Here is a 57671-nt window from a genome sequence, read left to right as displayed (position 1 = left end):
TGAAGATGCGATGGCAGGCGTTCTCTCCGGCCTTAGCACCTTCGGTCACAACATCGGCGCCGGTTCCTCGTACGGCGCATTCATAGCGCCGCTTGGGCATATAGCTGCGAGGCTGCATTGCATCGGAAGCCAGTCGCGCCAAGAGATCAAAAAAGAACCTTACAAGACTTTCATACTCGTATGCGCACACGCAGGATTAAAAACCGGAGAGGATGGACCTACGCACGCCGATCCGCAGGCACTTCAACTCCTGCAGGAAAACTTCCCGCGAGGGACGATGATAACCATGACGCCATGGGATCCCCAGGAAGTGTGGCCACTGCTCTCCACCGCCCTTGCAAAAAGGCCGGCGGTGATAGCCCCGTTCGTGACGCGTCCGAGCGAAACGGTCTATGACAGGAAAGCGCTCAATCTCGCCCCGGTGCTTGAGACTTCAAACGGTCTCTACAAACTCGTAGAGGCAAATGGAAAGAGCGAGGCCACGATAGTCATACAAGGAAGCGGAGTAGCATACGCCTTCGTCGAAGAAGCGCTTCCACTCATCCGTCAGGCTGGAATGAACCTGGATGTGTATTACGTATCCAGCGCCGAGATATTCGACATGTTGCCGATTGAAAAACAGCGTGAGATCTTTCCGGAAACAGCTTCGAAAAACGCTATTGGAATAACGGGCTTCACCCTGCCGACCATGTTTCGGTGGATCAGATCAGAATCCGGACTCTCGATGACCATGCATCCATTCCAAAACGGACACTATTTAGGAAGCGGCGAGGCCCGCGCAGTAATGCAGCAGGCAGGTCTCGATGGAAAGAGCCAGTTCAGACAGATTCAGCGATACATCAAAGAAAGGTAACGATTTCTAATATCGCTTGACGTTAAAAGCCCCCCTTGCGGGGGGCTTTTTTCATCCTTGCCTAAGAGAACGAGCTCGCCCATCATAACGCCATCGCATGAAAGCCCCCGACAACTCTCTCCACGAGCGTATCGACGCATTTACCCTTCCTGTAACTTCCCATTACAACCGGAATGCGCATACTACATCCTGTCAGCTATGCCCTGGAATCAGGGTATCGAAGTCAGGCGTAATCCTTTCGTATTTATCATTCATGAGCTGCGAAGATATTATGAAGTCGGCGCTGGAGCGATTGCATGCAATTGGAACATTGTATACAACAGCGATCCTGAGAAGCGCTTTGACATCCACATCATGAGGATGGGGTGAAAGGGGATCCCAAAAGAATATTATACAGTCGAGTTCACCTTCTGAAATTTTTGCCCCTACTTGCTGGTCCCCTCCTAGGGGTCCGCTCTTGAAGCAGTGCACGCCCAGACAAAGTTCCCTGGCTATGAGGGACCCGGTAGTTCCTGTTCCGTACAGCTCGTGTTCGGCCAGAAGCTCTCTGTTAAACCTCGCCCACTGGAGTATCGTATCTTTTTTATTATCATGGGCTATGAGCGCAATTCTCTTTTTTTTCTTCATTGAAACCGTTTTTTCTTTCATGAGAACCTCCACCGATCAAATCGAGCGCACTCTTGCAGAATGGGATCCTAAGACTCCTTGACTTCGCTGGCATTCAATCTATCCTGCCAGCGTGAAAAAAACAATGATCATCGCAGCCCTCCTTCTCGTAGCGACATCCCTATCTGCGAGAGGTCTTGGTCAAACCCGATATTTCTTTTCAGGAGACGGAAAAATCAACATCGTTGGAGCTAAAAATGGAATATCATTCAACGGAACATACAGGCTTGCCGACGGCACCTACGACCCCTCGGCCATGGAAAAAATACATTCGGTCTTTTCCGCCAAATACGGAATTCCTGGATCAGAAATTTCAACACGATTCATAGAATATCTCGATTATATTCAAGATCACTACAATCCTAAGGCAAAAATCACAATAATATCAGGATATAGAAGCCCATCTTACAATACCGGTCTCAGAAACAAAGGACGACTTGCTGCCAAGGCTAGTCTCCATCAGTACGGGATGGCGGCGGACATAAAGATAGATGGAGTTCGGGCTGAAGACCTATGGCATTTCATAAGGGAGAATAATTTCGGAGGAGCAGGCTATTACCATGGGACCTCAGTACATGTAGATAGCGGACCGGCGAGATTCTGGGATGAGACCACCTCAGGGGTCGGCACCGACATCTCGGATGATAATAAGCTCATAGAAATAGTTTTGGACAAAGACATATACAAACCCGGCGAAACGATAAAAGTCAGACTCACCAGAGCAACCCTTTTCCCCGTTTCTGCCTCTCCCAACTTCAGTCTGGAGGAACTCTCGCGATCGGACAAATGGAAATTGAAAAAAACCATACGCGCAAAGTTTTCGAGCAATTCTGGCGCAGAATGCGTTTCGATGAAGAATATAGATGAAATGACAGGGATCTCCCTGGATCTGCCGGAAAAAATATCCTCGGGCCGCTACAGGATCTCTGTGGGGTTCTGCGGCGAGATGCCGGAATCGATGCCTGCGATAAAAGAAAGTGCGGCGTTTGAAATAAGATGACAACGAGATATACAACAAGGCGCGGCATCATACTCATGATATTGGCGCAGATCTGCTTTGTAGGAGCTTGGAGCGCAGTCAAACATATAGGACAAAGACTCCCGCTGTTCGAAGTACTTTTCTTCCGCGGTTTTTTTTCTCTCTCAATACTCCTCCCCGCTACGCTCTGGCGGGTCAGGACATTGCGTGTGAACGCGAAAAAGATGGTTTTTTTGCGCTCGTTTTTTGGATATATCGCAATGATATTGTCGTTCCATGCGATCGTACGCATGGAGATGGGTGACGCAGCCTCTCTATTTAACACCCTTCCGATATTTGTCGCCCTGCTTGCGCCTCCCCTGCTGCGCGAACCATTCGGAAGAAAACAGTTTATATTCATCATAACGGCTTTTGCCGGCATACTGATGATATTGAAGCCGACCTCCGGCATCGTTCAAACGATGTCGGTCTATGCACTTCTGGCAGGTTTCATATCTTCGATATCCATGATTTGCATAAGAAAGATACATGAAAAAGATTCATCGTGGGTAATCGCGCTTTATTTCACAATTTTTACAGCCATCGCCAGCGCTCCGATGGCAATAGCGACATATGTCCCGCCCACACCGATTGAATGGGCACTGCTAGGATTCATCGGATTAATGATATCCCTGGCCCAGATATTTCTGACGAAGGCCTACAAACTCGGACAAGCGGCGACCATAGCGCCCTTTAACTACACATTCGTGATCGGATCGTACATCGCAGGATTGCTGATATTTTCTGAAATTCCGGATGCAATATCCATTGCCGGAGCCTGCATAATAGTCGGATCGGGAATAGCCATCATGCTCAACGCTCCGAAAAAGCAGAGCCCGCCAGGATCCACCCCGGCGATAAAAATTTAACTATACCCATCAGCAAATCATAAGATGCCGTTACTAGCAAGGTCGCCGTACCAGACTTCCTTTCCTTTGGCGCGGGCAGCCCTCTGATATCTACTCTCTGTCATCGGCAAAAGCTGACGTGGAATAAGTTAGTGTAACAGATCGCCTGTAAATTCGGGTGAAGGTCTCTCCCACCAGGAGCCTCACATCAAACCTACTTGATAGCGTAGGTAGGCTTTATATCTACCGGCACAGAATCAAGCCTGGATATCGCATTCTTCATGGACTCGGGCATCTTCCTGTACTTGGCTACGAATTTTTTGGCCGACTCGTAGTCACCCCTGGCCTCGATCATGAGAAGTTCTGAGGCCAGAGACCTCACCGCCGAATCTATCTTCGTTTCGTCGATAGAAAAGAGCCCAGTCTTCTCATTATACTTCACGGCCCCCTTGTCCAATAGATAGCTGAACTGAATGGCGTTGGCCCCGCCATGCGCCTCGTTTATTCCGAAGCGGACCGAGCGAAACATCCCGGCTAGATAGGTGGGCCATATCACATCGATGAAGTTTTTCTCGTAGAGCCCCTTCTTCGTGAGATAGACGTTGTTATAGGCACCAAGGACATCAGCCTTGGCCTCCTCTATTACCGAGTATAGCTCCTTGAGCTCCTTATTGACGGTTGTCTTTCTTCCATTTTTTACAATCTCCCCGGGCCCTATTCCGTGGGAAACTTCGTGGAGTAGCGTATGCGCAAAGAACGCCTCGTAATCGACATTTGCCACATCCTTCGGATCGAGAACTTTTTTAGCAATAGGGATCAGAACCTTGTTGAATTTCGCCGTCTGGACGTTCTTAAGCATCACCTTTTTGCTCCCCTCCTCCTTACGGACGCGTTCATCGTTGGGGAGGTTGAAGGCGAGGGTCTGCACGCCGGCTCTTGTATCGCCAGCGGTGTATATCTCCTGAGCGACGATTATCGGCGATTCGAGATTACGCCCTAGCCCCTTGTACCTGTCGTCGATTGGAAGATTTTTTTCGAGGTCGCCCATATAGGCAACGACCTTGGCAAGCCTCTCGCTCTCCTTGGGATCAACGCGCGTTACAAAGGCCTCAAAGGCGGCCTTGTATCCGAAAAGGGAATCTTCATAGACCTCGTACGGCCCTATCACGACCTCGATATCGTGATCTTTCATACGGACCCAATCGACATCGCTTTGGTAGTAATCGTTCGACAAAAACGAATCTGCGCGGCTGAGTAGATATTTTTTCAACGTCGCATTATCCGCATATTTGGCCGCTTTGCGAAGATGGTCCGCCGCGGGCTCAAGGAAATCTTTGTATTCCACCGAATAGGGAACGGCGATCAATCTTTTGTCATCCCGTTTTATCACCGTAAAATTGCTCTCAAAGGCAGGCCTGTCTTTCGGATGCTTCTTCAACCACTTTTCGAACTCATCTTTGGTCATATCCGAGGGATAGAAATTGGCACCAAGCGGCTTGAATCCTACCCCTTCGACAAAAGGTTTATCGTGATCGAGCCTGTCGAAAGGGCCGTAATTTATTTTGAAATATTCCAGCAGGGCAGATTTTTTGCCTTTCGATGCCTCGAGTTTCTTTTTGATCTCATAGTTGTTTTCATAGACCTGCATCAGGAAGATCTTGTCAATGTAATCCGCGGCAGCAACAAGCTCCTTGACCATCTTTTTCTGTCTGGCATCGAGGAGTTTGGAATCGACCTTGATCGTGACGGGAGAAAACTTGTCCAGCTGGGTTTTCACGGTCATGAGATCCTCCATACCTGTGGAGGCGGACGCAGCCGCTCCAAAGATGAAAACAGCGGCAACCGCTACAAGGGCAAATCTATTCATATCTCCCCCCCTTTTGCTCTCCAAGCCTATACATTTCGGCTATAGACCATGAAAATTCGGCTGTAAAGCCCCTATCTGCGCTGATCAGCGGGCCTCCCCGGGATCGCCATAAAATCGACAAAAGCCCCTCAAAGTCAAATTAACGGTTGAATTCTAAACAAAAGATTGGAATACCTCTCCGCACCCACCGGAAGGCCGCCAGGTGCCACCGGCAGGGCATAAAATTGAACTAAATGGAGGGCGCGATGAAAAGAGCTTTAGTGCTTATGGCTGCAGTAGCGGTACTCGGGGCATTTTACATGGGCTGCCAGAAGATGGAAGCCCGCTGCAAATACTGCGGCAAAGTCGTCAAGGTAACCACCCTGAGAGGGGTCCACTTCGACTTCGATAAATATCAGCTCCGCAAGGATGGCATTAAGATACTTTCCGAGGACATCGAACTTTTGAAGAAGGATAAAAAACTCGTCATTTCGATAGAAGGTCATACCGACAGCATCGGCAGCGACGAGTACAACCAAGTTCTCTCGGTTCGCCGCGCCACAACCGTATTCAATTACATGATCGACAATGGCATAGAAACTGACAGGATGCAGATCGTAGGCTTTGGAGAGAAGAACCCTGTAGCTTCAAATAGCACTGCCGCAGGGAGGGAACAGAACAGGCGAGTGGAACTGAAGATTATTCAGCCAGACACAGAATAGCCGCGCCACTTGTTTCATATCCGCATTATACCTATCCTAATGTCTGTACTTAAGTGGAGGGAGATATGGACTATCAAGCATTTGCCGGATCTCAGGAGGAATCCAAATCGTCGGTACAGAGATTTGTCACAAAGGTCTACGGATGGATGTGCGCGGCGCTGCTGACAACGGGCTTCGTATCGTATTACGTGGTCTCCAACGAAGCGCTGCTTCGGAGGATATTCCAAAGCCCCGGCACACTAATGATCCTCGTCATAGCCCAGCTGGGACTCGTCATAGGTCTTTCAGCGGCGATAAACAAGCTATCCACAACGGTCGCCACGGCGATGTTCTTCCTCTACTCTGCCCTCACCGGCATAACTCTTTCATCGATATTTCTCGTGTACACGCATGAATCCCTGACTTCCACTTTCGTGATAACCGCAGGCACGTTTGGCGCTATGAGCTTTTACGGCTACTTGACGAAGAAGGATCTCACCAGCATGGGCAACCTGGCATTCATGGGGCTCATAGGCATCATCATAGCCTCGGTGGTAAATATCTTCGTAAAAAGCACATTCATCTACACAGCTACTACTTACATAGGCGTGCTCGTATTCGTAGGGCTTACCGCCTATGACGCACAGAAGATAAAGCAGATGGCGAGGTTTCTTAACCCCGAAAGCAGCGAGGAACAGAAAGGGGCGATAATCGGAGCCCTTCGACTCTACCTGGATTTCATAAATCTCTTTTTGATGCTGCTTCGCCTCCTTGGAAGACGCCGCTAGATAGACAACTCCTCAAAAATTCGCTATTATCGCCGGGATGAAAAAACTACTGTTTTTCTTAGTCTTGGTATTTACCCTGACATCGGTCCACCCTTACGTTGCCTCATCGGAAGTAGCAATTGAAACCCCTCGGGAAAATGCCGCGATCAAGGCGGCACTGCGGACGAACAGGGCCGCTGGTGAGGAACTTCGCTCATATTCACAGATGAAGCCTTTTTACGAATCGCGAAATTTTGCGCCGGTGTGGACGAAGAATGGAAAGAACAACTCAAGCGCAAGGGAACTGGTAAATGCCATCGACTCGATTTATCTGGAGGGACTCCGTCCAGAATTTTATCACCGCGGCAAAATAGAGGAGCTATCCGGCAAGCCGGAAAGTTCCACCGAGTTGGAACTTTTATTTACCGACGCTTACTTCATGCTCGCCTCCCATCTCTCCAATGGGCTGATGGATGTGAAAAGCATGAAACCCGTCTGGTTTTCAAAGCCGGAAGGGGCAGATCCGTCGTGGCTGCTCTCAGAGGTAGCTGAGGGACGGAACTCCGTCAGGAAATCATTGGACCAGCTAAAACCAAAGTCGGTCCGGTACCTGATGCTGCGCGATCTTCTTCAAAAATACAGAAAATCCGCAACTGATGGTGGATGGCCGACCCTGCCACCATTTCCAAACCTTCCCCAAAATACAAAGCTGGAAACAGGAACACGGCACCCATTCGTGATCGATCTCAGAAAGAGGCTATCCGCCGCAGCCCGGCTTCCTAAGGTGCCGCCTGAAGATGAGGATCTATATGACGAGGCAGTCGCTGAGGCGGTAAGGTCCTTTCAAAGGATATACGGCCTAAACGAGGATGGAATCGCCGGCAAGATAACTATTGAGATGCTAGGCGCAACAGTCGAAGAGAGAATATGCCAGATTCAAATGAACATGGACAGGCTGAGAGCATACGACATACTCCTCGCCGGTAATAAATATCTCGTTGTAAATATTCCAGGATTTGAACTGGATTTATTCGAACGCGGCAAAAAGGCCCTCTCCATGAGAGCGATCGTTGGCACCTACAAGGACAAGAGCCCCATCATGTCTGACGAGATGGAATTCATAGTAATGAGCCCCAAGTGGCACGTGCCACACTCTATAGCGGTAAAGGAAGAGCTTGGTAAGCTGAGGGAAGACCCCGAACTTTTTCGCAAACGCGGTATGCGTGTTTACAGCGGAAGCGGGAAGGAACGAGTTGAGATCGATTACGAAAATTATGACTGGAACTCAGTGACCGCAGACAACTTTGAATATAACTTCGTTCAGGATCCCGGAGCTGGAAATGCGCTAGGCGGAATAAAATTCCTTTTTCCTAACAAGGATAACGTCTATCTTCACGACACACCCACAAGAACTCTTTTCGCACATGATGTGCGCGCATTCAGCCACGGATGCATAAGAATTGAAAAACCACTGGACCTGGCGGAATATCTGCTTTCACCGACAAAAAAGTGGGAACGAGATCGCATCGAAAAAGCTTCAAAGAGCGGTAAAGAACAGATGGTCTCTCTTCCCGAAAAGTTACCTATACACATAATATATCTGACTGCATGGGCGGATGAGGATGGAAGTCACTTTCGCAGGGACATATATAGATACGACTCAAAAGCTGCGAATGTTTTCTGCAAATAAAAATCTATATCGGACTAGAGGATGGGATCAGCATCCGGCGGAAAAAGCACAATAGCTGGCAGCGTTTCACCGCAAGAAACTATTTCACATTGCCTACTGCAGCCACATATCTCGAAGTTCTTACTTTTTCGGTTTTTCCTGTCGGAGAAAGCCCTGAAAGTTCCCTCTTGAGGGATGCAACTCTGTCAGCTGGTTTCGGATGGGAAGAAAATGGGCCGACAGGATGACCTTTCCCTGCTTGTGCCTCCGCCTCGATGAATTCTATCATCTCGCCGGGATTATAACCGGCGGCCCAGGCAAAGCGCATCCCGCTTGAATCTGCGTCTTTCTCATCTCCCTTGCTGTACCCGGATTCCATGACTTTCTTCGCAACATCCATCACGACATTTTGAAACTCCTGCGCAAGCTGGCCAAGCTGGTCGGATGTGTACTGGCTTCCAACCTCGCCTGCGACGTAAAACCCGAATTTGGTCCAACGCGATTTTTTAATCGCTCTGATTCCATGCCTGTGAGCGACGTGCGCGACCTCGTGAGCGAGAATCGCCGCGAGCTGATCCTCGTTTTTTATTTGTTTGAGCAGTCCCTGGTTCACCAGAATTATTCCGCCGGGGCAGGCATAAGCGTTTGGTTCATCGCTAGTTAGAACGGCGAAATGATACCCACCATAGGTTTCCGGCCTTTCCGAAGCTGCCGCTACAAGCAATCCCACCCTGTTCAGATAGCTGTTGAGCGCCGGATTTTGAAGCAGCGGATATTTGGAAATGATCGTGGCGGCCACCGCCCTCCCGATGTAGTGCTCCTCGGATGGAGTGATGTCTTTCGAAGCCTCGGCTATCTGCTGAATTCCTCCGATTGAAGAACTTATTATTCTCCCCAAGTCCTGCGCGCTCGACATCGCTGGGATAACAATCATGAGCATGGCTGCTATCAAAAATGTCTTTTTCATGCCATCACCTCTTGTTTTTGGTCTGAATTAATTTTCCATCGCATCAAAAAGATCGGATTAATACGAATCATCTTGGCTTCAATTTTCCTGCCGATTGAAACGCGCGAAGCTCAGCCTCGCTGGATCCTAATTTTTCGATCTTGTCTACGCTTGAAAATGCCACAGCCATCTGCGCATTGTTTTTCTTGTACTGCGCCTCGACCTGGGGGTTGAAACCCTTTCCGGCCAGCGCCACCTCGTCGTGCTTGACGCTTCCACCAGCATATTTCTGGTCAGGATTTTTGGGAATCGACTTCTTGGTAACCGAGCTCTTCGGAAGATATCCGGATGGTGAAGAAATCCTGATCCAACTCCCCTCCTCGCCGATGACATTTACCTCGGTGCCGTAGGAGAGCTTTCCCGAAGACTGGGCGAGATAATTAGGACTCGTCTTCACCATAACCTCACGCACCTCAACCGTCATCTTCTGCTGCGCAAAGAGCTGTGTCGCAGCGATAGCAGATACAACAAAGATCACCGCAAAAAAGAGTCTCTTCATGAGAAACCTCCGTTTATTTTGTAGTGAAATTTATAACTCCATCAAACCCTTCGGGGGGATTCAAATCATATTGATTGCAAATGCCAACATAAATTTTTGAGCACTGATCGCCGGTTATTCCCGCAACTTTGTTAAACAGAGCAGCGGCCTCGCTGAATCTTCCGACTTCGAAGAGCAAAAGCGCATCGGAGAATATCGAAAGAAGATCGCCGGAAAGGGAATGCGATTCACCTATAGCACCGAGAGGTTCGTATATTCCGACAGGTTTCGAACGCCCCTTAACCCTTACAGCCCCTATCCTTCTCGCTTCCAAAAAATCCTTCGAAGCTTCGAAGCTGGATTCGCTCATCATGATCCGAGTTCCCAGTTTTTTGTTGAGCCCCTCAAGGCGGGAGGCTAGATTCACGGTGTCGCCGATAGCGGTGTAGTTGAACCGTATATCCGACCCTATGTTGCCGACCACGGCAGGTCCAGTGTGAATGCCGATTCTGGTCGTAAATGGAGATCCCTTATCAAGAAGCGATTGTATTCGAAGCGCAGCGATCGCGGCCTTGGCGGCGTGATCATCCATAGGCAGCGGCGCCCCCCAGAACGCCATGATCGCATCGCCTATGTACTTGTCGAGAGTCCCTCCGCTTTCCTGTATAATTCTCGTCGTCGATGAAAAATATTCGTTGAGTTGAGCCACTAGCGCCGGGGGCTCGGTGCTTTCGGAGATCGTCGTGAAATCCGCTATGTCCGAGAAAAACAGCGTGACGATTTTTTCCTCTCCCCCCAGTCGCAAACTTTCGGGGTCCTTGGATATCTCCGATACGACCTCGGGGGAGAGATACTGTTTGAAGGCCGACTTTATCTCGCGCCTACGCCTTCCCTCGGTGAGATAATTTTTCAATATCATCGCAAATGACGAAAACGAAGCGGCAAGAAACGGTGTGACAACCGGCATCCAAATACCGTTCGCAAAAAGCAGAAAGGAGGAACCCGCTATAGAGCAAAGCACGATGGCTATGAATATCGCTATTCCCCAAGATGTCGCTATCCATGTAAGGCCAAGAGATGCGATGGCAGCCGACAAAAATACCACTACAAAATCAGCATGCGCCCGAAAAGGCCGCATGAAATCTCCTCGCATCAAATTTTCTATGACAGTTGCGTGCACCTCCGGGCCTGGATATACGCGCGATATAGGAGATGGCTTCATGTCGTAAAGTCCCGGAGCAGCGAGGCCGAAGATCACGATCTTGTCCTTCACAACTTCGGGGGAAATTTGAGGATCATCTCCGTTTGCCACTTGAAATGCGGAGGAAATAATTCCAGCAAGCGGATAATTTGGAAATGTATCGGTACCCCCATAATAGTTGATCATCATCATGCCGTCGGAATCGAGCGGCAGATTCCTGCCATCCATTTTGATATTTTTTCTCTGCAGCCACTCGATATTCCCGACCCCTCTCACATCGCTGACCACTTTCAGAGAAATTGCAGGAATGGCATGAGAATCCATAGCATCTATCAGAGATATCCTTCTATAGATCCCGTCCTCATCGGGAGGAACCTGGGCGTTTCCGAAACCAGAGGCCGACTCAGCAACTCCGGGTATCGGCAGCGAACTTATTGAATTACTTTTTAACACCCATGGAGGGAGATCGCTTTGAAATGGAATGTCTGTTTTGGAAATCGCAATCTCTCCGACAGGCGTAATTTCTGCCTTATTTTTAGACAGGAAGAGAACAAAATATGATGGCGGTCCACTCTTTATTCCGAAGGTAAAAGCCTCATCATCTTCGACGCCGTAAACCGAGTCCTCAGAAAAGAAAATATCGAAAACAGCGGCACGCGCACCGCCACGCTTGCAGAAATCGAGCGCCATCGAATAGAGTTCGCGGGGCCACGGCCAGCTCACCCCTTGAGACTCCATGTGACGAAGCGATGGCTCGTCCACATAGAACATGACCACGTTTTCCGGAACAGCGCGCCCGCTTCTCAGAAGTGACATTCGCAGATCATATGTTTTTAACTCGGTAATCCTGAACAGCTTGGTCTTGGAAAGAGAGAGGAGCAGAATTACCGATACAGCGGCTATCGCTGCTGCCCAAAATATCTGCCTCAGCGGATGAGTTTTGTGAATTTTCGCCATAACCCTCCCAAATTAGGTATCGGCTTTTTCAGAACATTCCTGCTCGTAATTTATAAGGCTTGAATAGAAGCTGATTTCAGGATGCTTTTCCTGAATATATCCCAGCTCCCATTCGCTTTTAAAGAGTATCATAGGATAGCCGCGGGCATCATAGACTATGTGGTCGCGGTAATAGTTTTCGAATGCCTCCCGCTTTTTTCTATCGGCCGAACGATACCATCTGGAACACGTATAATTCATGGGATGAAATATAGCATCCGCGCCATATTCGTTTAGCAGCCTGAATTTCACGACCTCGAACTGCAGCTGACCGACGACACCTATTATGATGTCCGAGTTGTATTTCCTACGAAAAAGCTGCGAACTGCCTTCCTCCGCTAGCTGCCCGAGTCCTTTGTGAAGCTGCTTCACCTTGATCGGATTTTTCAGCGTCACAAGGCTGAACCTGTCGGGAGAAAACTGCGGAATTCCTGTGAACTTCAGATCTTCGCCCATCGTCAGCGCATCCCCTATCATGAGATTGCCACGGTCGTGTATTCCTATGATATCTCCGGCGTACGCCCTATCGATGTTGCTGCGTTTTTGAGACATGAACTGCAGCGCATTTTTTATTCGAAATTCCTTGCCAGCACGAACGTGATAGACCGACATCCCCTGGATGAATTCGCCGGCGCAGATTCTCAAGAATGCAATGCGGTCCCTGTGGTTGGGATCCATATTCGCCTGAATCTTGAATATAAGCCCTGAAAAATTCCCCTCGAACGGATCAACGACACGAGTTTCAGCCGGCCTCGGAAGCGGCGATGGGGCGTAATTCACAAATGCTTCGAGGAGCTCCCTTATTCCAAAGTTATTTATGGCGGATCCGAAAAAGACGGGGGTGAGTTTTCCGGATAGATATCCCTTCTCGTCAAACCCGTGCCCCGCCCCTTCGATCAGCTCGAGATCATCTTTGAGCTTCGCAATTGCATCTTCGCCGACGAGCTTTTTCAGTTCCGTATCATCGAGGTCGCGAACGAGCCTCAAGTCATCCCCTTCGTGAAGATCCTTCACTCCCGGCCTGAAGAGCCTGATGCATTTCTCCTTGAGATCGTACACACCGCGAAAATCGCGCCCCTGGCCTATTGGCCAGGTCATGACCGTGCATGAAAGATGGAGCTGATTCTCAAGTTCATCGATCAGATCGAATGGATTTCGCCCCTCGCGATCCATCTTGTTCATCAACGTCATGATCGGCATGTGGCGATCTCGGCAGACCTGAAAAAGTTTTTTAGTCTGCGCCTCGATTCCCTTTGCGGCATCGATGACCATCAGCGCGCTGTCGACGGCCGTAAGAACTCGGTATGTATCCTCGCTGAAATCGGCGTGGCCAGGGGTATCGAGAAGATTGATCTCGTGATTGGCATACGAAAACTGCATCACCGCAGAGGTGACTGAAATGCCGCGCTGTTTTTCTATCTCCATCCAATCGGAGGTGGCGAACTGCGCAGATCGCTTCGCCTTGACGGTACCCGCCATCTGGATGGCGTTCCCAAAAAGGAGCAGCTTCTCGGTGACGGTTGTCTTTCCGGCATCGGGATGCGAAATTATCGCGAAGGTCTTGCGGCGGGTGATCTCGCCCCTTATTGCATTATCGACTGTTTTCATCGGGCGGCAGGCATACTTGCAGATACCCAATTTCGCAAACACTTTCGGGGGAGACAAACGGTAAGCGTCCCCAAAAGAGAGGAGCCGCCCCTCTTAAAACAAGCAACTATTTGATATTTAGAAGCTTTTTCGGGGACACAAACGGTATGTGCCCCTGGATAACTAGAAAAAATTAAGCTTTGAAGTTACATCCAAGATTAGCGTTGGGTAAAACGTGCTTATAATATTTGGAAAAAAACAAAGAGCATTACCTATGATATGAAACATTATCGGCGTAATTACAGAACGACTTATACAAAAAGACCACGCGAGAAAATAACCTCCGACTAGATTGGCCGGATCTGGGTTCCCATAGTAAAAATGTGCGATACTAAATAACAACCCATTCGTAACAACAATAAAAGAAACGTTCCACCCGCATAAATACGCAAAAACCGAACAAAGAATTGCTCGAAAAAATATTTCTTCAAATATAGGTGATATAAAGAAATGGTTGATTATATCATACGAACTTAATTTATTTAAAGTTTCGACTATGGATAAAAAATTAATATTAATAACACCTATAAAATATGAGTAGATATTAATAAGAAGAATATAAAAACACATCACCAGAATTGCGAACCCTACAGATGACGCAAACCAAAAAATAAAAGTTTTTTTGTTACGATCAATGGTAATTCCAAGCTGCTTGGGGGACAAACCGCCTACGTACCTCATAATGATCAGTGCAAATCCCAAGTAAATAATTTTTATAATGAGAAAATACCATTCATTGCCAAATCCCTCAAAAGAATCTCCATTAAAAAATTTAGAAAACCAGGCTATGCAGTTTTGGAATTTTACCGTAATTAAATACATCACGCAATCGCTATTTGTGTTTTATTTCCGATTTGATTTGTCACAGGCTCTTACGGTCTTGTCCAAAATCTGCAATATAGGATCTACTTACACTATAGACTTCAAGCGTCAATAAATTGTTCAGATGTACAAAACAAGAGACAATCGTACGGATTTGATCTTTGAATAGCATTTAATCTGAGGATCTGAAGTCTGCAAAATTCAAGAATAAAAGAATCGCCTCACATGGTCGGGCGTCGGAACCGGCAACCTTGCGGCTGCGGTTCTCATCCTCAACCCCACCAAAAAAGAAAGGGGCCGCCAAAAAACCAGCGACCCTTTTCTTTTTTGTGGAGTAGAAGGGATTGTCACTTCGTTCTGATGATCAGGGCTATTTGTTCCGGGCTTCGCCCTCACGCATCATAACATTTGTTCGTTCGAACCCTTGGCCCCCACTTGTCCCGATGTGGCACAATTTTTCGCTTCACGCCCTCGTGGGCTCAGTGGAGCACAAGGGATTCGAACCCTCGACCCCCACGTTGCGAACGTGGTGCTCTCCCAACTGAGCTAGTGCCCCTCTCAACCCATAAGGGGTAAAGCAAAAAATTGTCAGTCACATCGAGGATCCTCGACGCCGCAAATCCCGCCTACGGAGGAATGCGGACGTCGGGACGAACGTGGTGCTCTCTTAAGCTGAGCTACTGCCCCAAAATCCGTTTTACAAATTTCCGCCCATTTTCAATTTCCTGTTTCCCATTTTACGAAAATAGAAAATGGAAAATAGAGGGGATATCCGCACAACAAATCTCCTGCGCCCCCGGCAGGAATCGAACCTGCGCAACCTGCTCCGGAGGCAGGTACTCTATCCACTGAGCTACGGGGGCATTCCACTTTTCTACCCCTACTCCCTGTCCTACTGTGGGCGTTGCTGGGTTTGAACTCCCGATTTGGCGCAGCTTTTTGTGGGCGCAGCAGGGTTTGAACCTGCGACTTCGACCGTGTGAGGATCGCACTCTTCCGCTGAGTTATGCGCCCACAAAAAGCTGCTGTCAAATCGAGCACCTGCCGACGCATTAATGGCGGAGCCAGCATTGCCCGCCACTAAACCGTTGGTGAGCATAGCGCGATGACACACTCGCCGTCATTGCGAGCGCCAAGCGAAGCAATCCAGTTCCAACACTTCCTGTTTTCGACCATCGAACCTCGAAAAAGTCACGGCAGTTTTTGGATCCCCGCCAAAACCATGCGGGGATGACAACAAAAATACGAATCCAATTTCAAAAAACGGTACCGCCGATCAAATGGCGGCGGAAGCTAACCGATTGCACCTACATTTTCAAGGAAATTGAGCCGCACCATAACGCCCGCCACATTCACAACAATATTCAGTAATATCAAAAGGTTAAACACTTCAATCTTTCTTCATTATAAAGAGGTAATTGAAGCCGCGCAGGTAGAAATTCCCTTTTATCGCCTCGGCATGCCAGTTTCCGCGCTTCAGTTTCCTGTTATGCCTAACCACTGCTACGACATCAAGCGGCCGAAAGCGCCGGCAAAGCATCTCGAATAGACGAAATCCGATTGGCACAAACCCTTTTTTCTTCTGATATGTGTCGGAAACGTAAAGGGCCATGCAGCGCTTGGGGCGCAGGATCCTGTCGCATTCCGCGATCACCCTTTCCATCTCCTTGAAATATTTTTCCTCGAACGCCGAAAGCTTCCCGATACATCTCGGATCATCCGAATAGTCGATGTGCGTCGAATACGGAGGATCAACGAAGATGAAATCCGCCTTCCCGTTTTCCAACGGAAGTTTTCTCGCATCAGCGCGAAAGATATCCTTGCGGGACGGTTTGAGATCATAGCCGAGAGCACGCCTCGAAAGTTCGCGGGCTACATCCAGAGTCGTGCCGCTTCCGCACATCGGGTCGACTACGAGGTCCCCTTCCCGCGTATATCTCTCGAGAAGATTCCAGATAATTCCGGCCGGTGTCGCGCCTATATAGGAATCATCCCCCTGAATGGAGGACCCGATATGCCGGGAGGGGAAATCCCAAAGGGTCGTACTCATTTCACCGCTTTTCTTCATATCGCGCTTCAAACCTCATTTCGCGGGCAAAAGCAACGAGAATAGCTTTTATTGACAAGCGATATCCCTTCCTGTTAGTGATGCCGCACAATTTGCTGATTCGACGTTCAAGGGAAGCCGGGTGAAAATCCCGCGCGGTCCCGCCACTGTAAGAGGAACACCCTTCTGCCGCAAGTCACTGTCCCGCCTACCGCGGGGCGGGAAGGCGAGGCAAAAAGAGATCCCCTCGAAGCCAGGAAACCTTGCGCCGCATTTTCAAGCTGCAACTCTTCGCGGAAAGAGGGAGCGCATGAAGCCTCGCTTCACACAAAACCTTCTCCAGCGGAGGAGGTTTATTTTTTTGATCCTTCTCCTGTGCGCACCTCTGCCCTCGAAGGCAAGCGATAGCGCCGACATCGGCGAAATCCAGATAAAGGGGAGAAACGAATACGAATCTCTCGAAAGCACCGGCTCATTCGCTACAATCATAAAACCTGACAAATACTTCGACCAGTCGAAGACCACCTCAGAGATCCTCTCTGAAACTCTCGGAGTCGACGTGACAAATCTCGGCGGCGAAGGACAACTCTCTACCGTATCTATACGAGGCTCATCAGCGGAGCAGGTTGCGGTTTTTGTCGATGGTGTCAGGCTCAACTCTTCCACCTTCGGCGCAGTGGATTTTTCCACAATCCCTCTAGATGCCATAGAACGAATCGAGGTTATACGCGGAGCGACGTCGGCGCGCTTCGGCACCGACGCCATAGGCGGGGTGATCAACATCGTCACCAAAGAAGCACATGACAAGCGTTCCATCGATGTAAAGCTGACCGGAGGATCCTTCCTAACTCTCAAGACCGCCGAATCCTGGTCGGAACCATTTAAAAACGGAGATATGACTCTAGCGCACAGCCACAGGTCTACCGCGGGAGACTTCACCTTCAAAACTGCGGCGGTAAACATGGCAGGAGGAAGAATCGGCGCTTCAAGGACGCTGACTCGTGAAAACAACCGTTCGATAGCCGAAAATGTACTCGTCAAAGGAAGGATCAGGCTTTCTGAAAATACGAAGATATCGCTAGCAAATGACTTTTTCTGGACGAATAGAGAAGTTCCCGGGATGGAGGAAGAAACCACCCTGCTTAGCCCGACAAATCCTCTGGAAGCCAAACAGGAGATATTTCGAAACACATCTAACGTACTCTTTGAAATTGAAAAATTTTTCATGGATCCGCTCTCCTTTCAAAGCGGCGCGACATTCTTCTTCGATGACGACCATTTCAAGGACCCCACTCCTGCAATAGGAAATCCTATAGACGTGACCTACATAAGCTACACGCCGGAGGCGCACGCGCAGGTCATGCACATCGCATCGTGGCGCAGTATAAATTTAGCATCCACCGCAAGAGGACAATACAGATTCGATCACGCAAAAGATCTCTCGCCGATACCATCCACCCCTACCATGGGAAGCCATACCCGGAATACCGGCACATTTTTTCTGGAAGAGGTGGTCGGATTTCTCGGCGACAGGCTTATACTATCTCCTCAGATACGTCTGGAGAAGGCAACCTCCAGGAAATTTCGGGCGAGCTGGCGCGTCGGATTGTCGGGGAAACCGCTGCCATGGCTGACTCTAAAATCAAACGTCCAGACCGCATACCGATACCCAAATTTTTCCGAACTGTACTATCCAGACCAGGGGTATCTGCGTGGAAACCCGCGACTGAAAGACGAACATTCACTAAACTTCGATGCCGGATTCATAATAGGCCCAAAGTACGTGAGCCTCGAATTTTCCTTTTTTCAGAATCGAATCGAGAATCAGATCATCTTCGTACCGATCTCCGCCACTACGATCGAGCCTGTCAATACGAACAAGGCCATCACGAATGGCGTCGAGGTTGGCATCAGCATGGATCCTGTTAAGCAGCTTCACCTGGAAGCAAACTATTCATGGATGGATGCAAAATTCGCCGGAGGAAGGCTTAGATTGCCGGGAAGGCCTGAACACAAGTTGAACGTAGGCGTACGCGGAACGATAAAACCAGTGATCCTTTTCGGCACGCTGCACTACATCGGATCCTTTCCATCCAATACATCAAACACGGTTTGGATCTCGCAGCATACAGCAATAGATCTGGGAACCACTGTGAAATTCGCAAAGCATTTCTTTGCTACCGCCGAGGTCAGGGACGTGACCAACGTGCAGATATACGATGCAAGGGGATTTCCTCTCCCTCGCAGGAGTTACTGGGTAACTCTCGGAGCAGGGATATAGGAGATATCGAATGAAAAAGAATATTCGAATTTTACCGGTGATCTTTTTTACGCTTTTGATCGCCTGCGGGAGCAGCGAGATAGAGAGCAGGCCTCCTCCAAATGAAGATGAATCTCTCGCGCCGCCATCATTTATTTTATCCAGCGATTTTCCATCCGACATCGTAATACCGGATATCAAAGGGATGGATTCGACCGCGTTCATAGTGAGCACATCATCCCCTGCAGGAGTAATAGCCGTGGATATAAATGCCGACACGATGAAGGTGTCCTCGAAATTTCAAGGATTGATATCGCCGAATGGATCCGGAATCCCCTCGAAGCTGCTGATTTCATCCCAGGATGATGCGTTCTTGACCACCTCGAATTCGTTGATACGCTTCAGCCCTAAAACCGGAAGAGTCCACTCTAGGACAAATCTCCTTTCGGATGTGGAAATAGGGAAAGACCATAGAAACTCGGACGGAACTTCGTCGGATGAGAAGATAACTCCGAATTTTCCATCCGGAATAGCAAGAATCGGCGACAGGATATTTGTAGCCATGTCGAATTACATCAACACCACAAACCCGGCTGTTGCCGCTCCAGGAATCGTTCGAGCGTTCGATATTAAGTCGGGCGGATCGATGATCGACGCAGGTATAATAGTCACGAGCGCATTTAACCCAACGGGGCTCTCGGTGCGAAATGGAGAAGAATTGATAATAACAAATTCCGGCGTCATCAATATCATAAATGCGGAATCAGTTCCTGCAACCGATTCCGTAATAGATATCGCCGACCCGGAAACGATGGAGATAACCGGAAGCATCCCGCTTGGACAGGTTGCTGCATCATTTCATGCTGCGGCCGTGACCATAGACGGATCTCTGGCATTTGTCGGGTCATCTGCGTTTGGAGAAGTCTATGAGATAGACCTCATAAATATCTCCGTCCTTAGAGGAAAAAATAACCCGCTGATGATAACGGATGAAAGCGACTATATGACGGATGTAAAGCTCTCTCAGGACAATAGCCACATCTTCATAGCAAGCTTTGAAAAAAGCGCTGTTTATCCGGTCGACATATCCGATATTGCAAACCCTGAAGTGAAGGACCCGATAGTTGTAGGCTATTCCTCCGAAGTAACCACGGAAAATCCCACCGGTGCAAACACCGGAGCAGGCCCGATCGCGGTCCGCCCCGGCACCAGAGGAATCGACTACGAAGGGCCCGATCTCTTCATCCTTACCGGATATCCGGGGACGCTCGTGGCAGTTTATAGCGATGCACCTGCAAAGAGATATCTGCCGAACGAACAATCTGGGGATAGCGAAAGCTTCGACCCTCCGCCCCCCCCGGAAGGAAATGACGGAGATTCCTGTCAGGGATTTGCACAGGCAGTCAGATCGGTCAAATACGGATACGATGCGGGGTTTGGGCAGGATAAATTTCCAGATATTGTCCTTGGCCCGCCACAGGGAAATGGCGCGCTCGCAGGAGGCCTGGATGTTTTAAGCCTGGGCAAAAACGGCAGTATCACGCTGGACCTCGGCAATTGCCACGCGGTAGACGGCCCCGGCGCTGATTTCATAATATTTGAAAACGCATTCTATATCGGAGGGGATGAAAACGCCCCCTTCGCTGAACTGGCATCGGTTGAAGTCAGCGCAGACGGAATAAATTTCAAGGCATTCCCATGCGACACATCCGCTTACCCATACGATGGATGCGCCGGATCGATGCCGGTATATTCAAATTCCAAAAACGGAATAAGCCCCTTCGATCCTGACCTCGCGGGAGGCAATGCATTCGATCTGTCGGAAATCGGAGTCGCACGGGCTCGTTACATAAAAATCAAAGACCGCAAGAGCACGGGATCAAAACCGGTAGCCGGCTTCGATCTCGACGCCATATCGGTCGTAAACGGAGAAATCCAAAACTAAAAAGGAGGAGTTATGTTATCAGCAGGTTTTCTTTGGGGATGTTCACCAGCACCGCGCCCGGTAAAAAACGATGTTATCGATAAGGAAGTCGATGCTGTCACAGACGTTGACCGACCTATGGATCTGTCTCACCATCAGGACCCGACAGACAAAATCAGAGACGAACTGGTAACCCACGCGGAAACTTCGGAAGTTTCAAAAGAGATATCGTTTGGCGACATCATCGATTATTTAGACGGATTAACCGAGATAACTAAACCAGCAGCTCCAACTCCACCCATGGCAAATCTGTTTTCCGAATTGCCATGCGGTTTTCCTGCAAGCATCAGAATAGATGATGAGTCACAGAAGGTATTTGTCACCTGCGAAACAACCAAGGGTTCTCTGCAGGAAAGGTCGCTGATAGGGGGTGTTAATTCCCCATGGAAATCGTTCGAAGAGTTCGACGGTCGCCCATCGAACCACGTGATACTTTCCGGCGGATATCACCTTATAACGAGATCCTCTCCTGATGGATTCGTCCTGATAAACGATGTCAGTCGAAAGATATCTGATGAAGTCATTTTCTCGAAAGAATATATCGCCGATAAAAATGGAAAGCCTCTCGCTTTTCTACCCAACATGCCCTCGGGAGCTGCCCTTATAAAGGACAACGTTTGCATCGTGACATCCAATATGGATCATATCGACATGGACCCATTAAAGAGCACTCACAACGAAGGGACTCTGATCTGCTTCCCATACGATGGTTTCGGAGCGGTAGTCCATGACGCATCAACTGCATACTACACGGGAGGGATCAACCCGACCGCTGTAGCACCCATGGATTCAGACAAGCTGGCTGTTCTCTGTTCAAACGGATTTAACCCCAACCAAAAAACGCAACTTTCGGTTGATATATTTTCATTCCCCTCTGGAGATAAAATATCGCACACGATGGCATCTGACGATAGAAGACCTCTCACAGGAATAATAAGCCCTGAGATGCCAATATCGCAGGATGGAGCCATCCTCGTAGGCCTGCAAAAGCCTTCGAACGCGGTGGCGGGGATTGACGCACAAAGCGGAGATAGGATTTTCAAACTGGAGCTTGGCGAAGTTGAAAGTTTCATATCATCCCTGCAGATTTTCGGAAATGTCGCAGCGGCATCGGATTTCGGCCTCTTTGGCAGCACAGGCAAAGTAATCTTTTTCAACACCGCCGAAGATGGATGGGATGGAACCGTAGAAACAAAACTCCCTGCAAACCCCGGCCCCGCTACGATATTTGACGGAGTATTATATCAAACGGCGACCGATGCATCGATGGGCGGTGCTATATATGAGGTTGATCTCTCAGGGATGAACTGAAATGAAAATCAAGGAAGGGGTGTTAATCACATTCGTGATTATAGCTTCCCTCTCTTCGCAAAACCTATTTTCGAACGACGAGATGCCGAAGCGAATCGTATCGCTGAAGCCGGTGATCACTGACACACTGATCGCGATAGGAGCCGGAGATATGATCGTCGGGGCGACGAAATACTGCGAACTGGAAGCTCTGGAAAATAGACCGCAGATCGTAGGTGACTACACCCGCCCTATGATCGAAAAAATAGTCGCGCTGCGCCCGGATGTCGTCCTGAATTCGGAGGAAAACTCCAGCAGAAGATCATTCGAAAAAATGGAAAGCCTCGGAATAAAAACGAGTTTTTTTTCATTCAGCACTCCCGATGAAATCGTTTCATCCATCTCGGCAATAGGCGCAACTATAGGAATGAAAAAATCCGCCGATGCAGTTGCGCTTCAAATAAAGAAGGAGTTTATTGAACTCAAAAAGAGGTGGAGCAGCGCTCCCCAAAAAAAAGGATTCATAATATGGGGAAGAAGGCCCATCATAGCCGCTGGCGATATCTCGTATATGGGCACGCTCCTTTCATCTATAGGAGTTGAAAACGCCGCGAAGAAATCTTCTGTGCCCTACCCCAGAATAGGGGTGGAAGATATACTAACAGCGAATCCGGATTTCATAGTGGACCTGTCGATGGGAAGCGAGGCGCACACCCCGGAAGAGGCGTGGAGCAAGATAAAAAATTGCGATGCGTACAAGCGCGGCAGGATATACATAATGAACGCTGACGATTTTCGCCCCGGACCACGCCTACCTGACGCTCTGGAAAATCTGGCGAGGGTTATACACGGAGAAAGATGAAATCGTACCTTACAAAAAAGAAGTTTTTGTTTTCGATATCGATCCTTACTGTGCTGCTTCTCGCGGCGATTTATTTTGGCCTGTCGCATGGCAGCGGATCGGTAGATATCTTTGAAGCGCTTCTCGGCGGAGCTGGCAGCGACATACTGTTGGGAGCGAGGCTCCCGAGGGTCCTACTTGCAGCCATCGTCGGGATGGCTCTAGCTTCATCAGGTGGAGCATTTCAAACTCTTCTAAAAAATCCTCTGGCTGACCCATTCATACTAGGAGTATCAGGAGGCGCTGCACTAGGCAGCATCGCCGCACTGGGTTTCAGGCTTCCATTCGCATGGATCTCTGGAGCCGCATTTTTAGGCGCAATGCTCTCGATGATAGCAATCATGTGGTTTTCCAGGGTGCGAAGTTCCTTTCGCTCCACCGAACTGATGCTCACCGGGGTGATCTTCAACGCCTTCTGCTTTGCGCTGATACTCTTCATCAACGCCATGGTGACCATGGAGGAGGCGTATCAGATCCTCTTCCTCCTAATAGGAAATCTCGAAGAGATGGGGCTGGGGCTGGTAGCGATAACAGCGGCGCTGGTAATTCCAGGGCTCATAATCCTTTCCCTTCTCGCAAGAAGAATGAACATCCTTATGCTCGGAGACGACGAGGCGAGATCGGTAGGAGTCGATCCTTCCAGGATACGCGCTGCGGTCTTCGTATGTTCGTCGGTTATGGTTGGGGCGGCCGTTGCGGCATCCGGACTCATAGGTTTCGTAGGGCTCTTCGTGCCGCACATAGTCCGCCTGACCCTTGGCGCCGACAACCGCCTATTGATCCCGGCCTCCGGAATCGCCGGCGCAGCATTTCTGGTTTTGGCAGATACTATCGCAAGAACGATACTTTCCAACTCCGACTACGCCACTGAGCTGCCAGTCGGCGTAATAACGGCACTTATAGGCGCACCTCTGTTCATGATACTTCTCAGAAAAAACATGGGGAAGAGCCATGCCTGAAAATACGACGGCATTCGATATACGAGAAATATCATTCAGCTACGGAAACAGAATGGCAGTAGATACGGTCTCCTTCGCGGTCTCGCCCGGCGAACTGCTGGGGGTCCTCGGCCCTAACGGAGCTGGGAAGAGCACACTGCTTTCGCTTATCGCCGGAAATAGGAAGCCATCATCAGGTGAAATTCTCCTATTTGGAAAGCCGAATCGCAAAATGACATGCCGCGAGCGCGCAAAAAAAATAGCCTTTGTCGCACAGAGCCCTTCAATAGCATATTCGATAACAGCCCTCGAAACGGTATTAATGGGCAGGGCCCCTCACATTCCGGCAACTGGTTTCGAATCGAAATTAGATATAGAAACCGCTCTGGGTGCCATGAAGATGGTCAACTGTGAAGAGCTCGCAAATCGAGATATATCAGAACTCTCCGGCGGTGAACGCCAACGCGTCTTTCTCGCAAGAGCTATCGCCCAGCAGCCCAAAGCGCTCATCATGGACGAGCCGACCACATTTCTCGACATAGGACATCTTTCTGCACTGAGAAAAACGATCGCAAAACTTAGAGACCAACTCGGCATGACGGTTATCATCGCAGCACACGACATAAATTTCGCATCTGCGCTTTGCTCCAGAATACTGCTTATGCGCGATGGCCGGATAATCTCCGATGGACCTCCGCAAGAAACCATAAGGTCCGACAGGCTGGCAGCCACATTTCAAACCGAGGTTAGAACTATGCAGGATCCTCAAACCGGCCGCCCGCTGTGCCTCATGGATAGCTAGTTGGCGTCAATTTACCGCTTTACAGCAAAAATACCTGTGCTAGTTTGCAGTAAATTCAATCCCGGAGGAATTATGACCAAAGTCCGCAAGGCCGTAATCCCTGTGGCCGGAATGGGAACCAGATTTCTACCCGTCACGAAATCGGTACCTAAGGAACTTTTGCCCATAGGAACCAAACCCACGCTTCAGATCGTCGTAGAGGAGGCGGTCTCATCCGGGGTAGAAGAGATCATCCTTGTATCATCCCCCGACAAAAAACAGATCGAGGAATTTTTCAGCAAAAAGACCTCCTACGACAGGAAGCTGGCGGAGGCGGGTAAAGAGGCTATGTTGTCAGGGCTATATTCACTTCTCTCAAAAGTGAATATAACGACAACGATGCAGATCAATCCAAAAGGGCTAGGCCACGCGATACTTTGTGCTAAGGAAGCCGTAGGTGACGAACCCTTCATCGTGATTCTTCCAGACGTCATAATAGAAAGCAAAGTTCCTTGCTGCAAGCAGTTGATCGACGCATACGTCAAAACCGGCTGCGCTGTGAACGCTACCGAACACACTCCTAGAAACCAGATCCACCTATACGGAGTTTACGATATAGCGAAATCTGAAGGGGCTTATCACTACGCCAGTGGAGTCGTCGAAAAACCAAAGGCGGAAGATGCCCCGTCCGATTTTTCGGTCGTTGGCAGATATCTCTTCCCATCCGAACTTTTCAAGATTCTCGAAAAAACCCCTCCGGGTAAAAACAACGAGATTCAGCTGGCTGACGGCATGAACACCCTAGCCAAAGAGGGGAAGATGGTCGCGTTCGAATACGAGGGAAGGCAGTTCGACACCGGCGATCCTCTCGGCTTTCTCAAAGCGAACATATACTACGGACACCGTGAATTTAAAAACGGCGTTTCAAATTTTATCGAGGAAGTTATCGAGAGAAACCTTCTGATGATGTGAGGAAAAAATGGATATTTTCATCAGCGATATTTCAAGATACATAGACAGTACAGTCACCATCAAGGGTTGGATCTATAATCTGAGGAGCTCAGGCAAAATTACATTTTTGCAGATCCGCGACGGATCCGGTTTCGTACAGGGGATAGTTCATCACCCAGATGTCTCGGAAAAAACCTGGAACGACGCACGCAATCTGACCCTTGAGAGCTCCGCCATAATCACCGGAAAAGTTTCGAAGCATCCCAAAAAGGATGAATATGAGCTTCATATCTCTGACATCGAAATCGTGCAGATAGCTCCCGAGTATCCCATCGGAAAAAAGGAACACGGCCCCGATTTTCTTCTCGACGTGCGACACCTGTGGCTACGTTCCAAAAAACAGTGGGCGATTCAGAAGGTCAGGAACGAGGTAATAAACGGAACCTATGAATGGTTCGCTAACAACGGCTTCACGAAGATCGACTCGCCTATCCTAACTCCTGCGGCCTGCGAAGGGACCACTACACTTTTCGAAGTCAAATATTTCGACCTCGGCAAGGCGTATCTGTCGCAATCCGGACAGCTGTATCTAGAGGCGGCGATCATGAGCCTCGGCAGGGTTTTCGACTTCGGACCAGTTTTCAGGGCGGAGAAGAGTAAAACCAGAAGGCATCTCACCGAATTCTGGATGATGGACGCCGAAATGGCATTCTGCGATCATAAAAACAACCTCGAGATTCAGGAACAGCTCGTATATCACATCGTCAAAAGATGCCTTGAGAATCGCCGAGAGGAGCTCGCCATTTTGGAACGCGACATCTCAAAGCTCGAATCGGTTCAACTCCCTTTTCACAGGATGACGCACGCCGACGCAGTTAAAAAACTGCGCTCTATGGGAAGCGACATCAAAGAAAATGATGATCTGGGAGGGGATGACGAAACGCTTCTTACCAAGGATATGGATCGTCCTATCTTCATAGAAAAATACCCGGCTGAGGTAAAAGCCTTCTACATGAAGCGCGATCCAAACGAGCCACATCTAGCCCTTTGCGCCGACATGCTCGCCCCGGAAGGGTTTGGAGAAATTATCGGTGGCTCGCAGCGCGAAGATGAATACGAAGTGCTTCTTTCTAGAATCAAAGAACACGGCCTACCGGTGAAGGCATTCGAATGGTATCTCGACCTGCGCAAATTCGGAAGCGTTCCACATTCAGGATTCGGATACGGGCTGGAGCGTCTCGTCGGATGGATATGTGGCACACATCATATCCGCGAAACCATCCCCTTCCCGAGGCTACTCAACAGACTTACACCTTAGCTCTCGAAATAATTCTATAAGGATTATCGATTAGTTGAAATGCCTCTCATTCCCGTGTGACAAAAAGGACGCCATCCCCAGATGAAAAAAATCCTCGAACCGTCGATAATTCATAATGACGCCTTCATCATCGTAATATCGAAGCCCCCCGGAATGCCCTCAGTGTCACTGAAATCAGGTGAAAAAGGGACACTGGCATCATGGATATTAGACAATTTTCCCTCCCAAGCCGATCTGCCGCAGGGAAAACTCGAGGCGGGACTCATCCAAAGGCTCGACAACGAAACTTCAGGGCTCATCATAGCGGCGAGGAATACTGCCACTCTCAAAATGCTGCGAAGGAATGTCACCGCCGCAGAAAATTTTGACAAAGTATATCTGGCGCTGTGCATAGGAACGATCGAAGATGAGATTCTTTTAAACAAGCCAATCGCTCACCATCCGCGCAAAAAAAAGAAGATGCTGGTATGCAATTCTAAATCTGAGGCCGAAAAATTCGCGGCTAGGGCTGCAACGACTACCGTAAAACCTCTGAGAAATTTCAAACTAAAAAACACCAGTTATACTCTATGCGAAATTTCGATAAAGACCGGGGTGCGACATCAGATAAGAGCTCACATGGCCAGCATCGGCCACCCCATTTCAGGGGACGACCTGTACATGAACAGTTCGCTGAAAGATCTCGACACGCTAAAGCCTAGGAGGCATCTGCTGCACTCCTTCAGGGTAGCCATAATACATCCGAAATCACTTCTTTTGGAGAGCTATGAATCCCCTCTTGCAGATGATTTTTTAGAACTCATCCAAAGGATGGAGGAACATTGACAGACGTGCCCCAATAGCGGAATATCCGCACCATGAAAAAACTGACAGTCATTATTTTGGTTGCCGTGGCAATTTTTGCGATTGAAGGGACGATTAACTCGCAGGGGAGGTCGATACTGCTGGATGATTTTTCCGGAACCGCTCCAGGCAACATCCCGAAGAGATGGAGAACCTGGCCGCTTCAGAGATCCAAGGCGGCCCAGGTCTATAAAATCGCCGAAGAGGATGGGGTCAGATATATTAGAGCTTACGACTCATCCGATCTATCGCAGCAAATATTTTTGAATTTCAACTGGAAGACTGAGACTTACCCGAAACTTTCATGGAATTGGCGTCCCACAAAATTGCCGGATGGCGCCAATGAATCGAATGACGCCACAAACGACAGTGCTTGCGGCGTCTACGTCATATTCGGACAATACACCGGAAACGCCATAAAGTACGTATGGAGCACCGAGCTGCCTATCGGGAAAACCGTCACGAGAAGAGATGGAAAACTTAAAATAAAGGTTTTGGAAAGCGGTCTGAAAAAGACAAACTCGTGGAAAACCGAAAAGGTGGATGTCATAGAGGATTACAAAAAACTTTTTGGGTCACCTCCGAACAAAAAACCTTCCGGGATAGCCATATTGACGGACGGAAACGCAGTGCACAAACCATCCGGCTGCGATTACTCGGCCTTCGCAATTTCATCGGAGTAGCGAATGATCAAAAGGATATCTTTGCCCATCTTTATAATCATCGCCTGCATATCTGTTGGCGATGCGTCGGCTGAAGGAAAAAACCAGCACACAATTTCGCAGGAAACGATAGAACTGATAGCTGCAGGCGATCTTCAGGGGGCCTCCGTCAAACTTGCAGAATCGCCCCAGGGAATGAAGGTCAAATACATTCAAGGTGAAATATCCAAGGTTCTGTACATGGAGGCTTCGGAAAAACCTTCCAAGTCCAACGCATATAACGCTTATCGCAGGGCAGCAACTGCATATCACAATCTCTATCTTTTTCTGCTCGCTGAGGGCGTAAGCAGCGATAAATTTTTAAGCGAGGCAAAAAAAAATTACACCAAGGCCAGCAGGGTAGCAAAGGGAATGCAAAAAGATCAGTGTAAACTTCTCGAAGCAGCTCTTTTCGCAGCATCAGGGGATCTCAAAAAAGCATCGAAAATATTCGAAAAGGTCGAGCAGGCGGCGACGTTTGGAGATTTCGCCGCGGCTGAACACGCGGCCGCTTACAACGCCGCACTCGGAAACGTAGATGAAGCGGTGAGAAATCTCCAGAGAGCATATGAGATCGATCCTGAAAAGACATCAGAGTGGATATTCGTCAGCGATGACTTTTTTAAAATTCAAAACGAACCGTCTTTTCTGGAAATGCTCAGAAAATTCGCTATAGAGCCAAAAAATGAGACGACCCTTTCAATTCCGGCATCAAAAAAACCGGCGCTTGAAATCGCAGAGCCAAGCCCCTTCTTTATGAAGGGGATAAATCTTCCCAAATACAAAAGAACGAAACGTAAAAAATAAGAATAAGAATAAGAACGATATTTCAAATACCGCCAAGCCGACACCCTTTCAATATCCTTCGCCATCATCTCCTATAGCTTCGACCGGGCATGATCTCACAGCCTCCGCACAAAGTTTTTCTTCCTCGGCGCTGGTTGGCTGTTTATTTACATAAGCATAGCTGCCGCTTTCATGCATGATGAAATTTCCGGACGCCGTTTCAACGCACATATTGCAGCCTATACATTGTGAATCGACGTAGTAACACCCCTTTGAATTTTCAAAAAATTTACCGTCACGATTTGCCATCGATCCTCCTTCAAAAAATATCGCGTGAAGCTATAGCCGGCAGCATATCCTGTCAAGAAGACTCGTCTATTTTATTGAATACCGTTTCAAAAAGTCCTTTATGGCCATCGAGTTGATGACGTCATCCTTCTCAAGCCACCCCTTCCTGGCAATCCATATGCCGTACTTGGCGAGAGAAAGACCGAAAGTGTCATGGGCATCTACACCTATCGCAAGCTTAACCTTCTTTTTTCGCGCATACATAATCCATCTCCAGTCGAGATCCAACCTCTGCGGGTGGCTATTTATTTCAATCGCCTTTCCGTTAGCGGATGCTGCGTCTATTATTTTCCTGGTATCTATTTGATACGGCTCCCTCGATAGTAGAAGTCTTCCGCTAGGATGCCCTATGATATCGACGTCGGGATTTTCTATCGCCCTTATTATTCGATCCGTCATTTCAGTTTTATCCATCTTGAATTTGCTGTGCACCGAAGCGATGACGATGTCGAACGCAGATAACATATCTCCATCGAAATCAACCGAGCCATCACCGAGAATATCTGCCTCGATCCCTTTTAAAACTCTGCATCCACCCTTCCCCATATTGAGCCTGTCTATTTCCTGGTGCTGCCTGACAACATCTTTTTCATCCATGCCATTGGCTATGGCAAGGGATTTGCTGTGATCACAGATCAGTAGATATTCATACCCTAGCCTTTCGCTTTCATATTTCAGTTCGGATATAGAATTTACGCCGTCGGAATAGTTGCTGTGAACATGCAGGACCCCTTTCAGGTCGTCCTCCTCTATCAGTTTTGGAAGCGCGCCGTGGGAAGCGGCCTCTATTTCCCCCATGTCTTCTCTCAGTTCTGGAGGTATATAATCAAGGCTCAGCGTTTTAAATATCTCAGCCTCGTCCTTGCACGGAAGAGCCTTCTTTGAGCTGCCCTTGAAAATTCCGTACTCATTCAGTTTCATGCCAGAATCTTTGGCAATGGATCTCATTTTTAAGTTGTGTTCCTTAGAACCAGTGAAGTGATGAAGCGCAAAAGGATACTCCGAAGGAGAAACAGCCCTGAGATCACACTGAATTCCTGAATCGAGGATCACCTCAGATTTAGTATCGCCATGCTGTATAACTCTTTCGACGAAAGGAAGTGAAACAAATTTTTTCATCACCGCTTTAGGATTTTGCGTTGCTACGACGAGATCGACATCTTTCACGAGTTCCTTGCGCCTCCTCAGGCTTCCGGCCACTTTTACCGATTCGACCTCATCCCAAGAACCTATCGACTTGGCTATATCGGATGCAAACTCCCACGCCTCTGAAAGAAGCCACTTGCCCGCATTTTTCCTGAGCATCGCAATTCCTGCGAGGATATTGCGCTCCATTTTTGCCCCGTATCCTGGTATCTTTGCAAGGCCGTGTCGATCGCAGACGAGCTTGAGAGATGCGACCGAGGATATGCCGTAATCCTTCCAAAGGCCCCTCACCCGTTTAGGTCCCAAACTGGGGATCTTTAGCATCTCAAGGACTCCATCGGGAATCGACAAGAGCATCTTATTGCGGCTCTCCAGCTCTCCTGTCTCTATAATTTCTTTTATTTTGGAAGCGATCTTTTCGCCTATTCCATCTACTTTCGTGAGCTCGCCCCTTTGAGCGATCTCCAATATCTCGTCGCCAAGGTTTTCTATTATCCTGGCGGCCTTTTCGTATGCGCGCGACTTGAACGGGCTCTCCTCCAGCAATTCAGAGAAAACCGCCATCTCGTGAAAAATTTCCGATATGCGAAGTGAATCCATATTCTCTGATGCCTCAAGTTCTATGATAAGGTTCATTCCGGTTTATCGAACTTGCACGATAGAGCTGCTCGAGAAGCATAGCCTGCGCAAGTTCATGTGGAAAAGTCATATCGGAAAGGGAGAGGATTAAATTTGCCCTGAACTTCACCTCATCGGAAACTCCATCCGGACCTCCTATGAAAAAGCAGAGGTTTTTTGTGGATGCATTCGCCCTCGACTCGATAAATTCGGCGAGACCGACGGAGCTTAATTTTTTCCCATGCTCATCCATGACTACCAGATAATCCGATGATGATATCTCGCCGAGCGCATAGAAATCGTCCCTGAAAGAATTCAAACTTGCATTATGGTAATGTTTTAACCTCGAAAAATAATCCGAGACCAATTCGGTAACCGGCTTCGATTTGATCTTGCCAATGCTGATAATCTTGATTTTCACCGTGCAAACTCCATCAGCGCTGAAACAGCTTTCTGGATTCCGAGCCACGTCTCGGACAACGAAGAAGCGTTCATGAATGCAGGGGTGGTCACGATCCTCGACTTGTCATCGGATACGCATGAACTTGGGCTGCACTCTATATGGGTATGACCCATGGATTCCACCATCTTGGCAAAAAAACCCTTTCCGCCTGTAGTTATCCCGGCTGTTATTCCCATCAAATGCAGCGATCTCGCAAGAATTACCGTGCCAAGGCATATTCCGCAAAGAGGTTTGCCCATTTTGTGCATCTCCGTCAAAAACTTCTGAAACCCGGGATTCATATCGCAGGAGGCGCCTTTTACATTCAGATTACAGAGGTTGATGCCGATCCCTCTTCCCCCTGGAATCACAGCTGCATCGATCTTTTCCGGATTTAGAGCTTCAATGTCAGAAATTTTTCCCCTAGATATCCTAGCGCTTTCCAAAAGCATTTCCCTCTTCTCGCCCATGGGATTATCTGAAATGGGGTGTATCACTTCAAATTCACCTCGAGGCGCAGCACATACGGCTTCAGCCCCCAGGAGGTCTATCGAAAGCAGCGTACACACCGCCTCGCTTATTTCAGTGCCATCGAGCCTGCCACAACCTGCTAAAATCACAGCCACCTTTTTCCTGGATCCCATAAAACCCCCTTTCGTGCAATTAACCTACACGCCAGGCACGACGATATCAAGCCCTTGCGAACAATCCGGCGATGATATAGACCGGTATAGCGATGAAATACGCGGACATAGCCATACAATCGCCGGTCTTCAAGCTATTCACCTACTCCTTCGACGACGCTCAAAATATCTCCCCTGGAATGAGAGTCGAGGTCGAATTCAGAGGAAAAAAAAGGATAGGGCTTTGCTTTGCTACATCGGACGACCCAACCCCCGGCATTCCCCCTGCCAAGATCAAAAAAATATCATCCGTACTGGATCAGAAACCGTCATTTTCGACGGCTATGCTCAAACTCGCAGAATGGATGTCTTCATACTACTGCGCTCCGATAGGGGAAGTAGTGAGATGCGCACTTCCATCCAGGATGCTCAAAAGCAATTCGCCGAAGACGACACGCGCCTCCTCCCCACATGAGATAAGGCCCGAGGGCGGCATCTCCACGCTAAATCGTGAGCAGGCGGCCGCCTCTGCCGAGATAATAAGATCATCTTCTGATGGGGAATCTAGGGTATTCCTCCTTCACGGAATAACAGGAAGCGGCAAGACAGAGGTCTATTTGGAAATCTTTGGAGAGATGGTCTCTAAAGGGAGGACCGCTCTCCTGCTGGTCCCGGAAATAGGGTTGACTCCGCAGTTGACTTCCAGAGCCGTCGCAAAATTCAAGGATGATGTTGCCGTGTACCATTCCGGGCTCACCGACGCACAAAGGCACGAGCAGTGGCTGCGCATAAGAGACGGAAAAGCCAAGGTCGTCATCGGAACTCGTTCAGCGCTCTTCGCTCCCCTTGAAAGACTCGGAGTGATAGTCGTCGACGAGGAGCACGACCCATCATTCAAACAGGACGACGGCTTTCAATACAACGCGCGCGACGCAGCAGTTATGCGCGCAAAGCTGGAAGGGGCTGTGGCGATACTGGGAAGCGCCACGCCATCCTTGGAAAGCCTCTATAATGTAAAGGCGGGAAAGTATTCCAAACTCGAGATGAATAGCCGTGCAAACTTCTCCAGACTCCCAGAGATCACCATCGTCGACATGAGAGCTAAACAGAAAAGAGAAGATCGCAACAAAAGTGAAGGGAATCGCAAGAAGCGCGAACTCTGCGCCCTCTCCCCAGAGCTCTATGACGCAATAGAAAAGACATTGAACTCCGGAGAGCAGACAATGCTCTTTGTCGGAAGACGGGGTTTCGCAAGCCTCATACAGTGCGCAGGCTGCGGCGAAGTGATCAAATGCCCTAACTGCGACATATCACTGGCGCTTCACGGAAATTCAGGAAAAAAGGAAAAATTAAATTGCCATTACTGCGGCTATAGCATAGACGCCCCAAACACCTGCTCCGTATGCGGGTCCGACCAGATATCACCTATAGGCTTCGGAACGGAGCGCATAGAGGCGGAGATAACGGATTTTTTCCCTTCAGCAAAAGTAGCCAGGCTGGACAGCGACACGGTGATGCGCTCATCGACGCGAAGAAAAATCTTGAATGACATGCGTAGCGGAAAAATCGACGTACTCATAGGAACACAGATGATCACGAAGGGGCACGATTTCCCCGATGTGACTCTCGTGGGCGTAATCTCTGCCGACCTTTCCTTGTCTATACCAGATTTTCGGTCCGCCGAGAGAACATTCCAGCTTCTCACGCAGGTCGCCGGCCGCGCGGGAAGAAGAAATCGCCCCGGCAGGGTAATAATCCAAACAAGACAGCCATCGCACCTGAGCCTGGTTTCCGCAAAGAATCACGACTGCGCATCATTCGCCGAAGCCGAGATCGCCCAGAGAATTGAGAGCGGCTATCCCCCTTTCACGCGTCTGGCGAACATAAGAATATCTTCCACCGAAAAAAAGAAGGCCCGGATGGCCGCCGAGACTGCCGCGGAGATAATAAAGAAGATGCTTCTGGAAAGCCGTTCTGAAAGCGGAATCAAACTGCTCGGGCCCGCCCCCGCCATCATAGAAAAGCTGCGGGGACGATATCGCTGGCAGATGCTCTTAAAAGCGCCATCTGCATCAGCCCTTTCCTCATTGCTGAAAAACGCGCGACCGAAAATTGAGAGCTCACTGCCCGGAAACGTCCGGTTCGGCATAGATGTAGACCCCCTCAATCTTTTATAACTATCTAATATTATTGATCTTTTTGTCAGGCGCAAAAATATACGCGACTGCGCACTTTTTTTTCACCCAAAGCAACTTGGGCATCCGCGCAACCGATAATTACTGTGGAAGCAGCGTTTGCATGGGCTGAAAGATGTAGAGGTTAAAAATTTGACTGCCCCCCCTTTTTGGGCCCTTCAGCAATAGTGTTGAAGGGCTCTTTGTTATCCGGTGTTCAAACAGATCGATCAGATTTCGACCTACAGCCATAAAAGCCCACCAATCAAAATGGGGGATTATGTTCATGATGAAGACGCGCTAGACGCTCTCTCCCGAAGTCATCGCGCTGTTTCCTTCAACTCACCTGATGCTAAAGACCTGCAGCATCGGATTTTGCTGCAAGAAATTCATAAAGGTAAACTCAACCGCAGCGGTAGCCCTGTCCATAATATTTATACAGTACACAATGGATCGCGGAGTATTTTTTATATCAAAAGAAGATCATTACGAGGAATGGGAAACCAGCCGGGCCGGCTCTAACACTTGCCCGCAGTGGGCGATTTATGTATAGCTATCGCCATGATACGAAAAATCATAACACACCCTAATCCAATCCTGCGCAAGGTTGCCAAACCGGTTTTAGAGGTTGATGATGAAATCCGTACCCTCCTAGCTGACATGGTCGAGACCATGTACGCCGATGGGGGAGTCGGTCTGGCCGCCCCTCAGGTAGCGGTAAGCCTCAGGGTTATCGTGATAGACATAGATTCGGAGGCGTCCGAAAAAAAATACGGCGTTCTGAAAATTGTAAATCCGGAAATAACCGACAGAGAGGGTCAGATCGAATGGGAAGAGGGATGCCTCTCCGTCCCCGATTTCAGGATAAAGATGAAGAGAAGCGCCCGGGTTACCCTTCGATATCTCGATGAAAACGGCATAAGAAAGACACTCGATTGCAAAGAGCTTCTCTCCATCGCAGTACAGCATGAGATAGACCATTTAGACGGCAAGCTCATCATCGATTGCGCCAGCGGACTCAAACAGGATATGTACCTGAAAAAAATCGAAAAGAAGAAAAAGGAAGGGATTTCATTCTAGATGAAAATCATCTTCATGGGCTCTGCGGCATTCGCGGTTCCTTCACTTATGGCGCTCGCCGAGGCCGAACATGAGATCGCAGAGGTTGTCACCCAGCCTGATAAACCAGCAGGCCGTGGGCGAGAGATAACCCCATGTCCGATAGCAGCGAAGGCGCGGAAGATGAATCTTCAACTCTATCAGCCAAAGAGCGTAAAGAAGCCCGAGGTTATTTCACACTTTAAAGAAAGAGCGCCGGATCTTATCGCGATAGTTGCGTACGGCAAAATTCTGCCGATCGAGCTCATCGAGATACCCAAATTCGGATGCGTTAATGTGCACTCTTCATTGCTGCCCAAATACAGGGGAGCTGCCCCGATAAACTGGGCTATAATCAACGGTGAAACTGAGACTGGCGTCACAACAATGAGGATCAACGAAGAGATGGATGCCGGTGAAATACTGTTGTCCTGCAAAACCGACATCGACGACGTCGAAGACGCACCGATGCTTCACGACAGGCTGGCGCAGATGGGATCTAACCTCCTCGTTGAAACGATATCCCAGATAGAGTCCGGCAGGATAAGACCGCGCAATCAAGACCATACCAAGGCAACATATGCGCCAATGATCAGAAAGGAAGACGGACTGATAGACTGGTCGATGCGCGCCAAAGATATATACAACAGGGTAAGGGGGTTCAAGCCCTGGCCGGGGGCATTTACACATCTGGGAGGCAAATCACTTCGCATTCATGAAGCCGCCCTTACGGATCTGGATTTCGACGCAGCGCCCGGAGAGATAATCGAAACGGACGGAGCTCTCGCAGTCAAATGCGGAAGCGGAGTTTTATATCTCATCGAGGTACAGCTCGAGGGAAAAAAGAAGATGCCGGCTCAGGATTTTTTACGCGGCTACAAAGTCAAGAAAGGAACTATCTTAAAATGAAAACCATGATTGCACCCTCTATACTTTCAGCCGATTTTGCAAAGCTAGGCGAAGAAATTTCAGCGGTCGAACGCGCCGGGGCTGATGTCATACATATTGACGTCATGGATGGTCACTTCGTCCCAAATATAACGATAGGCCCTCTGGTGGTGAAGGGAATACGCAAGACGACAAGGCTTCCGTTGGATTGCCATCTTATGATAGAAGAACCCGAAAAATACATAGCGGCCTTTGCAAAGGCAGGGGCTGACTGGATATCGGTTCACGTCGAAACTTCAGATTTGCGAAACCTTCTCCCGGACATAAGAAAACTGGAATGCAAGGCGGGTATCGTAATCAACCCTCCTACTCCTGTCGAAAAGATTTTTCCATATCTCGAACTCGCCGACTTCGTGCTTATAATGACCGTAAACCCGGGCTTTGGCGGGCAGAAAATGATATACGATTCGGTGGAAAAAATCTCCATCATCAAAAAACGGCTGAAAGAGATGGGGGCATCAATACCAGTCGAAGTTGACGGCGGAGTAAATTCCAACACGGTTAACAGGGTTCTTAGCGCTGGCGCGGACATAATAGTAGCGGGGTCGGCCATCTTCGAATCCAACGACTATGCAAAATCAATAGCTTCGCTGCGCTGAAAGAGGGGATGGGCTTAGACGATGCAGAAAAAAAGAACAGCTCTTGTCGCCATAGTCATCCCTTTGTTTCTCGCAATCGTGAAGGGGGCAATAGGCTTCGCCACCATGTCCATCAGCGTCCTTGCCAGCGCACTCGACTCGCTGATGGACGTATTCTCATCGTCGATAACCGCTTTTGCGGTATCGGCATCTGAAAAGCCGGCCGATGAAAATCATCCATTCGGACATGCGAAGGCTGAAGCGATAGCCGGGCTCGTGCAAGCAGTTCTCATAATGGTCTCCGCCAGCTTTCTCGTCTATCAGGCCTTGAGGAGAATCGCGCTCGGCTATTCACTCAAAGAAGAAGGCTTGGCGCTGGGGATCATGCTGGCCTCGGTTATATTCAGCATCTTTCTTTCAGCCAGCATGAAAAAAGCCGGGAGAATATTCAATTCCACGGCATTCGAGGCATCGGCGCTCAATTTCACATCGGATATATGGACCAACTCCGGAGTCATAGTTGCGCTGGGGCTTGAAAAATGGTGGCACGTAAAAAATGCCGATCCGATAATATCGATACTCATATCGCTCTACATAATAATATCCGCAGCGAGAATAGGACATAGCGCCATATCCCAGTTGATGGACAGAACGCTTCCCAGGGAATTTCTAGATTTGATCGGAGAGACAATCCGCGCCCACAGGCCGATGGCCAAAGGTTACCACAATCTTCGTACGAGATGGGTCGGCGGAGAGAAATTCATAGAGTTCCATCTGGAGCTTGAAAATGAACTTTCATTTCGTGAAGCACACGATCTGACAGAAATTATAATATCCGAAATACGCGCTAAGATACCCAACTCTAGACTCATGGTCCACAGCGATCCGGAAGAATGCACAAAACACGCTAAACACCCTCCAGACGTCATTTAAAGGCTAGCAACGCGGTCGGCCGCAGCCAATATCCCATTTGACAAGATATCCCCATGTTATATGAAGGGGTGCGTTTTAATTCAGCTGCGGAGGAGCTATGATCGAGATTCGCTTTCACGGACGTGGCGGCCAAGGAGCTGTGATCGGCGGAAAGATCCTGGCCACTGCCATTTTTTCGGAAGGAAACTTCGTTCAGGCATTCCCAACATTCGGAGTTGAAAGACGCGGAGCTCCCGTGGCCGCATTCGTTCGAATAGACAAAGAAAAAATAGACCTGAGAAGTCAGATATACACCCCAGACCACCTCATCATACTCGACTCGACGCTCTTAAAAAATCCGGCCACCTTCAAGGGATTCAAAAAAGAAGGCTGGGTTCTCATCAATTCAAAAAAATCCCCTGAAGAGCTGAAGGCATCCGCCCAGATGTCAGAATTCAAAATCGCCTGCGTCGATGCAAGCGGCATAGCTGCGCGAAACAGGCTCGGATCACAGACCAGCCCGATAGTGAATACCGCAATTCTTGGGGCATTTTGCAGAATAACCGGCATATGCTCGATGGATTCTATCTCCAATGCGATAAGAAAAGGCGTTCCAATAAAACCAGACGCCAACATTAAGGCCGCCATGGAAGCTTATGACGAAGTTCTTTTTTCAAGCGAACACTAAGTGAACCACAGGTGAAAAGATGAACAGCACAGAAAACAAACCAAAACCTGTAATCTTCAACAGCGAAAAAGAGATGCCATATTTTGACATCTGCTCGGCCACGATGGAGTGGAACGAGACTGGGTCATGGCGCTACCTTCGCCCAAGCTACGTTGAAAAAATTCCGGCTTGCCAAGCATCATGTCCCACCGGAAACGACATAGAGCGCTGGATAAGGTTCATGCAAGATGGCGAAGTCGAAAAGGCGTGGCAGGCGGCAACATTGGAAAATCCATTTCCAGCTATAATGGGGCGCGTCTGCTTTCATCCGTGCATGGAAGGCTGCAACAGGTGCGAGATGGGTGGCGCGGTCAACATCAACATGCTCGAAAGAGCCCTCGGCGATGCGATAGGAGATAAAATTCCAACGCCGGAACCATTTGCGGCAAAAAGCGGCAAAAAAGTTGCTGCTGTTGGAGCCGGCCCGGCGGGGCTGGCATTCGCTTACCACATCACCAGGCTCGGCCATAAAGCGGTCGTCTATGACAGGGAAAAAATGGCGGGTGGAATGCTTCGCTATGGCATTCCATCCTACCGCCTTCCAAGAAGAGTAATCGACAGGGAGATCGACTCGCTGAAGAGGATGGGAGTAGAATTCAAACTTGGCCAAGAAATAAAGGACGCTGCACACCTGGAGGAGATCGTGCGTGAATACGACGCAACCTTCGTCGCCACAGGGGCGCACAAATCCCGTCCGATGGGAGTTTCTGACGAAAAGAGCGAGGGCGTGACATCCGGACTCAACTTCCTCAAATCCATAGAACACAGCAAGAAGATAAACATAGGAAGCAAGGTCTTGGTGGTTGGCGGAGGAAATACCGCAATCGACACTGCAAGAACTGCGAAGAGGCTCGGCGCAGAAGTTACGGTGATCTACCGCAGATCCGTTGCGGAAATGCCTGCATCTCAGGAAGAGATCCAGGCAGCCCTCGACGAGGGGGTCCGTATAGAGATACTCATGGCTCCAAAGAGAGTCATAGTAAAATCCGGAAAGGCAAAAGGGCTTGAATGCCTGCGCATGAAGCTTGGAGATCCCGACGAGTCCGGAAGACGCCGCCCCGTTCCAATCGAAGGTTCAGAAATGATGTTCGATGCTGACGCCATCTTCTCCGCCATAGGGGAGGAGATAGAAAACAGGATCATCCCTGCCGCAATACATATAAAAGATGGTTCTCTGGTAGCGGATGAGTTTGGCAAGACCTCCTTGAAGGGGATGTTCGCTGGCGGAGATATAACAGCAGGCTCCCGTACTGTCGTCGACGCCCTCGGCGATGGCAAACGCAGCGCCATAGCCATAGATTGCATTCTACGAGGAGAAAACCCAGCCGACATCATTCCAAGGATAACCATCCCTGGCACGTCCACGCCTCTGATGTCGAAATATCTGGAACACAGAACGGGCAAAGTTCACAATGCGTCAACGGATTCTAAGACAGAGATGCTGGGCGAGATCGTACGATTTACCGACCTCAACAGCGCCTATTTCACGCACTCAACTCCTGCGGAAAAACCATCTCTGCCCTTGGAAAAAAGATTCTCAGGCGACCCGTTCACAGAGGTTCACGCTTCGCCAGCGGAAGATATAAAATCATCGGAACTCTCAAGATGTTTTCACTGTGGCAGATGCACGGAGTGCGATAACTGCTACATATACTGCCCCGACTTGGCGATCGCCAAAAAAAGCTCCGGTTTCGAGATAGACCTCTACTACTGCAAGGGATGCGGTCTTTGTTCCCACGAATGCCCGCGCGCAGCAATGAGGATGACCGAAGAACCAACCGAATTTTGAACGTCCATCGGAAGGAAGGTTTGAAATGTCAAAAAAAGAAGTCCTAATGGGAAATCACGCTACCTCCTACGGAGTGAAGCTTGCCAGAACAGAGGTAATATCCGCATATCCAATCACACCGCAGACGCAGATAGTCGAGGAGCTTTCGGAGATGTGCGCAAAAGGGGAGCTCAACGCCAAGTTTATAAAAGTGGAATCCGAGCATTCGGCAATGGCCGCTACTATAGCGGCTTCGCAGGCCGGAGCAAGGGCATTTACCGCAACATCGTCGCAAGGGCTGGCTTTAATGCACGAGCTTTTATTCTGGGCCGCGTATGGGAGGCTCCCGGTAGTGCTTTGCAACGTCAACCGTGCGATGGCCCCTGGCTGGAGCATCTGGAGCGACCAGACCGACTCGCTTGCACAGCGCGACACCGGTTGGATACAGCTATACTGTGAAACGAATCAGGAAGTCATCGACACCATACTGATGGCCTTCAGGCTCGCGGAAACGATCTATCTTCCGGTCATGGTGGTCTACGATTCGTTCATACTCTCCCATACCTACGAACCGGTTGAGATTCCCGACATCAGCGAGGTCGATAAGTTCCTTCCTCCATTCAAGCCGAAATATAAGCTCGACACGAGCGCGCCAATGACCTTCAACCCGCTTTGCGCGCCTGACAACTATATGGAGTTCCGCTATATAATGGAAAAGGCCCACCGTGAAGCGATAAACACATATAACGATATCGCCAAAAATTTCGAAAAGAAATTTGGAAGGCCGAATGACATCGTGGAAATGATAGATGCCGATGATGCTGAAATAGTGTTCCTCACCAGCGGATCGATGACGTCCACCGCTCGCGTCGCTGTAAAACAACTCCGCGAACGTGGAGAAAAGGTTGGCATCTGTAAAATTCGAATGTTCCGCCCATTCCCGTTCGATGCGTTACGTGAGGCGGCTGGAAACATCTCGGGCGGCAGGAAAATAAAAAAGATAGCCGTTCTGGACAGAAATATCAGCCATGGCTGCGGCGGAATATGGAGCAGCGAAATCAAGTCCGCTTTCTACGACATCGCGCAGGCTCCGGATATCTTCACCTTCCATATAGGCCTTGGAGGAAGAGATGTAACGCCGGAATCCATCATCGAAGTTTATAACAAAACGAAAGCAGCAGATCACCCATCCGAAGACATTTGGATAGGTCTCAAAAAATAGAAGAGGGTTATAATGCGAACAGATCCACATCTTTTCAAACAGGGTGAGTCCAAACAGAGTTACGAACAGTCGGAAATGATGACGAGCGGCCATCTGGCATGCCCCGGATGCGGCGCCGCGATAGCGATGAGACTCGCTCTCAAATCTCTCGGGCCAGACACCATCGTGGTAATTCCAGCCTGCTGCTGGGCTGTGATCCCAGGGCCATTTCCCTACTCAAACATGAAGGTCCCGCTCATGCATACGGCCTTCGAAACGACTGGCGCAGTGCTCTCCGGAATCCGTGCGGCGCTCGACATAAAGGAAAATAAAACAACCCAAATCATGGGTTGGGCTGGAGACGGAGGAACATTCGACATCGGCCTTCAATCCCTCTCTTCAGCAGCCGAAAGAAACGAGGATGTAATCTACGTCTGTTACGACAATGAGGCGTATATGAATACCGGCATTCAGCAGTCCGGAGCAACACCGGAATTCACGTGGACCACCACGACGCCTGTTGATTTTCCGAAGATGACGCCTAAGAAAAACATCGATAGGATAATGGCATCGCACGGCATACCTTACCTGGCTACGACCTCGCCAGCATTTCCTCACGACCTCATGGCCAAGTTTGAAAAGGCCAAAAAGATAAAGGGGTTCCGGTTCATTCACATACTGGCCTCATGCACCGCAGGATGGAAAATCGATTCGGAAAAATCCATCGAGGTAATGAGAAAGGCCGTCGATTCAAAGGTCTTTCCCATATTCGAAGTTGAAAATGGTGAAAAATACACGATCAACATAGAACCAAAGGGAATTCCGGTTCAGGATTATCTCTCGATGCAAGGGCGCTTCCGCCACATGACACAAGAGCAGATCGAGTCCTATCAGCAATACATAGATAAAAGCTGGAACTGGCTGAAAAAGCAGGCCCGCTGAAGACATGCGGGAATGACTGCACGGCTGTCATCTCCCCGCCCGATCTCTTGCCTCCTCTTCCTCTTGAATCTTGTAGATTTCAGCCCGTCCGAATGAAATCTGCTCGAAGATCAAAGCCGTATGATCGCATCTTGATTTCTTAATATTACCTCTGTCTAACGTGGCAACTTAACTCTGGAGCCGATATCCTTACGGATGACAAAGATCAGTATCTCTTGCTCCACTCTATGTAAGCGGAGGCCGCGCCTGGCGAGGTGTCGTGTTTTTCTAGGTTAGTCGTTATACTCCAGCCCTTACCAAGCCTTTGTTTGATTCCAACTTCTTTCTGATCTCCGCTGGAGCCCACAGTCAGGGAGGTTTTGTTGGCGAGCCTAACCCTTGCTGAAAAAGTTTTGGTGTCGGGATTATAAGCAACGCTTTGAATCGGTGTTGATGCAAGAAGTAAAAAGCTGGTAAGGGCCATCGACCTTTCAGCTATAGCCATGTTTGTGTTGCTCACAGATGATGCGTTATCGCTATCCAGATCGTTTAGAGGCTCTCCGTACAAAAGCATCGATAGTATGTCCCCTTCAGACATAGGCGGCTCAGACGCAAGGACTATCGAAGGCTGCTCAATGGTCCCGGCAATCTCGACCAGAATTTTCATATCTATGTATGGAATGACAAATTTTCCTTTGACAACGCTCTTTTCAGATGGATCGGCCAACTCTATATCCAGATAATCGAGATTCGCTGAGCGCGAAAACAACTTAACCGGAAATGATTCTATCTTAAAGCTTCCAGAAAGCCTCTCATCATTGGTGTTCATATCCAGAGCTATTGGGATAAACTCAGGCGTCAAATTTGAAAGAATCCTGATTGGCTTGCCCGATACAGTCCTCAATGAAATGGAGTACTCGAAGTCATACGATTCTGACATATCACCGGACAAATTACCCAAACCTCCTCCTGTGATTATCCTCGAGTCGGGGACGAGCCTTGGAATCGACGCCAGAGCGAGGTCCGGGAGCTGTATCTGCACATCATCGAAGTCAACGTTCATATCGAGCGCAGCTTTGCCTGATGCATCGCCTTTAAAACCTATCTCCAATTTTCCGGCGCTGTCCAAAAAAATCTTTTGTTTGGCGGATTCAAGTCTGGACCTGAGCTTTGCAGGAAGGATTATCTTGTCAGATTCGGAAGACATCTTACCTTCCACAGAAAACTCCACAGAGCCGTCAAGGACATTAAAGGGAGCCGGTACTGGCCATGACGTTTTTTCAAGAACGGAAACCAACTCAGCAAAATTCTTTATTGTAAAGTCGAGATCAGCCTCGGTTTGAAATTTCCACCCTTTCACACCTTCGGAAGGGACTCCCTCAAAAGCAGAGGATAAATGCCCGCTCATATATACCAATTTCCCCTTGTGCGGCCTGACAACCGCAGAAAGGCTCCCCTTGGTTATCACATCGAGGTCAGGAATAAAAAAACTTTCTCCGTTGGCCGAAATGTCCAGATCGATATCTTCCGGAGGCCTGTATATAACTTCAGCATCGCAAGGAAGTTTATTTCTTTTCAGCCGCGCAGAGGTCAGGCACTTAAAATCAAAGAGGCCTCTATTTCCGGATTTATCGGAGCTCTTAAAGTCCAACCTACATCCGGAGAATCTGACCTCCGGAATCACATCGGACACACCCTTCATATTTCCATTCAAGAGCGCGTTCACTGATTTACTTGAAATTGTCGCGTCGATTTTAGATGACGCGGCAAGGATTCCTTCAGAATAATCCGCGTTAACCTCTACTCCCAATTCTTTGCCGTCATCTGTAGATAGATCGATCGATGATGAAACAATTCCACCTCCATCCAGGTTTCCTGACAGATTGACGCTGGCGCTCCAATCCCCTTTTCTGAACGATGATGCGCTATGCGCGGCAATAGTCCCGTCGAATCTCCCAAGGGCATCGGAGTTCAACCTGAATGAGAGGGATATTCTATCTATCGTATTTTGATTTGATGAATCAGCATTGATATCGACCGAGCCTGAGACGCTGCCGCCATAATAATCGACCTTTGTCGACTCTACACTTATGCGCACTGGCAAAATGGATACATCGGAGAAATATCCTGGAATTCTTACATCGGGGATGAATATTTCACCGTCGGTGCTCTCATCTTCTACATCGTCGGCTAGAACCACATAAATATCGCCGCCTGTCATAGAAAGCGGACCGATTTCCTTCAAGTTCGGAATCATACCTTTGAATTCGTATCTGAAAGAGATGCCGACGTCAGAAAAGCATCCGTGTTCGATCTCCGGTTTCATTTTAATGCAAATATTTTCAACCTTGATCGAAACTGTTTCATCCAGGAATCCACTTGATACAGTAGAAACTTTCATGTCGGACCATCCGACATGAATTCCAAGAGGGATGAGATATTTTGAAAGGGCCGAAAGCGAATATGGATTTATAATAATCGTGGGCCAGTTTAATACAGCGATAAGAAGCGCGAAGATCATAGCTAAAAACAGGAGTGGCGCCGATATAAGGGCTATGACAGCTTTTTTCTTCATATCAAAACTCCTCCCCTATGCTGAATATAAAATGCCAGCGCGAAGGGGCTTGTTTGGGAGGGGTGCTGTTTTTCAAAAACAGACCCTTTGCAGCGGTGAACCTCAAAACTCCAATGAGCGATGGCCACCTGATACCTATCCCCGGAGAGCAGTAGACAGGCAGATTAAGACTGACCGACTTCTGACCCATCACACCAAAATCCGCAAAAGCTATAGGCTGAAGGTTCAAGGGAAATATATTCGCCAGCCTCGCTTCGACGCCCGAGTAAAGCGCAGTCAGCGCGCCTCTGTTAGCATCTGGCAATTTTTTAAGCCCGAACCCGCGAAGATCGGCTGAACCTCCGAAATAATAAAATAACCATGGAGGCATCTTGGAAAATTGTGCGTTGCCGCTATCCACCAAAGTTGTACCGGCGAATCCCCTTATGGAGAGAATAAGCAGCGGCGAATCGAACCCTGCAAAATTGTACAGAGCTTCTCCTGACAACGTGAATTTCTGCGCGCTGATCGTGGAAAACGCCTTGTCTGAGTTGAACTCAGCCAATCCCCTCACGGTGTAACCGGATTTGGGATCTGCCACGTTCAACTCATAGACATGGCTGATGATCTCCAAACCTGCGATACCTGATAGAAAGTGCGTCCAACCTTTGTCGGCTCCGCTGAAGACCCTCGTGTAATTCAATCTCGGCCCGAAAAAAAGATTCCATCCTATTTCCCTGGTATCCCAGTTCACAGCAGCTGGGATAAGAAGATCATTGGCAAGGTACTCGTACCTGGATTCTTTTTCCCTCCTGGTCGAAAAGGCGGGCGTGAAGTGCCAGCGAGTCGGAAAAGAAAAGGGATAGACCATCCCTTTGACTAGAAATCGCTGTCTCCTGTAGGAGGCCCTGCCGGCCACTTCAAATGAAGATCCTGCTTTACCCAATCTTCCCTGCTTCCATGAAGCCTTTCCTATCAGATACTCCTCGGTGCTCCCTCCTAGCCCGGCGCTTACGAGCCTGCTCGCCCCTGAAATAGATTTCTGTGTAAGGTGAACGCCGTCGTCGGCGCACTCGGTGAGAAAATAGCTGCTCTGAAGTATTCCGCTCTGCGATATCCTTCTGCTGGTGAGAGCTATATTCCTATAATCATACGGATCCCCCACATGAAACGCATTGAACCGTTCAAGCGCCCCATCCATCAGGCCTTCCACAGGCGACTGTTCGAGGGAAGCTATATTGAGACGAGGGCCGGGGTTGACTTCAAGCTCTACCCCTCCGCTGCTGGCATCCCCTAAAGCCGAAACGCGAGGGCATGCAAACCCCTTCGACTTGAGACCCGATACCCCCCACCTTTCGAGCGAGTCCAAGGATTTCGGATCGAGCGGAGCACCCCTGATTCCCCTCTTTTGCCATGCCCTTAATGTGCGCGGGGGAGCCCCTTTGATGGAAACATCTGTAATTCGAGTTTTTTCCCCGACGACTATTATTACATTTTCACCTTCCTCTTTAAACTCCGGATCCAAATACCCGCGCTCCTGAAGAAAGTTGCGCGCAAAATACTTAGCCTGTGATCTAGGTATTTTGTTCCACGATTCGGCATTGTGATCTCCGCATATAAGTTTTTTCTCGTTGACATTGAATCTTATTATTTCAGAAGAATCTATCTTGTAACCTTCACATAGGGATCTCAGCACGGCATCCGCCGATGACGGCAGCATTAAAATTAAAAACAGGAATGTCGTTATTCTAAGAAACAAAGAATTCTTTCTCCACCCTGTCGTAGTAATCTATCACGCTGCGTATGTACCGGCGCTTTTCCAAATAGTCGCCAGGAAAAAAACTTCGTTTGAAGCCGTAGATTATTATATCCTTGAGTTTGTTGGAATTTATTTTGAAATTGTTAACAGCCAGCAATATTTCATCAGTCGCAGTCGTATCCGATACGAGCATGTTATCAGTACAGAAGGTAAATGAAAGCCTCTTCTCAAGCATCTTGGAAACAGGATGGCTCCTAACGGACTTCATCTCCGGCTTCGTCTGAAGGTTGGATGTCAGACATACTTCGATGGTCATTCTGCTATCAGCAACGTATTGCCACAGGTCGTTGACGTAACGTTCCTTTTCGGCCTTGCTACCTGATTTCACCATCGAAGCGTCGAATATGTGAGTGCCGTGCCCTATCCTGTCGGCGTGACAATCCGCTATGGCCTGAAATATGGATTCCGGGCCATATGCTTCCCCGGCGTGCACCGTCTTTCTGAAAAAATTTTTATGGGCCAACTCGAACGAACTTTTATAATGCTCCGCTGGATATCCGGACTCGGCTCCGGCCAGGTCGAATCCGACTATAGGAAGACCTAACTCATCACGGCAATATATCATGGACTCGACGAGGTCGAGCGCTGCAAGGCCATAGAGCTCCTCACGATCCATATACTTGTGAACGGACAGCAGCTTTCTGAATACTCCCGGAAAATTTTCATTGAACATCCTCATAGCGCAGCAGATTATTCCATATTCAAAATAAGGCTCGGAACCCGACGCTATGGCCTTCGAGGTATTGATCTCCTCTTTGGCGCGCGCGAGTCCCTTGTTGACCGAGATCAGGACATCCTCCACAGCCATAAGATCGTTCACATGCAGCTGCGGAGCAAACCTCGGTTCCACATACCTGACGCCATCCTCAAAACAGTCCATCGCAAATTCATAGGCGACGCGCTCCAGCGCCTCTGGAGTCTGCATGACGGCTAGCGTATAATCGAAGCCCCTGAGGTATTCCAGCAGATCCCCATATCTTTTTTTAAAAACCGTTTTTCTAAGCCCTGCTTCTGTAAAAGAGGGAAGTTTCACAGAATGCTTTTTTGCCAAGTCTATCAACGTCGACACGCGAAGGCTCCCGTCCAGATGAACATGGAGGTCGGTCTTTGGAAGCTTCCTGATGAAGTCTTTCGAATAATCACATTTTTTCTTCAGGCTGTCTTTCATCTATGGCCCCTTCTAATTTCGCTCTTTATGATCATTCTCAAGAACTCGGGATTTCTCCAATATCGTGCCTTTTTCCCATTTATGTATATAGTGGGAGTCCCCGTTATCCCCAATTTTCTGGCAGCTGCCAGATCATCCTTCACCCTGGATTCCGTTTCCGGCGATGCGATGCACGATGCAAAATCCTGCATGTCGTATCCAAAGGATTCGGCGATAGAGTCAACAGTCTTTCTGGTCATCCCCTTCTGAGCCCTGAACAACTCATCGTGAAACTTCCAGAAATCCCCTCGCGTCTGCGAGCATATCGCAGCCTTGGCGGCATAGCAGGCCACAGGATGCATGGGCCGCGTCATCTCCTCGTTACAGGCATTGTCCAAAGGGAAATTTACAAAATAGTATCTGACCTTGTCCTTGAAATCGTAGAGATAAGGCTTTACTCCAAACGCCGCTATCTTGCAGAACGGGCACTGGTATTCGCTGAATTCAACTATCGTGACATCAGCATCAGGATTGCCCCAGACCGGCCAGTTTGGATCGATATCTATGCTGCTCTTTCCCTGCATGGAAAAATATTTGGCCTGTTGATCGACGTCGGAATCTGCAGACTTGCCATGTGATACGCTGCCCCATACGCGAATAGCGATGAGTCCTATGATAACCGCAAGAGCCATAAAAAACAGGTGCGAGAAAAACTTTGGCTTGAAAGAAATATCTGATTTTCTTCCCACGACCGATAAAAAATAATTGAAGACAAAATGCGGAATACCTCCAATTCGGCATGGAAGAAGAAGGGAGAGAATCACAAACAAGATGACGGCTGTCAGGTAGAGAGGCGTATTTATAAAACAGAAAACCCTCAAGGCAAAAGCCGTAACATATATCATCCATGCACCATACAAAAATCCAACGACGGAAAGAATCCATGTAAACGCAAGGGTGTTATCCCTCTTTCTTACGGATGCGAGGATGAAGATCAAGAGCATCGCAATGGAGGAGTAGAATATTATTCCCCAGCCGCCATTTGGAATTCCAAAAAGCTGAGAGCTCTGACTGGCGCTCACAATATCGCAATTGATTCTTTCGCTTATCGCGCAAAAAGCGGGTTTTTCAAACCCCTCCCTTTGGACGCGATAGTGCTGCTTCATTGAAACAGCCGAAAGAAAAACCGCCGCCAGAGCCAGAAAAAGCGCCAAACAGAGAAGGATTTTGCGCATACCCCCGCCTTTCTTTTTGTGGATTATAAACCGGACTATAACTATTTGTTTTTGAGGTCTTTGGCAAGCTGATCAAAATTAACTTTACTGAGGTATTCTTCAATCATCCCCTGCACAAAGCTCCAGTGAGGCTTCACGGGGCAGACTGAATCCAGTTCACAGCCTTTAGAAACGTCCAGGCACCTGTTAAAAGCGAAGCTTTTGCAGATTGACCCGATCACATCATTTATTGAAATTTCGGATGGCCTTCTGCTGAGCTGGTATCCCCCTTTGGGGCCGGGGATGGAGTTTATTATTCCAGTACGGACCAGTTTCGGCAGTATGATGGCAAGGAAGTTTACAGGTATTTGCATCCGTTCGGAGATTCGCTTTTTGGAGATGACCTCTCCTTCTGCCGCCGACAGCATGAGAACAGCCCTGACTCCATAATCGAGCTCTCTGCATACCTGCATAAATCCCCCTTCAGCGCCAGCTTTCGAGGCCGGGTCGAATCCTACCAGTCTATGAAGCTCTTGAGCTTCTTTGCGCGGCTTGGGTGTCTGAGCTTTCTCAGCGCCTTCGCCTCTATCTGGCGGATTCTTTCGCGCGTAACCGAGAAGTCCCTGCCAACTTCCTCAAGAGTGTGATCGGATTTCTCACCTATTCCAAAACGCATACGAAGGACCTTCTCTTCGCGCGGCGTTAGCGTCGCTAGGACATGCTGTGTCTGGGCAGAGAGGCTTATATTCACCACCGATTCAGACGGGGAAACTATGGACTTGTCCTCTATGAAATCTCCGAGATGGCTATCCTCCTCCTCTCCGATGGGGGTCTCGAGTGAAATCGGCTCTTTTGCAATTTTTAAAACCTTTCTCACCTTTTCGAGAGGAAGCTCCATCTTGAAGGCGATCTCCTCCGGCGTCGGCTCACGGCCCAGCTCCTGAACCAGATAGCGCGACGTCCTGACGAGCTTGTTGATCGTCTCTATCATGTGAACCGGAATTCTGATAGTCCTGGCCTGGTCTGCGATGGCTCGAGTGATCGCCTGCCTGATCCACCAGGTTGCATAAGTGGAAAATTTGTAGCCACGCCTATATTCGAATTTATCCACGGCCTTCATCAGACCGATATTGCCTTCCTGTATCAGATCGAGAAACTGCAAACCCCTATTCGTGTACTTCTTGGCTATGGAAACCACCAGCCTCAGGTTGGCCTCGATGAGTTCATTTTTAGCCCTATCAGCGAACTGCTCAGCCCTTTTAATCTCCATGTAGGTTTTTCTGAGAGTTTCCATGTCCTGACCGGCTTCTTTTTCTATTTCTGAGATCTTAGCTTCTGCCTCCGCGTATGATTCGAGGACCTCGATTATTTCTTCCCTTGAAAGCCCGGAACTCTTCACGGCCTTCCTACGCTGATAGTCATTTTTCTTAAACTGCTTCGAGAGGGATTTGATCCCTTCCCCATCCGTATGAAGTTTCCTGGCGCAATTGTTGATGAGTCTGTGGCTCTGTTCGACCTGGTCAATCGCGGAATGCATCGCCTCGACGACTTCATTTATCGTCCTGTTGGCAAGCCCCATCTCTTTAAAGCACTCGAGTATCCTCTGCTTCACATCGGCAAGTTTGAAAGTAGCAACTTTTTTCGCCTTCTCGGAAAGCCCGGATTTGGAAAGCTTCGATGTAGATTCGTTTCTCTGTTTATTGAGAGTTCGAACCTTCCGCATCAGCTTCAACATTTTAAGCCTCTCAGCGGCCTCATCAAAATTTTCCAACTCGTCGAGGTTTACGTCCTCGAGGTCCTTCATTATCGAAATAACGCGGATTTTATTCCTTGAAAGCAGGTCACCGAAGGAAAGAACCTTCTGCACGCCAAGCGAGCTAGAGAGGAGGATGTTGAGCATCTCATTTTGCCCCTGTTCTATCCTCTTGGCGATTTCCACTTCTCCTTCGCGCGTCAGAAGAGCAACCTGACCCATCTTGCGAAGATACATTCTGACCGGGTCCACCGATCTGCTGGCATAGTCGGGCGTAAGAGCTACATCCTTTTCCTTCTCGACTTCCTTTTCTTTCTCAGATGCCTTGTCCTGAAGCATCTTGCCCTCGGCTTCGGATTCCACAATGTCAATGTCCATATCATCGAAAATAGAAAGGACGCTGTCGAGCTGGTCGGACGAAACCATCTCTGAAGGAAGGGCTTCGTTGACCTCTTCAACTGTGAGAAAACCCTTGGCCTTGCCTACGCTTATCAGTTTTTTTACCTCTTTTATCTCTTCGGTCCGCTTGGCCATGTTGCCCCTCTCCTATATTATCAATTGTGAAATTGTCAGTCGTGCTTTTGCGATATCAGTTCTTTTTTCTCTCTCAGCAATTCAAAAATCTTAACTTCGTCCCTTGCGCTTTCGGCCCTCTTGATCTCATCGTTTATCTCTTTAAGCCTTCTCGCGGCCGGCCTCTCTTTAAGCCTGTTGACGCAATCATCTATTAAATTGTCGATCTCGTCCTCTTCGCATCCACACCCTGCGACGGCCATTTCGCGAAGCTGGGACGATATCTCCGGGTCATCAATCGAAGCGAGAATATCCCCTACGGAGATATCCTTTTCTCCGGTCTGCGAAAAAAGCACAGAAACTATGTCGCGACACCATCCGTCTGAAAACTTTTCGACGCTCACGCTCTCCATCACATCGGCTATCCTGGCGGGCTTCATCAACAAACCCTTGATCAACATCAGCTCGCAGGAGGCAGGCGCCGACATCTTCTTTTTTGCGCCCCGCGGCAAAAACTCTCTGCCGACCGAAATCTTGCCGGCCGCAACCGACCTCGCTACATCCCTCTCCTCCACGCCGACCTGAAAGGCTGCAACCTTCGAATAGATACCTCTTTCCACGGGGTCGGACATGGCTTTGAGATGCGGGATGATCCTCCCCATCGCGTTGACTTTTCCGGCCGCGTCCCTTCCTGTTTCAGACAAAACTTTTTCAACGAAGAACTCAAAGAGCGATTTCGCGGATGCAGTCATTTCGCGAAATTTTTCTGCACCGTATTTCCTGACGAAGGTATCAGGATCCTCGTCATCCGGCAGAGCTACGACCCTTGGCATCAACCCCGCATCTATGAACAGATCGAGACTTCTGATCGCAGCCCTCGAGCCGGCTTCATCCCCATCGAAAACGAGAACAATATTTCGCGTATATCTCTGTATCAGCCTCAAGTGCCCTTCAGTAAGAGAGGTTCCAAGTGGCGCAACAACGTTGTTCACACCGACCTGAGAAAGGGCGATCAAATCCATATATCCTTCCACAAATATCGCGCTACCATCCTCTCGTATCGACGACTGGGCCTTGTTTAGCCCGTAAACACATCCGGACTTGTGATAAATGAGAGAGTCCGGAGAGTTCATGTACTTTGCGACCTGTTGATCGCCTTTTTGCTCCGATATATCCCTGCCGCCGAAGCCCAGCACCTCCCCGCGCGGAGATATGATCGGGAATATTATTCGCTCCCTAAAAAAATCGAAATACCCCCCGCTGTCCCTCTTTCTTATCAGCCCGAGTTCGGAGGCGAGATCAAGCGGCACGCCCTTTGAACGCAGGTGCTCCACAAGCGACTCCCAAGCGTTGTCGGCATATCCCAAAAAATGTTGCGTCCAAATATTTTCGGAAATACCCCTTTTAATCAAGTAGTTACTAGCCGCGCTCCCGCCGACAGAAGCTTTCAGAGTCGCCGCAAAGAAATCCCTCGCAATTTCGTTAATCCTGAAGGCCCATTTTTTGCGCTTCGAATGCTCTTCGTCAGCGGCGCTGACGAATCCGTACTTCGTTTTAGGGAGCTCCACCCCCGCGAGCCCTGCGAGATATTTCACAGCCTCCAAAAAATCTACGCCATCGAACTTCATCACGAAGCTGAAGATGTCGCCCCCTTCGCCACAGCCGAAACAGTGATAGATCTGCTTGTCGTCAGACACGTTGAATGAAGGGGTTTTCTCCCCATGAAACGGACAAAGACCCTTGAAGTTACGACCGGCCTTCTTCAGGGGAATTCTCTCGCCTATCAAAGAGACGATGGAAACCCTATCCCTGATTTCATCTAAGATGGACTTGCTGTACATAAAATTCCATCCCGGATCGCGGTAAAAGATAAACCGCAGTCCAAAAATTTTTATCAACTGAGTTTCTGTTTTACCAAATCACTGACGAGCTTGCCATCGGCGCGCCCTTTGACTTTTGGAGACACGACTTTCATCACCTTGCCAAGGTCCTTGATTCCGGATGCCCCCGTTTCGGATATCGCACTTTCGATGATACCTGAAATATCGGATTCTGAAAGCTGTTCAGGAAGAAAAGAACGTATGAGGAGGAGCTCGGCCTCCTCCTTTGCGGCCAGCTCATCGCGCCCGCCTTGTTTGAACATCTCGATGGACTCCATACGTTGCTTCACCAGCGACGAAAGCAGGGAGAGGCAATCACCCTCATCGAGTTCGCCGCGCTTTTCGATCTCACGGTTGTTGATAGCGGCAAGAACAAGGCGAAGGGCGCTAATTCTATCCGCGTCCTTCGCCTTCATAGCTTCCTTGAGCCTCTGACTTATCTCTTTTTTGAGTTTCAAAAGGCCCTCCTGAATTTCAGATCTTTCAACTTTGAACAGTTTCGGAAAGTCATCCCGGCGCGCAAAAGGTACCGCTATCAGCGAGGCACTCTTTTACGCTTTTTGGATGCGGCGATCTGCTTCTTCTTGCGTTTGATCGAAGGCTTCTCGTAGTATTCGCGCTTCCTCAGATCGGAAAGTATACCCGCCTTTTCGCACTGCTTCTTGAATCTGCGAAGGGCCTGCTCGAATGATTCACCTTCACGCAGTTTAATGCCTGGCATGCGACATCACCGCCTTTCTAAAGCCTAATAAAATCAACGCGTTACGCCTTATTGAGGTTGAAATTGCGAAAAACTGCCCGTTTTTATCAAAAGGAGATTCCTTGTCAATATAAATACCAGCAAAAATGATACGTTATAATAATGGCCTCAAAAGGGTCAGCTGCACCATCGCCTCTACATGGAAGGTCTGCGGAAACATATCGATAGGGATCGCGCGCACCAGCTCGTATCCCTCCTTCATCATCGCCGCCACGTCCCTGGAGAGTGTGGCTGGATTGCAGGAGATATAATATATATTTTTTGGCCTGAGACGCATCATCCCCTTCAACGCCTCCTCGCATCCTCTTCTGGGCGGATCGAGAACGATAGCGTCGAGATTACCGCTTATCCTATTTTCCGTTTTTTCGGAGGCCTCCGCATAGAAATCGATATTCGAGATTCCACGCTGAGCGATTTTCTCGCGGGCGATCTCCACTGCCTTCACATCTATCTCGAAAGCAACGACGTGATCTGCAATTTTTGCCAGATCGAAGGTAAAATTCCCCGCACCAGCATACAGTTCAAGGATCTTCCGATCTTTCCCCTGAGATACCCACTCGACCAGCTTCGATTTGAGCTGATCGTTCTGTCCACTGTTTATCTGTAAAAAAGATGGACCTTCCTCTATTCTGAGTGAGACCCCCCTGTCCCTTTTAGAAAAATCGCCGCGATTTATGCGCAGCTTTTCATTCAGGCGCGCATCGGCTATCAGGCATTCCTCGAACTCGATGACCTCTTTGGATTTGGCGCGATAAAAACCGACCCGCCCTTTTGAATCGACATGGAGCTGCATCCTGTTTCTGTAGTTCCACTGCATCGGAGAAGGCATAGTTTCGAGGAGATTCGGCGATGATATCTTCGCTATTCGGCAAAGGCTCTCCTTCAGGATTTCCCGTTTCCACTTCAATTGTGCATCGTACGAGATGTGCTGCCATTGGCAACCGCCGCATTTCCCAAAAACCGGGCACCTCGGAACCACTCTGTCGGCCGATTCCTCGATGAGATCAACGAGCCTGCCTTCAAAATAGTTTCCGCAATCGGCATTTATTTCTATCTCGCATAGATCGCCAGGCGCTGCAAAGGGAACGAAGGTCTTTTTCCCCTCGATATCCCCTACGCCGGCGCCGCCGTAAACCAGTTTTTCAATTCTTACCTGCAAATTTGAGAACCTCCTGAATACCATTGCAGCTATATGGAAGCATTGACCAAGGCAACCGTTAATTTTATTGTTTCAAAACAAACTCAAACAGTATAAGGCCAATTCTAAAGGAACAGGAGATGATATGGATCATGATCAGAAGGTAAAATCCGTTGCGTCGGCCATTGCCAAACTCTCTGAAATGAACTCTCAGGTCAAAATACGAAAATCGGTGGACTCGCACTTTGTCCCCAACCCTTATAATAAAAGAGATAGGCTTCCAAAGATCGACATATCCGATCTTACCGAAATTATCGACATCGATGTTGCGCAGAGAACATGCACAGCCGAGTCCAGCGCCACATTCGCCGATGTCGTAGCGGCGACGCTAAAGCACGGCCTCATTCCATATACAGTGCCTGAACTGGCCGGCATCACCCTCGGAGGGGCGATATCCGGATGTTCAATCGAATCGATGTCCTACAGATACGGAGGATTCCATGACAGCTGTATAGAATATGAAGTCGTGACCGGATCAGGTGAAATAATCACCTGTTCACAGAACTCAAACCCACTTCTATTCAACATGTTGCATGGTTCATATGGAACGCTCGGCGTCATCACGAAAATAAAATTCAAGATCCTCCCAGCAAAGAAGTTCGTGAAGATGGAATACAAAAAATTTTCCGATTTTTCATCCTTCTGGACGGAGCTCAAGGATCGTTGTAACGGCGGCGACCACGACTTCGTCGATGCGATAATTCACAGCAAAAGCGAATTCGTGATCTGTCTTGGCAGAATGACGGACGAAGCCCCTTATCTCTCTTCCTACAAATGGCTGAATATATTCTATAAGAGCACCTCCGCACGTACGGAAGACTATCTCACGATAGAGGACTACTTTTTCCGCTACGACACCGAGTGCCACTGGCTCACAAAGACCGTGCCTCTGATGGAGACAAAACCGGCGAGGCTCCTTTTCGGAAAAATCGTTCTTGGTTCTACCAAACTCATCGCATGGTCGAGGCGCCTCAAAAAAATCATGAAGCTCAAAAAACGCCCGGAGGTAATCGTCGATGTCTTCATCCCTTCGCAGCGCTTCGAGGAGTTTTTCAAATGGTATGAAAATGATTTCGATTTCTTCCCTCTCTGGGTCGTTCCCTACAGGGCGCCGGAGTTATATCCGTGGCTTGACGATGAGTACGCCAGGCGCATGGGCGGAACCCTTTTCATAGATTGCGCTATCTACGGGAAGAAGAATAGCGATCCTGAGGTGGATTACTCGGAGCTTCTCGAGAATAAGACGACAGAGTTAGGAGGGATAAAGACGCTCATCTCCAGAAACCACTTCAGCGAAGAGGAGTTCTGGAAGATCTACAATGCGGAAAATTACCACAGGGTGAAAGCGGAGACAGACCCCAACGGAGTATTCCTCGACCTCTACAAAAAATTCGCACCGGGGAATTACAGGTAGGTCAGATCCTGCGAAGAACGCCTCTAAAAGACTCCTGTTTTGCCGTCTGTCCAGGAAAATTTTTGAATCTGCCGTTCGGAATCTCAAACCATATCATTTTCAATCCACGCGCCCGCACGGGGCGCGACCTATCACGAAATATGCGGGGCCGAACTGCCTGCGGTGTTTCAATCCACGCGCCCGCACGGGGCGCGACTCCAGACTCATCGGCATCCCCCTCGGTTACAAGTTTCAATCCACGCGCCCGCACGGGGCGCGACTTTTGCTACTTTGCCGCGCTATGGGGGACGAACAGGTTTCAATCCACGCGCCCGCACGGGGCGCGACACAGATGACCGGCCTGCCGACGTAGGCGTATCCGTGTTTCAATCCACGCGCCCGCACGGGGCGCGACACGGCGGATGACGGTCTTTTTTGCCATCTCGTTGGTTTCAATCCACGCGCCCGCACGGGGCGCGACTACCGCCATCCAAGACTCGTCGAGGCGGTCATCGGTTTCAATCCACGCGCCCGCACGGGGCGCGACTTTATCACGGGTTTTCAGTCACAAAGCTACTCGAGTTTCAATCCACGCGCCCGCACGGGGCGCGACGAAAG

General features: G+C 49.0%; 48 protein-coding genes, 3 tRNA genes, 1 pseudogene, 1 CRISPR repeat array and 1 riboswitch (1 of these 54 running past the window's edge). Of the genes and pseudogenes, 27 read left to right on the top strand and 25 right to left on the bottom strand.

The annotated features are described in order from the left end of the window. Positions 1–853: the end of a hypothetical protein gene (locus GX659_07605; protein ID NLD28645.1), read on the top strand. Its footprint begins 1487 nt before the window's first position; 853 of the gene's 2340 nt are visible here — the last part of the coding sequence; the start codon falls outside the window, past its left edge; its stop codon occupies positions 851–853. Positions 854–1045: 192 nt separating this feature from the next. Here the strand turns inward: GX659_07605 and GX659_07600 are convergent, their stop codons facing one another. Further along, positions 1046–1501 (bottom strand): methylglyoxal synthase, encoded by a 456-nt coding sequence (locus tag GX659_07600; protein NLD28644.1) that lies wholly within the window; start codon positions 1499–1501, stop codon positions 1046–1048. Positions 1502–1592: 91 nt separating this feature from the next. Here GX659_07600 and GX659_07595 point away from each other — a divergent pair, with 91 nt between their 5' ends. Together GX659_07595 and GX659_07590 are read left to right on the top strand one after the other, a co-directional pair. Continuing rightward, positions 1593–2519 (top strand): DUF882 domain-containing protein, encoded by a 927-nt coding sequence (locus tag GX659_07595; GenBank protein ID NLD28643.1) that lies wholly within the window; start codon positions 1593–1595, stop codon positions 2517–2519. Continuing rightward, a complete protein-coding gene (locus tag GX659_07590) occupies positions 2516–3406 on the top strand; it encodes a DMT family transporter (GenBank protein NLD28642.1) in 891 nt (296 codons plus the stop codon). Before GX659_07595 ends, GX659_07590 begins: the two co-directional genes overlap by 4 nt. Positions 3407–3599: 193 nt before the next feature. Here the strand turns inward: GX659_07590 and GX659_07585 are convergent, their stop codons facing one another. Continuing rightward, positions 3600–5252, bottom strand: coding sequence for a peptidase (locus tag GX659_07585; protein ID NLD28641.1), 1653 nt, complete (start codon positions 5250–5252; stop codon positions 3600–3602). A 245-nt stretch (positions 5253–5497) separates the two neighbouring features. On the opposite strand from GX659_07585, the gene GX659_07580 reads away from it, so the two are divergent. From GX659_07580 to GX659_07570, 3 genes are all read left to right on the top strand, one after another. Beyond that, the gene (locus tag GX659_07580) at positions 5498–5953 is read left to right on the top strand and encodes an OmpA family protein (GenBank protein NLD28640.1); all 456 of its coding nucleotides are present in this window, start codon (positions 5498–5500) and stop codon (positions 5951–5953) included. Between the two features lie 65 nt (positions 5954–6018). Continuing rightward, positions 6019–6720: a Bax inhibitor-1/YccA family protein gene (locus tag GX659_07575; GenBank protein ID NLD28639.1), complete on the top strand. Its 702-nt coding sequence runs from the start codon at positions 6019–6021 to the stop codon at positions 6718–6720. A 37-nt stretch (positions 6721–6757) separates the two neighbouring features. Then, positions 6758–8389, top strand: a complete 1632-nt coding sequence (locus tag GX659_07570) for a L,D-transpeptidase family protein (protein NLD28638.1) — start codon at positions 6758–6760, stop codon at positions 8387–8389. A 79-nt stretch (positions 8390–8468) separates the two neighbouring features. On the opposite strand, the gene GX659_07565 is transcribed toward GX659_07570, so the two are convergent. The 9 genes from GX659_07565 to GX659_07525 all read right to left on the bottom strand — a co-directional run bounded on the left by GX659_07565 (position 8469) and on the right by GX659_07525 (position 16586). Then, positions 8469–9335 (bottom strand): M48 family metalloprotease, encoded by an 867-nt coding sequence (locus GX659_07565; GenBank protein NLD28637.1) that lies wholly within the window; start codon positions 9333–9335, stop codon positions 8469–8471. A gap of 67 nt (positions 9336–9402) precedes the next feature. Then, positions 9403–9873, bottom strand: a complete 471-nt coding sequence (locus GX659_07560) for an SH3 domain-containing protein (GenBank protein ID NLD28636.1) — start codon at positions 9871–9873, stop codon at positions 9403–9405. A 13-nt stretch (positions 9874–9886) separates the two neighbouring features. Then, positions 9887–12010 (bottom strand): adenylate/guanylate cyclase domain-containing protein, encoded by a 2124-nt coding sequence (locus GX659_07555; GenBank protein ID NLD28635.1) that lies wholly within the window; start codon positions 12008–12010, stop codon positions 9887–9889. Positions 12011–12022: 12 nt separating this feature from the next. After that, entirely contained in the window at positions 12023–13657 is a 1635-nt protein-coding gene (locus GX659_07550) for a peptide chain release factor 3 (protein ID NLD28634.1), read from the bottom strand. Positions 13658–13819: 162 nt separating this feature from the next. Further along, positions 13820–14518: a CPBP family intramembrane metalloprotease gene (locus tag GX659_07545; protein NLD28633.1), complete on the bottom strand. Its 699-nt coding sequence runs from the start codon at positions 14516–14518 to the stop codon at positions 13820–13822. A 483-nt stretch (positions 14519–15001) separates the two neighbouring features. Further along, a tRNA-Ala gene (locus tag GX659_07540) sits at positions 15002–15074 on the bottom strand. Between the two features lie 235 nt (positions 15075–15309). Beyond that, a tRNA-Arg gene (locus GX659_07535) sits at positions 15310–15381 on the bottom strand. 79 nt (positions 15382–15460) lie between these two features. Then, positions 15461–15532: transfer RNA gene (locus GX659_07530), tRNA-Val, on the bottom strand. 376 nt (positions 15533–15908) lie between these two features. Further along, positions 15909–16586 carry a DNA methylase gene (locus GX659_07525; protein NLD28632.1) on the bottom strand — a complete coding sequence of 226 codons (678 nt, stop codon included), beginning with the start codon at positions 16584–16586 and terminating at the stop codon, positions 15909–15911. Positions 16587–16653: 67 nt separating this feature from the next. Next, positions 16654–16850: riboswitch (cobalamin riboswitch) on the top strand. A 76-nt stretch (positions 16851–16926) separates the two neighbouring features. Between GX659_07525 and GX659_07520 the strand changes: the two genes are divergently transcribed. From GX659_07520 to GX659_07470, 11 genes and pseudogenes are all read left to right on the top strand, one after another. Next, the gene (locus GX659_07520) at positions 16927–18846 is read left to right on the top strand and encodes a TonB-dependent receptor (protein ID NLD28631.1); all 1920 of its coding nucleotides are present in this window, start codon (positions 16927–16929) and stop codon (positions 18844–18846) included. Between the two features lie 1414 nt (positions 18847–20260). Next, positions 20261–20770 (top strand): annotated as a pseudogene (locus tag GX659_07515) (hypothetical protein). A gap of 12 nt (positions 20771–20782) precedes the next feature. Beyond that, positions 20783–22120, top strand: coding sequence for a hypothetical protein (locus GX659_07510; GenBank protein NLD28630.1), 1338 nt, complete (start codon positions 20783–20785; stop codon positions 22118–22120). Position 22121: 1 nt separating this feature from the next. Further along, positions 22122–22961, top strand: coding sequence for an ABC transporter substrate-binding protein (locus GX659_07505; protein ID NLD28629.1), 840 nt, complete (start codon positions 22122–22124; stop codon positions 22959–22961). Next, on the top strand, positions 22958–23959 hold the full coding sequence (locus tag GX659_07500; protein NLD28628.1) for an iron ABC transporter permease: 1002 nt from the start codon (positions 22958–22960) through the stop codon (positions 23957–23959). The genes GX659_07505 and GX659_07500 overlap by 4 nt, the downstream gene beginning before the upstream one ends. Continuing rightward, positions 23952–24740: an ABC transporter ATP-binding protein gene (locus tag GX659_07495; protein NLD28627.1), complete on the top strand. Its 789-nt coding sequence runs from the start codon at positions 23952–23954 to the stop codon at positions 24738–24740. Before GX659_07500 ends, GX659_07495 begins: the two co-directional genes overlap by 8 nt. Positions 24741–24812: 72 nt before the next feature. Continuing rightward, positions 24813–25691: a UTP--glucose-1-phosphate uridylyltransferase gene (locus GX659_07490; GenBank protein ID NLD28626.1), complete on the top strand. Its 879-nt coding sequence runs from the start codon at positions 24813–24815 to the stop codon at positions 25689–25691. Between the two features lie 7 nt (positions 25692–25698). Further along, positions 25699–26988, top strand: a complete 1290-nt coding sequence (gene asnS, locus GX659_07485) for an asparagine--tRNA ligase (protein NLD28625.1) — start codon at positions 25699–25701, stop codon at positions 26986–26988. A gap of 81 nt (positions 26989–27069) precedes the next feature. After that, positions 27070–27813, top strand: coding sequence for an RNA pseudouridine synthase (locus GX659_07480; GenBank protein ID NLD28624.1), 744 nt, complete (start codon positions 27070–27072; stop codon positions 27811–27813). A 32-nt stretch (positions 27814–27845) separates the two neighbouring features. Then, a complete protein-coding gene (locus GX659_07475) occupies positions 27846–28514 on the top strand; it encodes a DUF3047 domain-containing protein (protein NLD28623.1) in 669 nt (222 codons plus the stop codon). A gap of 3 nt (positions 28515–28517) precedes the next feature. Further along, positions 28518–29339, top strand: coding sequence for a hypothetical protein (locus GX659_07470; protein NLD28622.1), 822 nt, complete (start codon positions 28518–28520; stop codon positions 29337–29339). Between the two features lie 48 nt (positions 29340–29387). Here the strand turns inward: GX659_07470 and GX659_07465 are convergent, their stop codons facing one another. The 4 genes from GX659_07465 to elbB all read right to left on the bottom strand — a co-directional run bounded on the left by GX659_07465 (position 29388) and on the right by elbB (position 32516). Further along, the gene (locus GX659_07465; protein ID NLD28621.1) at positions 29388–29627 is read right to left on the bottom strand and encodes a ferredoxin; all 240 of its coding nucleotides are present in this window, start codon (positions 29625–29627) and stop codon (positions 29388–29390) included. Positions 29628–29693: 66 nt separating this feature from the next. Further along, positions 29694–31412, bottom strand: coding sequence for a DNA polymerase/3'-5' exonuclease PolX (gene polX / locus GX659_07460; protein NLD28620.1), 1719 nt, complete (start codon positions 31410–31412; stop codon positions 29694–29696). A 13-nt stretch (positions 31413–31425) separates the two neighbouring features. After that, positions 31426–31851 (bottom strand): 23S rRNA (pseudouridine(1915)-N(3))-methyltransferase RlmH, encoded by a 426-nt coding sequence (locus GX659_07455; protein NLD28619.1) that lies wholly within the window; start codon positions 31849–31851, stop codon positions 31426–31428. Continuing rightward, on the bottom strand, positions 31848–32516 hold the full coding sequence (gene elbB / locus GX659_07450; GenBank protein NLD28618.1) for an isoprenoid biosynthesis glyoxalase ElbB: 669 nt from the start codon (positions 32514–32516) through the stop codon (positions 31848–31850). The genes GX659_07455 and elbB overlap by 4 nt, the downstream gene beginning before the upstream one ends. A 92-nt stretch (positions 32517–32608) precedes the next feature. On the opposite strand from elbB, the gene priA reads away from it, so the two are divergent. From priA to GX659_07405, 9 genes are all read left to right on the top strand, one after another. Next, positions 32609–34672 carry a primosomal protein N' gene (gene priA / locus GX659_07445; GenBank protein ID NLD28617.1) on the top strand — a complete coding sequence of 688 codons (2064 nt, stop codon included), beginning with the start codon at positions 32609–32611 and terminating at the stop codon, positions 34670–34672. Between the two features lie 558 nt (positions 34673–35230). Then, positions 35231–35749 (top strand): peptide deformylase, encoded by a 519-nt coding sequence (gene def / locus GX659_07440; GenBank protein ID NLD28616.1) that lies wholly within the window; start codon positions 35231–35233, stop codon positions 35747–35749. Further along, entirely contained in the window at positions 35750–36676 is a 927-nt protein-coding gene (locus GX659_07435) for a methionyl-tRNA formyltransferase (GenBank protein NLD28615.1), read from the top strand. Between the two features lie 5 nt (positions 36677–36681). Beyond that, positions 36682–37314 carry a ribulose-phosphate 3-epimerase gene (locus GX659_07430; GenBank protein NLD28614.1) on the top strand — a complete coding sequence of 211 codons (633 nt, stop codon included), beginning with the start codon at positions 36682–36684 and terminating at the stop codon, positions 37312–37314. A 21-nt stretch (positions 37315–37335) separates the two neighbouring features. Continuing rightward, positions 37336–38226 (top strand): cation transporter, encoded by an 891-nt coding sequence (locus GX659_07425; GenBank protein NLD28613.1) that lies wholly within the window; start codon positions 37336–37338, stop codon positions 38224–38226. Positions 38227–38323: 97 nt separating this feature from the next. Beyond that, on the top strand, positions 38324–38893 hold the full coding sequence (locus GX659_07420) for a pyruvate ferredoxin oxidoreductase (GenBank protein ID NLD28612.1): 570 nt from the start codon (positions 38324–38326) through the stop codon (positions 38891–38893). A 19-nt stretch (positions 38894–38912) separates the two neighbouring features. Further along, the gene (locus GX659_07415; protein NLD28611.1) at positions 38913–40721 is read left to right on the top strand and encodes an FAD-dependent oxidoreductase; all 1809 of its coding nucleotides are present in this window, start codon (positions 38913–38915) and stop codon (positions 40719–40721) included. Between the two features lie 25 nt (positions 40722–40746). After that, on the top strand, positions 40747–41922 hold the full coding sequence (gene porA / locus GX659_07410) for a pyruvate ferredoxin oxidoreductase (protein ID NLD28610.1): 1176 nt from the start codon (positions 40747–40749) through the stop codon (positions 41920–41922). A gap of 75 nt (positions 41923–41997) precedes the next feature. Beyond that, positions 41998–42843: a pyruvate synthase subunit beta gene (locus GX659_07405; protein NLD28609.1), complete on the top strand. Its 846-nt coding sequence runs from the start codon at positions 41998–42000 to the stop codon at positions 42841–42843. Between the two features lie 205 nt (positions 42844–43048). Here the strand turns inward: GX659_07405 and GX659_07400 are convergent, their stop codons facing one another. The 10 genes from GX659_07400 to GX659_07355 all read right to left on the bottom strand — a co-directional run bounded on the left by GX659_07400 (position 43049) and on the right by GX659_07355 (position 55621). Then, a complete protein-coding gene (locus GX659_07400; GenBank protein ID NLD28608.1) occupies positions 43049–45397 on the bottom strand; it encodes a hypothetical protein in 2349 nt (782 codons plus the stop codon). 1 nt (position 45398) lies between these two features. Continuing rightward, positions 45399–47135, bottom strand: a complete 1737-nt coding sequence (locus GX659_07395; GenBank protein ID NLD28607.1) for a BamA/TamA family outer membrane protein — start codon at positions 47133–47135, stop codon at positions 45399–45401. Continuing rightward, positions 47125–48363, bottom strand: coding sequence for an adenosine deaminase family protein (locus GX659_07390; protein NLD28606.1), 1239 nt, complete (start codon positions 48361–48363; stop codon positions 47125–47127). Before GX659_07390 ends, GX659_07395 begins: the two co-directional genes overlap by 11 nt. Continuing rightward, positions 48360–49577: a thioredoxin domain-containing protein gene (locus tag GX659_07385; protein NLD28605.1), complete on the bottom strand. Its 1218-nt coding sequence runs from the start codon at positions 49575–49577 to the stop codon at positions 48360–48362. The genes GX659_07390 and GX659_07385 overlap by 4 nt, the downstream gene beginning before the upstream one ends. Positions 49578–49618: 41 nt before the next feature. Then, positions 49619–50029: an Rrf2 family transcriptional regulator gene (locus tag GX659_07380; protein NLD28604.1), complete on the bottom strand. Its 411-nt coding sequence runs from the start codon at positions 50027–50029 to the stop codon at positions 49619–49621. Between the two features lie 41 nt (positions 50030–50070). Beyond that, complete coding sequence (gene rpoD, locus GX659_07375) at positions 50071–51843, bottom strand: RNA polymerase sigma factor RpoD (protein ID NLD28603.1); 1773 nt, start codon at positions 51841–51843, stop codon at positions 50071–50073. A 35-nt stretch (positions 51844–51878) separates the two neighbouring features. Continuing rightward, a complete protein-coding gene (locus tag GX659_07370) occupies positions 51879–53663 on the bottom strand; it encodes a DNA primase (GenBank protein ID NLD28602.1) in 1785 nt (594 codons plus the stop codon). A gap of 53 nt (positions 53664–53716) precedes the next feature. Beyond that, the gene (locus GX659_07365; GenBank protein NLD28601.1) at positions 53717–54160 is read right to left on the bottom strand and encodes a GatB/YqeY domain-containing protein; all 444 of its coding nucleotides are present in this window, start codon (positions 54158–54160) and stop codon (positions 53717–53719) included. Positions 54161–54237: 77 nt separating this feature from the next. Next, positions 54238–54423: a 30S ribosomal protein S21 gene (locus GX659_07360; GenBank protein NLD28600.1), complete on the bottom strand. Its 186-nt coding sequence runs from the start codon at positions 54421–54423 to the stop codon at positions 54238–54240. 133 nt (positions 54424–54556) lie between these two features. After that, positions 54557–55621, bottom strand: a complete 1065-nt coding sequence (locus GX659_07355) for a class I SAM-dependent RNA methyltransferase (protein ID NLD28599.1) — start codon at positions 55619–55621, stop codon at positions 54557–54559. Positions 55622–55745: 124 nt separating this feature from the next. Here GX659_07355 and GX659_07350 point away from each other — a divergent pair, with 124 nt between their 5' ends. After that, positions 55746–57074: an FAD-binding oxidoreductase gene (locus GX659_07350; GenBank protein NLD28598.1), complete on the top strand. Its 1329-nt coding sequence runs from the start codon at positions 55746–55748 to the stop codon at positions 57072–57074. A 96-nt stretch (positions 57075–57170) separates the two neighbouring features. Beyond that, positions 57171–57666: a CRISPR direct-repeat array (repeat unit 32 nt; unit sequence GTTTCAATCCACGCGCCCGCACGGGGCGCGAC). Positions 57667–57671: the final 5 nt, after the last annotated feature.

Source organism: Myxococcales bacterium (assembly GCA_012513515.1).
In the GTDB taxonomy this organism is placed as follows: domain Bacteria; phylum UBA10199; class UBA10199; order 2-02-FULL-44-16; family JAAZCA01; genus JAAZCA01.
The sequence above is the reverse complement of the archived record's forward strand: the minus strand, read 5'-3'. Positions and strand labels throughout refer to the sequence as shown.

Excerpts from the sequence above, each read along its gene's own strand:
- GX659_07600 (NLD28644.1), bottom strand. The coding sequence starts at position 1,501 with ATGAAAGAAAAAACGGTTTCAATGAAGAAAAAAAAGAGAATTGCGCTC.
- GX659_07590 (NLD28642.1), top strand. The coding sequence starts at position 2,516 with ATGACAACGAGATATACAACAAGGCGCGGCATCATACTCATGATATTG.
- GX659_07585 (NLD28641.1), bottom strand. The coding sequence starts at position 5,252 with ATGAATAGATTTGCCCTTGTAGCGGTTGCCGCTGTTTTCATCTTTGGA.
- GX659_07580 (NLD28640.1), top strand. The coding sequence starts at position 5,498 with ATGAAAAGAGCTTTAGTGCTTATGGCTGCAGTAGCGGTACTCGGGGCA.
- GX659_07575 (NLD28639.1), top strand. The coding sequence starts at position 6,019 with ATGGACTATCAAGCATTTGCCGGATCTCAGGAGGAATCCAAATCGTCG.
- GX659_07570 (NLD28638.1), top strand. The coding sequence starts at position 6,758 with ATGAAAAAACTACTGTTTTTCTTAGTCTTGGTATTTACCCTGACATCG.
- GX659_07565 (NLD28637.1), bottom strand. The coding sequence starts at position 9,335 with ATGAAAAAGACATTTTTGATAGCAGCCATGCTCATGATTGTTATCCCA.
- GX659_07560 (NLD28636.1), bottom strand. The coding sequence starts at position 9,873 with ATGAAGAGACTCTTTTTTGCGGTGATCTTTGTTGTATCTGCTATCGCT.
- GX659_07555 (NLD28635.1), bottom strand. The coding sequence starts at position 12,010 with ATGGCGAAAATTCACAAAACTCATCCGCTGAGGCAGATATTTTGGGCA.
- GX659_07550 (NLD28634.1), bottom strand. The coding sequence starts at position 13,657 with ATGAAAACAGTCGATAATGCAATAAGGGGCGAGATCACCCGCCGCAAG.
- GX659_07545 (NLD28633.1), bottom strand. The coding sequence starts at position 14,518 with ATGTATTTAATTACGGTAAAATTCCAAAACTGCATAGCCTGGTTTTCT.
- GX659_07525 (NLD28632.1), bottom strand. The coding sequence starts at position 16,586 with ATGAAGAAAAGCGGTGAAATGAGTACGACCCTTTGGGATTTCCCCTCC.
- GX659_07510 (NLD28630.1), top strand. The coding sequence starts at position 20,783 with ATGTTATCAGCAGGTTTTCTTTGGGGATGTTCACCAGCACCGCGCCCG.
- GX659_07505 (NLD28629.1), top strand. The coding sequence starts at position 22,122 with ATGAAAATCAAGGAAGGGGTGTTAATCACATTCGTGATTATAGCTTCC.
- GX659_07500 (NLD28628.1), top strand. The coding sequence starts at position 22,958 with ATGAAATCGTACCTTACAAAAAAGAAGTTTTTGTTTTCGATATCGATC.
- GX659_07495 (NLD28627.1), top strand. The coding sequence starts at position 23,952 with ATGCCTGAAAATACGACGGCATTCGATATACGAGAAATATCATTCAGC.
- GX659_07490 (NLD28626.1), top strand. The coding sequence starts at position 24,813 with ATGACCAAAGTCCGCAAGGCCGTAATCCCTGTGGCCGGAATGGGAACC.
- asnS (NLD28625.1), top strand. The coding sequence starts at position 25,699 with ATGGATATTTTCATCAGCGATATTTCAAGATACATAGACAGTACAGTC.
- GX659_07480 (NLD28624.1), top strand. The coding sequence starts at position 27,070 with ATGAAAAAAATCCTCGAACCGTCGATAATTCATAATGACGCCTTCATC.
- GX659_07475 (NLD28623.1), top strand. The coding sequence starts at position 27,846 with ATGAAAAAACTGACAGTCATTATTTTGGTTGCCGTGGCAATTTTTGCG.
- GX659_07470 (NLD28622.1), top strand. The coding sequence starts at position 28,518 with ATGATCAAAAGGATATCTTTGCCCATCTTTATAATCATCGCCTGCATA.
- GX659_07465 (NLD28621.1), bottom strand. The coding sequence starts at position 29,627 with ATGGCAAATCGTGACGGTAAATTTTTTGAAAATTCAAAGGGGTGTTAC.
- polX (NLD28620.1), bottom strand. The coding sequence starts at position 31,412 with ATGGATTCACTTCGCATATCGGAAATTTTTCACGAGATGGCGGTTTTC.
- elbB (NLD28618.1), bottom strand. The coding sequence starts at position 32,516 with ATGGGATCCAGGAAAAAGGTGGCTGTGATTTTAGCAGGTTGTGGCAGG.
- priA (NLD28617.1), top strand. The coding sequence starts at position 32,609 with ATGAAATACGCGGACATAGCCATACAATCGCCGGTCTTCAAGCTATTC.
- def (NLD28616.1), top strand. The coding sequence starts at position 35,231 with ATGATACGAAAAATCATAACACACCCTAATCCAATCCTGCGCAAGGTT.
- GX659_07435 (NLD28615.1), top strand. The coding sequence starts at position 35,750 with ATGAAAATCATCTTCATGGGCTCTGCGGCATTCGCGGTTCCTTCACTT.
- GX659_07430 (NLD28614.1), top strand. The coding sequence starts at position 36,682 with ATGATTGCACCCTCTATACTTTCAGCCGATTTTGCAAAGCTAGGCGAA.
- GX659_07425 (NLD28613.1), top strand. The coding sequence starts at position 37,336 with ATGCAGAAAAAAAGAACAGCTCTTGTCGCCATAGTCATCCCTTTGTTT.
- GX659_07420 (NLD28612.1), top strand. The coding sequence starts at position 38,324 with ATGATCGAGATTCGCTTTCACGGACGTGGCGGCCAAGGAGCTGTGATC.
- GX659_07415 (NLD28611.1), top strand. The coding sequence starts at position 38,913 with ATGAACAGCACAGAAAACAAACCAAAACCTGTAATCTTCAACAGCGAA.
- porA (NLD28610.1), top strand. The coding sequence starts at position 40,747 with ATGTCAAAAAAAGAAGTCCTAATGGGAAATCACGCTACCTCCTACGGA.
- GX659_07405 (NLD28609.1), top strand. The coding sequence starts at position 41,998 with ATGATGACGAGCGGCCATCTGGCATGCCCCGGATGCGGCGCCGCGATA.
- GX659_07400 (NLD28608.1), bottom strand. The coding sequence starts at position 45,397 with ATGAAGAAAAAAGCTGTCATAGCCCTTATATCGGCGCCACTCCTGTTT.
- GX659_07390 (NLD28606.1), bottom strand. The coding sequence starts at position 48,363 with ATGAAAGACAGCCTGAAGAAAAAATGTGATTATTCGAAAGACTTCATC.
- GX659_07385 (NLD28605.1), bottom strand. The coding sequence starts at position 49,577 with ATGCGCAAAATCCTTCTCTGTTTGGCGCTTTTTCTGGCTCTGGCGGCG.
- GX659_07380 (NLD28604.1), bottom strand. The coding sequence starts at position 50,029 with ATGCAGGTATGCAGAGAGCTCGATTATGGAGTCAGGGCTGTTCTCATG.
- rpoD (NLD28603.1), bottom strand. The coding sequence starts at position 51,843 with ATGGCCAAGCGGACCGAAGAGATAAAAGAGGTAAAAAAACTGATAAGC.
- GX659_07370 (NLD28602.1), bottom strand. The coding sequence starts at position 53,663 with ATGTACAGCAAGTCCATCTTAGATGAAATCAGGGATAGGGTTTCCATC.
- GX659_07360 (NLD28600.1), bottom strand. The coding sequence starts at position 54,423 with ATGCCAGGCATTAAACTGCGTGAAGGTGAATCATTCGAGCAGGCCCTT.
- GX659_07350 (NLD28598.1), top strand. The coding sequence starts at position 55,746 with ATGGATCATGATCAGAAGGTAAAATCCGTTGCGTCGGCCATTGCCAAA.